This window comes from Mycobacterium sp. NGS57, assembly GCF_059812405.1.
In genome coordinates, this window is sequence record NZ_JCALCP010000021.1 from 1 (window position 1) to 45,786 (window position 45,786).

40 protein-coding genes and 1 pseudogene are annotated in these 45,786 nt (G+C 69.8%); 22 read left to right on the forward strand and 19 right to left on the reverse strand.

Going from position 1 to position 45,786, the window contains the following annotated elements:
- Both AC5Y43_RS24520 and AC5Y43_RS24525 read left to right on the forward strand, forming a co-directional pair.
- A pseudogene (locus tag AC5Y43_RS24520) lies at positions 1-1,021 on the forward strand (hypothetical protein); the annotation flags it as partial.
- Positions 1,022-1,147: 126 nt separating this feature from the next.
- Complete coding sequence (locus AC5Y43_RS24525) at positions 1,148-2,797, forward strand: PPE domain-containing protein (RefSeq protein WP_499977080.1); 1,650 nt, start codon at positions 1,148-1,150, stop codon at positions 2,795-2,797.
- A 3-nt stretch (positions 2,798-2,800) separates the two neighbouring features.
- Here AC5Y43_RS24525 and ipdF read toward each other — a convergent pair whose 3' ends face one another.
- Positions 2,801-3,589 (reverse strand): (5R,7aS)-5-hydroxy-7a-methyl-1-oxo-2,3,5,6,7,7a-hexahydro-1H-indene-carboxyl-CoA reductase, encoded by a 789-nt coding sequence (gene ipdF / locus AC5Y43_RS24530; RefSeq protein WP_499977081.1) that lies wholly within the window; start codon positions 3,587-3,589, stop codon positions 2,801-2,803.
- A complete protein-coding gene (gene ipdE1 / locus AC5Y43_RS24535; protein WP_499977084.1) occupies positions 3,586-4,734 on the reverse strand; it encodes an acyl-CoA dehydrogenase IpdE1 in 1,149 nt (382 codons plus the stop codon). The genes ipdF and ipdE1 overlap by 4 nt, the downstream gene beginning before the upstream one ends.
- 103 nt (positions 4,735-4,837) lie before the next feature.
- Here ipdE1 and fadD3 point away from each other — a divergent pair, with 103 nt between their 5' ends.
- The 5 genes from fadD3 to AC5Y43_RS24560 are packed head-to-tail and all read left to right on the forward strand — an operon-like array spanning position 4,838 to position 10,539.
- A complete protein-coding gene (fadD3, locus tag AC5Y43_RS24540) occupies positions 4,838-6,358 on the forward strand; it encodes a 3-((3aS,4S,7aS)-7a-methyl-1,5-dioxo-octahydro-1H-inden-4-yl)propanoate--CoA ligase FadD3 (protein ID WP_499977087.1) in 1,521 nt (506 codons plus the stop codon).
- Positions 6,358-7,491 carry an acyl-CoA dehydrogenase family protein gene (locus AC5Y43_RS24545; protein WP_499977091.1) on the forward strand — a complete coding sequence of 378 codons (1,134 nt, stop codon included), beginning with the start codon at positions 6,358-6,360 and terminating at the stop codon, positions 7,489-7,491. Before fadD3 ends, AC5Y43_RS24545 begins: the two co-directional genes overlap by 1 nt.
- A gap of 2 nt (positions 7,492-7,493) precedes the next feature.
- Complete coding sequence (locus AC5Y43_RS24550; RefSeq protein ID WP_499977094.1) at positions 7,494-8,429, forward strand: acyl-CoA dehydrogenase family protein; 936 nt, start codon at positions 7,494-7,496, stop codon at positions 8,427-8,429.
- Positions 8,426-9,373 carry an acyl-CoA dehydrogenase IpdE2 gene (ipdE2, locus tag AC5Y43_RS24555; RefSeq protein ID WP_499977096.1) on the forward strand — a complete coding sequence of 316 codons (948 nt, stop codon included), beginning with the start codon at positions 8,426-8,428 and terminating at the stop codon, positions 9,371-9,373. Before AC5Y43_RS24550 ends, ipdE2 begins: the two co-directional genes overlap by 4 nt.
- Positions 9,370-10,539: a pyridoxal phosphate-dependent aminotransferase gene (locus tag AC5Y43_RS24560; protein ID WP_499977098.1), complete on the forward strand. Its 1,170-nt coding sequence runs from the start codon at positions 9,370-9,372 to the stop codon at positions 10,537-10,539. Before ipdE2 ends, AC5Y43_RS24560 begins: the two co-directional genes overlap by 4 nt.
- Here AC5Y43_RS24560 and AC5Y43_RS24565 read toward each other — a convergent pair.
- Both AC5Y43_RS24565 and AC5Y43_RS24570 read right to left on the reverse strand, forming a co-directional pair.
- Positions 10,529-12,310: a fatty acyl-AMP ligase gene (locus tag AC5Y43_RS24565; protein ID WP_499977181.1), complete on the reverse strand. Its 1,782-nt coding sequence runs from the start codon at positions 12,308-12,310 to the stop codon at positions 10,529-10,531. The two genes, AC5Y43_RS24560 and AC5Y43_RS24565, sit on opposite strands and share 11 nt — an antisense overlap.
- A 127-nt stretch (positions 12,311-12,437) precedes the next feature.
- Positions 12,438-13,286: an arylamine N-acetyltransferase family protein gene (locus AC5Y43_RS24570; RefSeq protein WP_499977100.1), complete on the reverse strand. Its 849-nt coding sequence runs from the start codon at positions 13,284-13,286 to the stop codon at positions 12,438-12,440.
- A 34-nt stretch (positions 13,287-13,320) separates the two neighbouring features.
- On the opposite strand from AC5Y43_RS24570, the gene AC5Y43_RS24575 reads away from it, so the two are divergent.
- Positions 13,321-13,767 carry a YybH family protein gene (locus AC5Y43_RS24575; protein WP_499977103.1) on the forward strand — a complete coding sequence of 149 codons (447 nt, stop codon included), beginning with the start codon at positions 13,321-13,323 and terminating at the stop codon, positions 13,765-13,767.
- Positions 13,768-13,838: 71 nt separating this feature from the next.
- A complete protein-coding gene (locus AC5Y43_RS24580) occupies positions 13,839-14,249 on the forward strand; it encodes a hypothetical protein (RefSeq protein WP_499977107.1) in 411 nt (136 codons plus the stop codon).
- A gap of 232 nt (positions 14,250-14,481) precedes the next feature.
- Here AC5Y43_RS24580 and hsaB read toward each other — a convergent pair whose 3' ends face one another.
- The 4 genes from hsaB to hsaA are packed head-to-tail and all read right to left on the reverse strand — an operon-like array spanning position 14,482 to position 18,021.
- Positions 14,482-15,060, reverse strand: a complete 579-nt coding sequence (gene hsaB, locus AC5Y43_RS24585; RefSeq protein WP_499977110.1) for a 3-hydroxy-9,10-secoandrosta-1,3,5(10)-triene-9,17-dione monooxygenase reductase subunit — start codon at positions 15,058-15,060, stop codon at positions 14,482-14,484.
- Positions 15,061-15,062: 2 nt separating this feature from the next.
- Positions 15,063-15,965: an iron-dependent extradiol dioxygenase HsaC gene (gene hsaC, locus AC5Y43_RS24590; RefSeq protein WP_499977113.1), complete on the reverse strand. Its 903-nt coding sequence runs from the start codon at positions 15,963-15,965 to the stop codon at positions 15,063-15,065.
- On the reverse strand, positions 15,962-16,837 hold the full coding sequence (gene hsaD, locus AC5Y43_RS24595) for a 4,5:9,10-diseco-3-hydroxy-5,9,17-trioxoandrosta-1(10),2-diene-4-oate hydrolase (RefSeq protein ID WP_499977115.1): 876 nt from the start codon (positions 16,835-16,837) through the stop codon (positions 15,962-15,964). The genes hsaC and hsaD overlap by 4 nt, the downstream gene beginning before the upstream one ends.
- Positions 16,837-18,021, reverse strand: a complete 1,185-nt coding sequence (gene hsaA / locus AC5Y43_RS24600; protein WP_499977116.1) for a 3-hydroxy-9,10-secoandrosta-1,3,5(10)-triene-9,17-dione monooxygenase oxygenase subunit — start codon at positions 18,019-18,021, stop codon at positions 16,837-16,839. Before hsaA ends, hsaD begins: the two co-directional genes overlap by 1 nt.
- 147 nt (positions 18,022-18,168) lie before the next feature.
- Between hsaA and AC5Y43_RS24605 the strand changes: the two genes are divergently transcribed.
- Together AC5Y43_RS24605 and AC5Y43_RS24610 are read left to right on the forward strand one after the other, a co-directional pair.
- On the forward strand, positions 18,169-19,263 hold the full coding sequence (locus AC5Y43_RS24605) for a 2Fe-2S iron-sulfur cluster-binding protein (protein WP_499977118.1): 1,095 nt from the start codon (positions 18,169-18,171) through the stop codon (positions 19,261-19,263).
- A gap of 18 nt (positions 19,264-19,281) precedes the next feature.
- A complete protein-coding gene (locus AC5Y43_RS24610) occupies positions 19,282-19,815 on the forward strand; it encodes a hypothetical protein (RefSeq protein ID WP_499977120.1) in 534 nt (177 codons plus the stop codon).
- A gap of 57 nt (positions 19,816-19,872) precedes the next feature.
- Here the strand turns inward: AC5Y43_RS24610 and AC5Y43_RS24615 are convergent, their stop codons facing one another.
- Complete coding sequence (locus AC5Y43_RS24615) at positions 19,873-20,757, reverse strand: SDR family oxidoreductase (protein ID WP_499977125.1); 885 nt, start codon at positions 20,755-20,757, stop codon at positions 19,873-19,875.
- An 85-nt stretch (positions 20,758-20,842) separates the two neighbouring features.
- Between AC5Y43_RS24615 and AC5Y43_RS24620 the strand changes: the two genes are divergently transcribed.
- The gene (locus AC5Y43_RS24620; RefSeq protein ID WP_499977128.1) at positions 20,843-21,415 is read left to right on the forward strand and encodes a TetR/AcrR family transcriptional regulator; all 573 of its coding nucleotides are present in this window, start codon (positions 20,843-20,845) and stop codon (positions 21,413-21,415) included.
- On the opposite strand, the gene AC5Y43_RS24625 is transcribed toward AC5Y43_RS24620, so the two are convergent.
- Positions 21,416-23,551 (reverse strand): acyl-CoA dehydrogenase family protein, encoded by a 2,136-nt coding sequence (locus AC5Y43_RS24625; RefSeq protein WP_499977131.1) that lies wholly within the window; start codon positions 23,549-23,551, stop codon positions 21,416-21,418.
- Positions 23,552-23,825: 274 nt separating this feature from the next.
- On the opposite strand from AC5Y43_RS24625, the gene kstR reads away from it, so the two are divergent.
- The gene (gene kstR, locus AC5Y43_RS24630) at positions 23,826-24,422 is read left to right on the forward strand and encodes a cholesterol catabolism transcriptional regulator KstR (protein WP_499977183.1); all 597 of its coding nucleotides are present in this window, start codon (positions 23,826-23,828) and stop codon (positions 24,420-24,422) included.
- Here kstR and AC5Y43_RS24635 read toward each other — a convergent pair whose 3' ends face one another.
- A complete protein-coding gene (locus AC5Y43_RS24635) occupies positions 24,423-25,502 on the reverse strand; it encodes an Rv3575c family transcriptional regulator (protein ID WP_499977133.1) in 1,080 nt (359 codons plus the stop codon). It abuts the gene before it with no gap.
- A gap of 86 nt (positions 25,503-25,588) precedes the next feature.
- Between AC5Y43_RS24635 and AC5Y43_RS24640 the strand changes: the two genes are divergently transcribed.
- Genes AC5Y43_RS24640 through AC5Y43_RS24665 form a run of 6 tightly spaced genes read left to right on the forward strand, consistent with a single transcriptional unit; the run spans position 25,589 to position 31,118 of the window.
- A complete protein-coding gene (locus tag AC5Y43_RS24640) occupies positions 25,589-26,518 on the forward strand; it encodes a metal ABC transporter solute-binding protein, Zn/Mn family (RefSeq protein ID WP_499977137.1) in 930 nt (309 codons plus the stop codon).
- A gap of 7 nt (positions 26,519-26,525) precedes the next feature.
- A complete protein-coding gene (locus tag AC5Y43_RS24645) occupies positions 26,526-27,311 on the forward strand; it encodes a metal ABC transporter ATP-binding protein (RefSeq protein WP_499977139.1) in 786 nt (261 codons plus the stop codon).
- Positions 27,308-28,168 (forward strand): metal ABC transporter permease, encoded by an 861-nt coding sequence (locus AC5Y43_RS24650; RefSeq protein WP_499977143.1) that lies wholly within the window; start codon positions 27,308-27,310, stop codon positions 28,166-28,168. Before AC5Y43_RS24645 ends, AC5Y43_RS24650 begins: the two co-directional genes overlap by 4 nt.
- Positions 28,169-28,189: 21 nt before the next feature.
- Positions 28,190-28,948 (forward strand): LamB/YcsF family protein, encoded by a 759-nt coding sequence (locus AC5Y43_RS24655; protein ID WP_499977146.1) that lies wholly within the window; start codon positions 28,190-28,192, stop codon positions 28,946-28,948.
- Positions 28,948-29,868 (forward strand): MBL fold metallo-hydrolase, encoded by a 921-nt coding sequence (locus AC5Y43_RS24660; RefSeq protein ID WP_499977148.1) that lies wholly within the window; start codon positions 28,948-28,950, stop codon positions 29,866-29,868. Before AC5Y43_RS24655 ends, AC5Y43_RS24660 begins: the two co-directional genes overlap by 1 nt.
- Before the next feature lie 14 nt (positions 29,869-29,882).
- On the forward strand, positions 29,883-31,118 hold the full coding sequence (locus AC5Y43_RS24665) for an SLC13 family permease (RefSeq protein WP_499977185.1): 1,236 nt from the start codon (positions 29,883-29,885) through the stop codon (positions 31,116-31,118).
- Between the two features lie 22 nt (positions 31,119-31,140).
- On the opposite strand, the gene AC5Y43_RS24670 is transcribed toward AC5Y43_RS24665, so the two are convergent.
- Entirely contained in the window at positions 31,141-32,508 is a 1,368-nt protein-coding gene (locus AC5Y43_RS24670) for a cytochrome P450 (RefSeq protein WP_499977150.1), read from the reverse strand.
- Between the two features lie 77 nt (positions 32,509-32,585).
- Positions 32,586-35,213 carry a LuxR C-terminal-related transcriptional regulator gene (locus AC5Y43_RS24675; RefSeq protein WP_499977155.1) on the reverse strand — a complete coding sequence of 876 codons (2,628 nt, stop codon included), beginning with the start codon at positions 35,211-35,213 and terminating at the stop codon, positions 32,586-32,588.
- A gap of 194 nt (positions 35,214-35,407) precedes the next feature.
- On the opposite strand from AC5Y43_RS24675, the gene AC5Y43_RS24680 reads away from it, so the two are divergent.
- Together AC5Y43_RS24680 and AC5Y43_RS24685 are read left to right on the forward strand one after the other, a co-directional pair.
- On the forward strand, positions 35,408-36,844 hold the full coding sequence (locus tag AC5Y43_RS24680) for an FAD-dependent oxidoreductase (protein ID WP_499977188.1): 1,437 nt from the start codon (positions 35,408-35,410) through the stop codon (positions 36,842-36,844).
- Between the two features lie 19 nt (positions 36,845-36,863).
- A complete protein-coding gene (locus tag AC5Y43_RS24685; RefSeq protein WP_499977159.1) occupies positions 36,864-39,995 on the forward strand; it encodes an ATP-binding protein in 3,132 nt (1,043 codons plus the stop codon).
- Positions 39,996-40,000: 5 nt separating this feature from the next.
- Here AC5Y43_RS24685 and AC5Y43_RS24690 read toward each other — a convergent pair whose 3' ends face one another.
- From AC5Y43_RS24690 to carD, 6 genes are read right to left on the reverse strand one after another with little or no spacing between them, the layout of a single operon-like run.
- Positions 40,001-40,936 (reverse strand): glycerophosphodiester phosphodiesterase, encoded by a 936-nt coding sequence (locus AC5Y43_RS24690; RefSeq protein WP_499977164.1) that lies wholly within the window; start codon positions 40,934-40,936, stop codon positions 40,001-40,003.
- Entirely contained in the window at positions 40,937-41,869 is a 933-nt protein-coding gene (gene rlmB, locus AC5Y43_RS24695) for a 23S rRNA (guanosine(2251)-2'-O)-methyltransferase RlmB (RefSeq protein WP_499977166.1), read from the reverse strand.
- Entirely contained in the window at positions 41,870-43,276 is a 1,407-nt protein-coding gene (gene cysS, locus AC5Y43_RS24700) for a cysteine--tRNA ligase (RefSeq protein ID WP_499977168.1), read from the reverse strand.
- Between the two features lie 37 nt (positions 43,277-43,313).
- Positions 43,314-43,793, reverse strand: a complete 480-nt coding sequence (ispF, locus tag AC5Y43_RS24705) for a 2-C-methyl-D-erythritol 2,4-cyclodiphosphate synthase (RefSeq protein WP_499977170.1) — start codon at positions 43,791-43,793, stop codon at positions 43,314-43,316.
- Positions 43,790-44,455: a 2-C-methyl-D-erythritol 4-phosphate cytidylyltransferase gene (gene ispD / locus AC5Y43_RS24710; RefSeq protein WP_499977173.1), complete on the reverse strand. Its 666-nt coding sequence runs from the start codon at positions 44,453-44,455 to the stop codon at positions 43,790-43,792. The genes ispF and ispD overlap by 4 nt, the downstream gene beginning before the upstream one ends.
- Before the next feature lie 18 nt (positions 44,456-44,473).
- Positions 44,474-44,962, reverse strand: a complete 489-nt coding sequence (carD, locus tag AC5Y43_RS24715; RefSeq protein WP_003419482.1) for an RNA polymerase-binding transcription factor CarD — start codon at positions 44,960-44,962, stop codon at positions 44,474-44,476.
- 281 nt (positions 44,963-45,243) lie between these two features.
- Between carD and AC5Y43_RS24720 the strand changes: the two genes are divergently transcribed.
- Entirely contained in the window at positions 45,244-45,765 is a 522-nt protein-coding gene (locus tag AC5Y43_RS24720) for a copper chaperone PCu(A)C domain-containing protein (RefSeq protein ID WP_499977177.1), read from the forward strand.
- Positions 45,766-45,786: the final 21 nt, after the last annotated feature.

Genomic DNA, 45,786 nt, shown 5'->3' on the forward strand with positions numbered 1-45,786 from the left:
GAACACCGGCAACTCCAACGTTGGCTCGGGAAACCTCGGCAACGGGAACATCGGTTTCGGAAACATCGGCCTGGCGGAGACCGTGGCCATGCCCGGCAACAACAACGTGGGCATGGGTAACACCGGCAACAACAACTTCGGCTTCGGGAACTACGGCAACGGGAACTATGGCGGCGGGAACACCGGGATCGGAAACATCGGGGCGGGTAACAGCGGCAACAACAACTGGGGCGTGGGATTGACCGGTAACAATCAGACGGGCATCGGCGGCACCTACTACGACCGGTCGACCGGCCAATTCCACCTCGGGGGGCTGAATTCGGGCAGCGGCAACATCGGCTTCGGGAACTCCGGCACCAACAACATCGGCTTCTTCAACTCGGGCAGCGGCAACGTCGGCATCCTCAATTCCGGAACCAATTTCGGACTGCTCCCGGGCAACCACAACAATTTCGGCATCGGGAACTCAGGCGCCGGCGACTTCGGATTCGGGAACTCGGGGACCCTCAACTCCGGCGTCGGGAACACCGGTGGGGCGAACACAGGCTTCGGAAACTCGGGCAGCTACAACACGGGCAACGGCAACGCGGGCCAAGCCAACACGGGTTTCGGGAACGCCGGCGATTCCAACACGGGCAACGGAAATTCGGGCCACAGCAACACGGGGCTGTGGAACGCGGGCAGCGTGAACACGGGAGTGGGATCCACCACCGACACGGGCATGACCAACTCGGGCTTCAACAACGTGGGGAGCGGTAACTCCGGCTACGGCAACACGGGCGATATGATGTCCGGCTTCTTCAACACAGCCAGGGGCGGCGTCAACAACATATACGTCTCGGGCATCTCCAACCTCGCCTCCGGCGCCTCGATCACTAACGGAGGCATGTCGGGTTTCTTGAATACTGCCGTCACACAGGCCGCCTTGGGTCAGCCGATCGGCTATTACAGCGCCTTCAATTCGGGCTTGTTCAACATCGGGACGGGCATCGCCGGTCTTTTCAACATCGGCCGGCTGTAGGCGCAGTTGACGAAAGCTCGATGTTTGCCACGGCCTCCTTGTAGCATTTGATCCATTACCGCCCCGTCCCAGCCGTGGGGGGCCGTCGGTTCCCCCGGTGGCGGTCTACAAGTTGGGAGGTTTGTTGTGGTCAATTTTCCGATGCTTCCACCGGAAATCAATTCCCTGTTGATGTTCAGTGGCGCGGGTCCGGCGCCGATGTTGCAGGCCGCGGCGGCCTGGAACGGGTTGGCCGATGAGTTGGGTTCGGCCGCACAGTCGTTTGCCTCGGTGACTTCAGGGCTGGCCGGCCAAGGCTGGCAGGGGGCGGCGTCGCAGGCGATGGCGGCCGCGGCCATCCCGTATGCGGGCTGGCTGAGCACAGCCTCAGAACAGGCGGCCGGGGCGGCCGCGCAGGCCCAGGCGGTGGCCGGTTCCTTCGAGACGGCCCTGCAGACCACGGTGCACCCGCTGCTGATCGAGGCCAACCGCAACGCGTTCGTGCAACTGGTGCGCTCGAACTTCCTCGGCCTGGCCGGCCCGGCGATCGCGGCCGCCGAAGCCCAGTACGAAGAGATGTGGGCCGCCGACGTCCAGGCGATGACGAGCTATCACGCCGGGGCGGCGGCCGCCGCCGCCCAGTTGAACCCGTTTGCCCAGCTGCTGCAGAACCTGCCGAATATCGGTCTGGGCAACAAGAACGGCACCGGCAACATCGGCGGCGGCAACACCGGCAGCGCCAACGTCGGCAACGGCAACACCGGCAGCGGCAACCTCGGCGGCGGCAACGCCGGCAACAACAACTTCGGCAGCGGCAACACCGGCGACTACAACGTCGGCGGCGGCAACATCGGCGCGGGCAACATCGGATTCGGAAACTGGGGCACCACCGCCACCACGGGTCAGAACGTGGGCACGGGCAATACCGGCACAAGCAATTTCGGCTTCGGCAACACCGGCAAGGGGAACTACGGCGGCGGCAACTTCGGCATCGGCAACATCGGCGGAGGCAACACCGGCAACAACGACATCGGCTTCGGCCTCACCGGCAACAACAAGATCGGTATCGGTGACCTCTACTTCGACCAGACGACCAACCAGTTCCACCTCGGGGGCCTGAACTCGGGCACCGGCAATATCGGCTTCGGGAACTCCGGCACCAACAACATCGGGTTCTTCAACTCCGGCACCGGCAACGTCGGCATCTTCAACACGGGCGCCAACACGCTGACGAACGGCCACCTCAACGACTTCGGCTTCGGTAACTCTGGCAGCAACAACGTCGGCTTCGGCAACTCGGGCATCGGCAACACCGGTCTCGGAAACACCTGGCAGTCCAACACCGGGTTCGGGAACTCCGGCGCCCAGAACACCGGCTTCGGCAACGCGGGCCAGAACAACACGGGCGACTGGAATTCGGGCAACGTCAACACCGGCAACGGGAACTCCGGCTTCGTCAACACCGGCTTCTGGAATTCGGGCGACGTGAATACCGGCACCGGTTTCACCACCGATTCGGGCCTGTTCCAGTCGGGCATCGGCAACGTCGGTCAGGACGTCTCGGGTTTCTACAACGCCGCCAGCGGCGGGACCGGCTTCAACGGCTCCGTGTCGGGATTCTTCAACACCGTCAGCGGCGGCGACTTCGCCAACTGGCAGGTCTCCGGCATCGGGAACCACATCATCCCGGACAGTCCCATCGTTTTCCTGTTCGGCACAAGCGGTTACGCCTCGGGCCTGTTCAACACGAGCACCACCGCGTCCGGGTTGTTCAACCTCAGCCGGATGCTGCCTTAACGCTCACGGGTGCTGGCTGGATACCGAGATCACTTCTCCGGTCAGGTAACTCGAGTAGTCGCTGGCCAAAAACGCGATGGTGGACGCGATTTCCCACGGCTCGGCGGCACGGCCGAACGCCTCACCGGCCGAGAGTCGGTCGAGCAAATCGGTCGAGGTCGTCTTGTCCAGGAACTTGTGCCGCGCGATGCTGGGCGAGACCGCGTTGATCCGCACGCCGTAGTCGACGGCTTCGATTGCGCTGCAACGGGTCAGCGCCATCACACCCGCCTTGGCGGCGGCATAGTGGGACTGCGAGTGCTGGGCGCGCCAGCCCAGGACGCTGGCGTTGTTGACGATGACGCCGCCGTGGGAGGCCTCGCGGAAGTAGCGCAGCGCCGCGCGGGTGGCGCGGAACACGGAGGTCAGCGTCACGTCCAGGACGCGGTCCCACTCCTCGTCGGTCATGTCGACCACCGGCGTCTGCCCGCCCAGCCCGGCGTTGTTCACCAGCACGTCGATGCGTCCGAAGCGCGCGGTGGTCGAGTCGATCAGGGCGTCGATCTGCGCGGTGGACGTCACGTCGCACACGGCCTTCTCGACGCGGCCCAGCCCCAGCGCGGACAGCTCGCCGGCGGTCTCCCCCAGCCGCCGCTCGTGGTGGTCGGAGACCATCACGTCGGCTCCCTCGGCCAGGGCGCGCCGGGCGGTCGCCGAACCGATGCCGGTGCCGGCGGCGGCGGTGACGATGACGACTTTGCCCTGCAGAAGCCCGTGTCCGGCAACCTCTTTCGGAGAATCGGCCAAACTCATCCTTTAACCTCTCGGGGCAGGCCGAGCACCCGCTCGGCGATGATGTTGCGCTGGATCTCGTTGGACCCGCCGTAGATGGTGTCGGCGCGGGTGAACAGGAACAGCCGCTGCCACTCGTCGAACTCGCCGTCGGACAACGCCATCGACGGCTTGCCGATCACGTCCATCGCCAGCTCCCCCAGGTCGCGATGCCAGTTGGCCCACAACAACTTCGACACGTTGTCCTGCCCCGGCTGCTCGACATCCATGGTGGCCAGGGCGTACGAACGCATCGCCCGCAGACCGACCCACGCCCGCGTCAGGCGCTCGCGGATGACGGGGTCGTCGGCGGCGCCGTTGCGCTGCGCGAGGACGGCCAGGTTGGAAAGCTCACGGGCATAGCGGATTTGCTGCCCGAGCGTGGACACCCCGCGCTCGAAGGTCAGCGTTCCCATGGCGACGCGCCAGCCGTCGCCGGGCTCGCCGACCACCAGCGCGGCGTCGGTGCGGGCGTCGTCGAAGAACACCTCGTTGAACTCCGCGGTCCCGGTTATCTGGACGATCGGGCGCACCTGCACGCCGGGCTGGTCCAGCGGCACCAGCAGATACGACAGCCCGGCATGCCGCTTGGAGCCCTTCTCGGTGCGCGCGACCACGAAGCACCACTGCGACAGGTGCGCCAGCGAGGTCCACACCTTCTGGCCGTTGATCACCCATTGGTCGCCGTCGATTTCGGCGGTGGTCGACACGTTGGCCAGGTCGCTTCCGGCGCCGGGTTCGGAATATCCCTGGCACCACAGTTCGGTGACGTCGAGGATGCGCGGCAAGAAACGCTGCTGCTGCTCGGGGGTGCCGAAGGCGATCAGCGTCGGGCCCAGCAACTCCTCGCCGAAGTGATTGACCTTGTCCGGCGCGTCGGCCTTGGCGTACTCCTCGTAGAACGCCACCCGGTGCGCGGTCGAAAGCCCGCGCCCGCCATGCTCGACCGGCCATCCCAGACACGTCAGCCCGGCCGCCGCGAGGTGCCGGTTCCACGCCAGCCGCTCCTCGAACGCCTCGTGCTCGCGCCCCGGCCCGCCCAGGCCCTTGAGGGACGCGAATTCGCCGGCGAGATTGTCGGCGAGCCAACCGCGGACCTCCGCCCGGAACTCCTCGACGTCCTGCATGCCCTGTAGGCTAACCTACCAAGCACTTGCTTTGTCAGCTCGGTGACGATGCGCGCCGCGCAGCGGCGTGCGGAGGAAGCGGGCAATCCAGGTAGGAGTTCCCGTGTCCAGCGATCCCCGCACCGTGCCCGCGGCGCTGGATCGCCTGTCACGCCGGCTGCCCGACCACGACGCGCTGATCACCGGCGAGCGGACCTTCACCTCGGCAGAGCTGCGCGACGAGGTGCACCGGGCGGCGGCCGCGCTCATCGCGCTGGGCGTGCGGCCGAAGGACAGGGTGGCGATCTGGTCCCCCAACACCTGGCACTGGGTGGTGGCCTGCCTCGCGATCCACCACGCCGGCGCGGCGATGGTGCCGCTGAACACCCGCTACACCGCCGAGGAGGCCGCCGACATCCTGGCCCGCACCGGCGCGCCGGTCCTGTTCGGCATGGGCCGATTCCTCGGCAACGACCGCGTCGCGGACCTGGATCGGGCCGCACTGCCGGGGCTGCGGCACGTCGTGCGGATCCCGATCGAGGCCAACGACGGGACCTGGGACGAGTTCATCGTCCAGGGCAGCGACGGCGACGAAGTCCGAGCGCGCGCCGCCGCCGTCGCGCCCGACGACGTCAGCGACATCCTGTTCACCTCCGGCACCACCGGCCGCAGCAAGGGCGTGTTGTGCGCGCACCGGCAATCGCTGTCGGCGTCGGCGTCGTGGGCGGCCAACGGCAAGATCACCAGCGACGACCGCTACCTGTGCATCAACCCCTTCTTCCACAACTTCGGCTACAAGGCCGGCATCCTGGCGTGCCTGCAGACCGGCGCCACGTTGATCCCGCACCTGACGTTCGACCCGCTGCGCACGCTGCAGGCGATCGAGCGACACCGCATCACCGTATTGCCCGGTCCGCCAACGATTTACCAGACCCTGCTGGACCACCCGGCCCGGCGCGACTACGACCTGAGCTCGCTGCGGTTCGCGGTGACCGGCGCGGCGACCGTGCCGGTCGTGTTGGTCGAGCGCATGCAATCCGAGCTCGACATCGACATCGTGCTGACGGCCTACGGGCTGACCGAGGCCAACGGCATGGGCACCATGTGCCGCGCCGACGACGACGCCGTCACCGTCGCCACCACCTGCGGGCGCCCGTTCGCCGACTTCGAACTGCGCATCCACGACACCGGCGAAGTGCTGCTGCGCGGACCCAACGTGATGCTGGGCTATCTGGACGATCCGGACGCGACCGTCGCGGCCATCGACCCCGACGGCTGGCTGCACACCGGCGACGTCGGCGTCGTCGACGAGGCGGGCAACCTGCGCATCACCGACCGGCTCAAGGACATGTACATCTGCGGCGGCTTCAACGTCTACCCGGCCGAGGTCGAGCAGGTGCTGGCCCGGATGGACGGGGTGGCCGACGCCGCGGTGATCGGGGTCCCCGACGAACGGCTGGGCGAGGTGGGCCGCGCGTTCGTGGTGACCCGGCCCGGTTCGACCCTCGACGAGCAATCCGTGATCGCTTACACCCGTGAGCATTTGGCGAACTTCAAGGCACCGCGCTCGGTGCGGTTCGTCGACGCGTTGCCGCGCAACCCGGGCGGCAAGGTGGTCAAACCACAACTGCGAGAGCTGACCTGATGGACCTGCAACTAGACGAAGGCACCCTGGCCTTCCAGGACGAAGTCCGCCAATTCCTGACCGAGAACGCCGAGTCGATCCCGACGAAGTCCTACGACAACGCCGAAGGCTTTGCCCAGCACCGGCATTGGGACAGGGTCCTGTTCGACGCCGGCCTGTCGGTGATCACCTGGCCGGAGAAATACGGCGGCCGGGACGCGCCTCTGCTGCACTGGGTGGTGTTCGAGGAGGAGTACTTTCGCGCCGGGGCACCGGGGCGGGCCAGCGCCAACGGAACCTCCATGCTGGCCCCGACGCTGTTCGCGCACGGCACCGACGAGCAGCTGGACCGGATCCTGCCGAAAATGGCCAGCGGCGAACAGATCTGGGCCCAGGCCTGGTCGGAACCCGAATCCGGCAGCGACCTGGCGTCGCTGCGGTCCACCGCCACCAGGACCGACGGTGGCTGGCTGCTCAACGGACAGAAGATCTGGAGCTCGCGCGCGCCGTTCGCCGAGATGGGGTTCGGGCTGTTCCGATCCGACCCCGAGGCCGAGCGGCATCACGGCCTGACGTACTTCATGTTCGACCTGAAGACCACCGGCGTCACCGTGCGGCCCATCGTCCAGCTCGGCGGCGACACCGGCTTCGGCGAGATCTTCCTCGACGACGTCTTCGTTCCCGACGAGGACGTGATCGGCACCCCGAACGACGGCTGGCGGGCGGCCATGAGCACGTCGAGCAACGAGCGCGGCATGTCGCTGCGCAGCCCGGCCCGGTTCCTGGCGGCCGCCGAACGCCTGGTGACGCTGTGGAAGGACCGCGGCTCCCCCGAGGCGTTCGCCGACCGGGTCGCCGACGCGTGGATCAAGGCGCAGGCCTACCGCCTGCAGACCTTCGGCACCGTGACCAGGCTGGCCGCCGGTGGCGAACTGGGGGCCGAATCGTCGGTGACCAAAGTGTTCTGGTCCGACCTCGACGTGGCGATACACCAGACCGCGCTGGACGTCCTCGCCGCCGACGGCGAGCTCACCGGCCCGTGGACCGAGGGCCTGCTGTTCGCCCTGGGCGGCCCGATCTATGCCGGCACCAACGAAATTCAGCGCAACATCATCTCGGAGCGGCTGCTGGGGCTGCCCAGAGAGAAGAAGTAACCGTGGAATTTGCAGTCGACGAACAACAGCGCGACTTCGCCGCCAGCATCGACGCGGCGCTTTCCGTCGCCGACCTGCCCGGCGCGGTGCGGGCCTGGGCGGCGGGCGACACCGCGCCCGGGCGCAAGGTGTGGGAACAGCTGGCCAACCTGGGCGTCACCGCGCTGGCCGTGCCGGAGAAGTTCGACGGCATCGGCGCCGACCCCGTCGACCTGGTGGTCGCCCTGGAACGGCTCGGGCGCTGGTGCGTGCCGGGTCCGGTGGCCGAATCGATTGCCGTGGCACCGGTTCTGCTCGCTGACGACGAACGCTGCGGCGCGCTGGCGTCCGGTGAGCTCATCGCCACGGCCGCGCTGCCGCCGCACGTCCCGCGCGCCGTCGACGGCGACACCGCCGGGCTGGTGCTGCTGGCCGCCGAGGGCGCCGTCACCGAGGGCCGGGTGGGCGACGAGCACGCGTCCGTCGACCCCAGCCGCCGCCTCTACGACGTGACCGCAACCGGCGACGCGTGGCAGGCGGACATCAAGCGCGCCTTCGAATTCGGGGCGCTGGCCACCGCCGCACAGTCGGTGGGCGCGGCCGAGGCGCTGCTGAACGGCGCCGTCGAGTACGCCAAGCAACGCAGCCAATTCGGCCGGGTGATCGGCTCGTATCAGGCGATCAAGCACAAGCTCGCCGACGTGCACATCGCGATCGAGCTGGCGCGCCCCCTGGTGTACGGCGCCGCGCTCACACTGGACCCGCGCGACGTCGGCGCGGCGAAGGCGGCGGCGTCCGACGCCGCGCTGTCGGCGGCGCGGGCCTCGCTGCAGACCCACGGCGCGATCGGGTTCACCCAGGAGCACGACCTGTCCCTGTGGCTGCTGCGGGTGCAGGCACTACGCTCGGCCTGGGGCACACCGGAAGTTCATCGGCGACGGGTGCTGGAGGCGTTGTGAGTGAAGAACGGGAGCTGCTGCGCGAGACCGTCGCCGCCCTGGTGGCCAAGCACGCGAACCCCGCGGCGGTGCGCGCGGCAATGGAATCCGACCTCGGCTACGACGAGTCGCTGTGGCGCCTGCTGTGTGAGCAGGTCGGCGCCGCCGCGCTGGTGATCCCCGAGGAGCTGGGCGGCGCGGGCGGCGAATTGGCCGACGCGGCAACGGTTTTGCAGGAGCTGGGCCGCGCCCTGGTGCCCTCGCCCCTGCTGGGTACGACGCTGGCGGAGCTGGCGCTGCTCACCGCACCCGATCCGGACGCCGATACGCTGGCCGGCCTTGCCGAGGGCACCTCGATCGGCGCGCTGGTCCTCGACCCCGACTACGTGGTCAACGGGGACATCGTCGACGTCATCGTGGCGTCCGACGGCGGCGAATTGAGCCGGTGCACCCGCTTCAGCGCCGAGCCCGTTGCGACCATGGACCCGACCCGCCGCCTGGCCCGGGTGCGGACCGAGGCGAGCGAACCGATCGGCGCCGACCCCGGGATCGCGGACACCGCGGCCATCCTGCTCGCGGCCGAACAGATCGGCGCCGCTGAACGCTGCCTGGAGCTGACCGTCGAATACACCAAGAGCCGGGTGCAATTCGGCCGCCCGATCGGCAGTTTCCAGGCGCTCAAGCATCGGATGGCCGACCTCTACGTCGCGGTTGCCGCGGCCAAGGCCGTCGTGTCCGAGGCGTGCGAGGACCCCGGCCCCACCAACGCGGCCACCGCGCGACTGGCGGCCACCGACGCGCTGCAAACCGTTGCCGCCGAGGGGATCCAGCTGCACGGCGGCATCGCGATCACGTGGGAACACGACATGCATCTGTATTTCAAACGCGCACACGGCAGCGCCCAGCTGCTCGGATCGTCGCGAGAGCTGTTGCGCCAACTGGAATCCGAAGTACTGCCGACGTGACCGACCGCGTCGCCCTGCGCGCCGGCATCCCGCCGTTCCACGTGATGGATGTCTGGCTGGCCGCCGCCGAGCGCCAGCGCAGCCACGGCGACCTGGTGAACCTCTCGGCCGGCCAGCCCAGCGTGGGCGCCCCGGAGCCGGTGCGCGCCGCGGCGGCCGCCGCACTGCACGGCAACCAACTCGGTTACACCGTGGCGCTGGGCATTCCCGAGCTGCGCGCGGCGATCGCGGCGGACTACGCACGCAAACACGGAATCGACGTGGAGCCCGACGCGGTCGTCGTGACCACCGGCTCCTCGGGCGGGTTCCTGCTGGCCTTCCTGGCTTGCTTCGACGTCGGCGACCGGGTGGCGCTGGCCAGCCCCGGCTACCCCTGCTATCGAAACATCCTGTCGGCGCTGGGATGCGAAGTGGTGGACATCGCGTGCGGACCGGAAACCCGCTTCCAGCCCACCGCGCAACTACTCGCCGACCTCGACCCGCCGGTGCGGGGCGTGATCGTCGCCAGCCCCGCCAATCCCACCGGGACGGTCATCCCGCCGGCCGAATTGGCCGCGATCGCGTCGTGGTGCGAAGCCTCCGGGGTGCGACTGATCAGCGACGAGGTCTACCACGGCCTGGTCTACGACGGGGCCCCGCAGACCAGCTGCGCCTGGCAGACGTCGCGAGATGCGGTGGTGGTCAACAGCTTTTCGAAGTACTACGCGATGACGGGCTGGCGGCTGGGCTGGCTGCTGGTGCCCCCCGAGCTGCGCCGGGCGGTGGACTGCCTGACCGGTAACTTCACCATCTGCCCGCCGGTGCTGTCGCAGGTCGCGGCGGTCGCGGCGTTCACCCCCGAGGCCACCGCCGAGGCCGACGGCAACCTGCAACACTACGCGGCCAACCGGTCTCTGCTGCTCGACGGCCTGCGCCGGATCGGTATCGATCGCCTGGCGCCCACCGACGGCGCGTTCTACGTCTACGCCGACGTATCGGAGTACACCGGCGATTCGCTGGGGTTCTGCTCAAAGCTGTTGGCCGACACCGGGGTCGCGATCGCACCGGGCGTCGACTTCGACACCGCGCGCGGCGGCTCGTTCGTCCGGCTGTCGTTCGCCGGGCCCACGGCCGACGTCGAGGAGGCGCTGCGCCGCATCGGGCCCTGGCTGCCGGTCAGCGGTTGAACCGCCCGGCGAGATATTCGGCCCGGCAGGCGCTGCGCGCCAGTTTGCCGCTCGTCGTGCGGGGGATGGCCCCTGCGGCCACCAGGCGCACATCGGCGACGCGGACCTGGTGCTGCCGCGAGATCGCCGCGCGCACGGTGTCGGCGATCGCGCCCAGCTCGGCTCGGGCCGCGCCGGCGGCGCGTTCGGCGACGACGACCACCTGCTCGCCGGAACCGCCACTTGCCGAAACCGCCTCGGCGGGAACGGAAAACGCGGCGACATAGCCCGACCGGATCGCGCTGGAGGCCTCGCTGACGGTCGTCTCGATGTCGTGCGGGTAGTGGTTGCGGCCATCGATGATGATGAGGTCCTTGATGCGCCCCGTCAGGTACAGCTCGCCGTCGACGTAGACGCCGAGATCCCCGGTGGCAAGCCAGCTTCCGTTGTCCGGGGCACCCTCGGCATGGCTGCCACGGTCGAGGCGGGACTGCAACTTGTTACCGAAGACCCGTCGGGATTCGTCCTCGCGACCGAAGTATCCGCGGCCGACGTTTTCGCCGTGCAGCCAGATTTCGCCGACGGTGCAGTCGGGCACCTCCGCGCCGTCGGGATCGGCGATCACCGCCCATTGATCGACGATCGGCTGGCCGCAGGAGACATGGGTGACCGCACCCGGTGCCGTCGGCGCGACCACCACGGCGCGGCCCTCCCCGAGCTGTTCGCGGTCGAGGTAGATGGCGCTGGCGGCGGCGTCGTGGGCGATGCTGGCGACCGACAGCGTCGCCTCGGCCATCCCGTAGGACGGCTTGACCACCGACGCGGGCAGGCCATACGGGGCGAACGCGTGCGTGAACTGCTCGATGGCAGACATCGTCACCGGCTCCGAGCCGTTGAGCAGGCAGACGACGTTGCCGAGGTCGAGGGCTTCAGCTTCCGGCCCCGCCGGCGGAACGCCCCGCTGGGCCGTCAATTCGAAGGCGAAGTTCGGCGCGGCCGCCATGGTCCGGCCGCGCTGCGCCGCAATGCCGAGTTGTTTGATCCACCGGTAGGGCCGACGCAGGAAGGCCATGGGATCCATCAGCGTGACGTGCGCCCCGAAGAATGCGGTGAACACGATCATCATCAATCCCATGTCGTGATACAGCGGCAGCCAGCTCACACACTGAACGTTGGTGTCCAGCCCGCCGTGCACGATCATCTGCATCGCGTTGGTGTAGACGGCGCGATGGGTGATCTCGACGCCGGCCGGCGTGCGCGTCGAACCCGAGGTGTACTGCAGATAGGCCAGATCGTCGGTGTCGCGGACCACGTCGGTGAACATCGCACCGAGCGTCGCGGGGATCGCATCCACCGCCAACATCCGCGGCCGCTCATTGGGGGCCAGCGTCCGGATGAACGTCCGAACCGACTCGGCCGCGCCGGTGGTGGTCAGGACGACCGAAGGCCGGCCGTCGGCCAGTACCGCCGCCAACCGCTCGCCGTGCCCCGCCAGCGTCGGCGCAAAGAGCGGAATCGCCACGTTGCCCGCGTGGACGGCGCCGAAGAAGGCTGCCACGTAGTCGAGGCCCTGGGGCGCCAGGATCGCCACCCGGTCGCCGGGCTTGGTGACCTGCTGCAGGCGCGCGCCGACGGCGCAGACCCGCGACCACAGCTCATTCCAGCTCAGCTCGCTGAGCCGCCCGTCCTGTTCCTGCGAGTAGTCGAGGAAGCGGTAGGCCGGAGCGTCGCCCAGCTGGCGCCTGTTTTCGTCGAAATTCGACGTCATCGTCGTGCCCTCGGGCACGACGATGCTCCTGGCAACGCTGGTTAGGCTGTGATCCCGGCTCACGATGGGACAGATTAATAGGCAGACTTACAGATTGACGCATTTAGGGGTATATGTCGGTCATCACTATCGGCGGCCGGCCGGGGGACGATCACACCGCACCCTCGCTCTGAGCGGCCAGGATCGCGTCGAGGCGGGCTTCGAGCGCGCCGCGCTCGCCGGCCTCGGCGACGTTGATCCCGAACCGTCCGCCCAAGGTGTCGACGATCGCGGCCGCGTCGTCCAGGCGGAGTTTCTCGCTGCCGTCGCTGCGGTGGACGGTCAGGTTGCGCCCGGCCAGGTTCAACCGGGCGTCGTCGGCGACCAGCGCGGCCATCAGGCCGGTCACGAAGCCCGACGAGGGGTGGGTGGAGACGAACCAGCTGCCCACCTGCAGATCGATCTGCGGCTGGGTGCGCGTGGTGAACTCGTAGAGCGGCACCCAGTCGCCACGGATCTGGGCCTGCAGGACCAGCCCGTCGCGGCGGTCCTCGAGCCGGTACGGCTCGTGGCTCGTTTGCTGGACGCTGCCGATCTCGATGCGCAGGGGCGACGTCGGCGTCTGGCCACCGAAGCCCACGTCGACGAGAAAGGACCCCTCCGATCCGGGAAAAGTCACCGCCAGCACGGTGTGCGTCTGCGCCGGGAACGGCGCATCGGGCGGGCGCATCCAGATGACCCGCCCGGCCAAGCGCCGCACCCGGAAGCCGATTTCGCCCAGCGCGTAGCCCATCAGCCCGTTCTGCTCGTAGCAATAGCCGCCCCGGCGCCGGCGAATCAGCTTGTCCGCCAGCGCCTCTGGACCCAGGTCGTCGACCGGAACTCCCATGACCGGATCGAGGTTCTCGAACGGGATCGTCTGCGTGTGCGCGGTCACCAGATCCCGTAGTACCTCCAGGGTCGGCGCGGCCGGGCCGCGGAAGTCGATGCGGTCGAAGTACTCGTTCAGATCCAGCGTCATACGGCCATTGTGTCCCGACGGCTACTCTTCCCCCATGCCGACCGATATTTCGGACCTGCCAACCGCGGATCAGGAAGCGATCGGCAAGACGCTGCTCACGTTGCTGAAGGCGTTCGACGAGCGGGACGCCACCGCCCTGGGCGCCGTGTATTCCGACGACGCCGACTGGGTCAACGCCTTCGGGACAGTCAGACGCGGACGCGACGACATCGTCGGCTACCTCACCGGGCTGTTCGCAGATGACAATTTCAGCCGCGGCGAACTGGCCGGCCCGCCGGAGACGAGCTTTCGCGTGCTGACGCCGGAAGTGGTCCTGGTATCGGCACACCTGCGGGTGAAGGGCCAGGGGCTCGTCGGCGGCGGAACGCTCGATCGTGACAACTTCTCGTTGCGCGCGCTGCAACGGCAGGACGACGGGTCCTGGCTGATCGTCTCGGAGATGTTCCAGGACGCGAACACCGAGGCAACTTACGGGCACTGAAGTTCCGGCCTGTTTTATATCTGTCGAATACGGGCAATCCGGGTCGCATGAACACGAACATCGTTTGGATCGTGATCGCCGCAGTGGTGGCGGTCCTGCTGATTGCCGCCGTGATCATCGCGGTGACCAGGGCGACGCGCCGGCGCCGCCAGCGGCAGGCCGAAGAGATTCGGGAGCAGGCCCAGGTGGCGACGGCCAGAATCGAACGGCGCCAGGCGCTGGCCGACGAGACGGCCGCAAAGGGGCGGGCCGCCCAGGCCGAGGCCGAGGCCAAGGCCGCCGAGGCCGCCAGGCTGCTGGACCGCGCGGCGACCCAGCAAGATGAGGTCGCCACCTCACGCGAAGGACTCCAGGAACACTGGGACCGCGCCGACCGCCTCGATCCCCACGCCGCGAAACATGAGGCGCCCGATGGCACCTCAGAGGAGCCGGTGAACGACGGCGAAAACCTCGAGCAACCACATCGCGGAGCGTCCACCTGATGGGTCGCTGAGTCAGCCGGGATGGCCCGTCCCCTCAACGGGCCATCCCGGCTGCTGCGCGGAGAGACATCCGTATGCCCCACGAAGCCGGTGTCTCACAACGGTTTTCAAGCGACGTTCGCCATCAAACACGGCGCTGGTCCAGGGCAGGACTCGCCATCGCGCATGACAACCTGCGTTGCCGAATTTCGCGGTCGCCAAACATCGCGCCGCGCGCGGCGTCGATTCCGGTCTACAGCCAGGTGTCCTGGGTGGTCGTGGTGAGGAAGGCTTCCAGGTCGTCGCGCCACTGCGCCGGCGTCGTCTTGTCGGGTTCGATGCCGGTGTAGTCGCCGCGATAGAACAGCAGCGGCCGCGGCTTGATGTGGGGGGCCTTCGAAACTGATTCGGCCAGCGAGTGGACCGCGCCGAACACCACGAAGTGATCCCCACCCTCGTGTACCGAGGCCACCGTGCAGTCGATGTAGGCCAACGACCGGTCGATGATCGGTGACCCCAATTCCGAAGGGTGCCAGTCGATGCCGGCGAACTTGTCCGGCTCCTTGGACCCGAATCGCGCCGACACGTCCTGCTGCTCCTCGGTCAGCACGTTGACGCAGAACCGGCCGCTGGCCTCGATGGCCTTCCAGGACCGCGAGACCCTGGTGGGGCAGAACAGCACCAGCGGCGGATCCAGGGACAGTGCCGCAAAGGACTGGCAGGCAAAGCCGATCGGGACGTCGTCGTGGACGGTGGTGATGATGGTGATCCCGGTGCAGAACTGACCCAGCACCTGCCGGAAGGCGCGTGCATCGATCGGCGCGGCGGTCATGCTCAGCTTCTGAAGCCGACCGAGAAGTCGTGACCCCACAGGCTCACCGCGGTGCTCTCCCGTGCGATCCAGCCGTCGTCGTCCACTTGCCTACCCTCACAACCGAATTCGACGTCGAAACCGCCGGGGGTCTTCATGTAGAACGACAGCATCAGGTCGTTGACGTGACGGCCGAGCGTGGCCGACATCGGCACCTTGCGGCGCAGCGCCCGGTCCAGGCACAGGCCCACGTCGTCGGCCTCTTCGACCTCGACCATCAGGTGCACGATGCCGCTGGGGGTCTGCCCCGGCATGAATGCCAGGCTGTGATGGCGCGGGTTGCAGCCCAGGAACCGCAGCCAGGCCGGCGCCCCGTCGGCGGGCCGGCCCACCAGCTGCGGCGGCAGGCGCATCGAGTCGCGCAGCATGAAGCCAAGCACATCCCGGTAGAAGTGCAGCGTCTCCTGGTCGTCGCGGGTGGTCAGCACCACGTGCCCCAGGCCCTGCTCCCCGGTGACGAACTTGTGCCCGTACGGGCTGACCACCCGGCGGTGCTCCAAGGCGGCGCCGTGGAAGACCTCGAGGCAGTTGCCCGACGGGTCGGAGAAACGGATCATCTCGTCCACCCGGCGATCGGCCAGCTCGGCGGCGCTGGCTTCCTTGTACGGCGTGCCCTCCACGTCGAGCCGCTGCCGGATCTCTTGCAGGCCTTCGGCGTTCGCGCATTCCCAGCCGGCCTCGGAGAGCCGGTCGTGCTCGCCGGGAACGATGACCAGCCGGGCCGGGAAATCGTCCATCCGCAGGTACAGGGCGCCCTCTTCGGCGCCCTTGCCCTCCACCATGCCGAGCACCTTCAGGCCGTACTCGCGCCAGGCCGCCATGTCGGTGGCCTCGATGCGCAGGTAGCCCAGCGACCGGATACTCATCGCGCACCTCCCAGAAAATCTACGGTCAGCTTGTTGAACTCGTCGAACTTCTCCACCTGCGCCCAGTGCCCACACTGCCCGAAAACGTGCAGCTGCGCACGCGGAATCGTCTTGAGCGCCACCAGCGCGCCGTCCAGCGGGTTGACCCGGTCCTCCCGGCCCCAGATCAGCAGGACGGGTTGGCGCAGCCGATGCACCTCGCGCCACATCATGCCCAGCTCGAAGTCGGCCCCCGCGAACGACATTCCCATCGCCCGGGTCGCCGTCAACGATTCCGGCGTGCTGGCCAGCGCGAAACGCTGCTCGATCAGCTCCGGCGTGATCAGTTTCTGGTCGTAGACCATCACCCGCAGGAAGGCCTCGAGGTTTTCCCGGGTGGGCGCGGCAGAGAACTTGCCCAACCGTTTGACGCCCTCGGTCGGGTCCGGCGAGAACAGGTTGACGCTCAACCCGCCGGGACCCATCAACACCAGGCGCCCGGCCAGCTCCGGGTAGTCCAGCGCGAACCGGACCGCGGTGCCCCCGCCGAGCGAATTGCCCACCAGCGGAACGCGGCCCAGGCCCAGCTGATCGAAGAGGCCCTTGAGCGCGCGGGCGGCGTAGCGGTTGAACTGGCCGTGCTCCGCGCGCTTGTCGGAGTGTCCGTACCCCGGCTGATCGACGGCCAGCACGTGGAATCGCTCGGCCAGCACTCCGATGTTGCGCGACCAGTTCGTCCAGCTCGCCGCGCCCGGGCCGCCGCCGTGCAGCAGCACCACCGTCTGGTCGTTACCGGCACCGGCCTCGTGATAGTGCAGCCTCAGCGGCCCGTCCACGTCGACGTCGGCGAAGCGCGACGTGGACTCGAACGTCAGCTCTTGCGCAATGGTCATCAGACCATGGTGTCGCCGGGGGGCAACCCGAACTCGTTGTTCCCGAAGATCACGTAGGCCCGCTCGGGGTCGTTGGCCGCGTGCACCCTGCCCGCGTGCGCGTCGCGCCAGAACCGTTGCACCGGTTGGTCATTGGCCAGGGCGGTCGCGCCCGACGCCTCGAACAACCGGTCGATCGAGGAGATCGCCCGGCCGGTCGCGCGCACCTGGTCCCGACGGGCCCGGGCACGCAGCTCGAACGGTATCTCCTTGCCGGCCGACAACAGCGCGAACTCGTCGGCCACGTTGCCGGACAGTTGCCGCCACGCGGCGTCGATGTCGCTGGCCGCCTCGGCGATGCGGATCTTGGCGAACGGGTCGTCCTTGGCCTTCTCACCGGCGAACGCCGCACGCACCCGCTTGCCCTGATGCTCGACGTGCGCGTCGTACGCGCCGTAGGCCATGCCGACGATCGGCGCCGAGATGGTGGTCGGATGCATGGTGCCCCAAGGCATCTTGTACACGGCGGCGGTGTTGTTCTGATATCCGCCGGCGGTGCCGTCGTTCATCGCCTTGTAGGACAAGAACCGGTGCCGGGGCACGAAGACGTCCTTGACCACCAGCGTGTTGCTGCCGGTGCCACGCAGGCCGACGACGTGCCAGACGTCGTCGATGCGGTACTCGCTGCGCGGGATGAGGAAGCTGCCGAAGTCCACCGGCCGGCCGTCCTTGATGACCGGCCCGCCCACGAACGTCCAGGAGGCGTGGTCGCAGCCCGACGACCAGTTCCACGAGCCGTTGACCAGGTAGCCGCCGTCGGCCACCACGCCGGCGCCCATCGGGGCGTACGACGACGAGATCCGCGTCTTGGGGTCGTCGCCCCACACCTCCTCCTGCGCCGCCTGGTCGAACAGCGCCAGGTGCCAGTTGTGCACGCCGATGATCGAGCTCACCCAGCCGGTGGAACCGCACGCGCTGGCCAGCCGGCGAACGGCCTCGTAGAACAACCCGGGATCGCACTGCAGCCCGCCCCACTGCTCCGGTTGCAGCAGGGTGAAGAAGCCGACGTCCTCGAGATCCTGAACGGTCTCGTCGGGCAACCGGCGCAGGTCCTCCGTCGCCTGCGCGCGCTCGGCGATCTTGGGGAGAAGATCATCGATCCCAGCCAACACCGACTGCGCATCACGCTGTTGAATGGACGTCACTGGATTTGCCTCCCGGGAGTACGGACTTACACGAAAGACTAGAACACGTTCCGATTCGTGTCGAGCAGGGTATTCCTGCGGCTGGTAGCGATATGAATCCGGTTTTCTATAACATGTTCTAGTTATGAGGAGAGGAAGGGACGGGTCTTGACGGAAGCCGATCTGGACCAGGCACCCGACGAGCCACTCGGCGACCATGTCCTCGAACTGCAGATCGCCGAGGTCGTTGCCGAGACCGACGACGCGCGGTCACTGGTGTTCGCCGCGCCGGCGGCCGCGGGCGATCCGGACATCCCCCCGGAGCGGCTGCGATACGCGCCCGGCCAGTTCCTGACGCTGCGCGTTCCCAGCGAGCGGACGGGCTCGGTCGCGCGTTGCTACTCGCTGTGCAGCTCGCCGTTCATCGACGATGCCCTCACCGTCACCGTCAAGCGCACCGCGGACGGATACGCGTCCAACTGGCTGTGCGACAACGCGCACGAGGGCATGCGCATCCACGTGCTGGCGCCGTCGGGCACCTTCGTGCCCAAGACGCTCGACGGCGACTTCCTGCTGATGGCCGCGGGCAGTGGGATCACCCCGATCATGTCGATCTGCAAGTCGGCGCTGGCCGAGGGCGGCGGGCGGGTGACACTGCTCTACGCCAACCGCGACGACCGCTCGGTGATCTTTGCCGACGCGCTGCGCGAGCTGTCCGCCAAGTACCCCGACCGGCTCACGGTGGTGCACTGGCTGGAGTCGCTGCAGGGCTTGCCCAGCGCCGACGCGTTGGCGAAACTCGCCGCCCCCTACACCGATCGGCCCGTGTTCATCTGCGGGCCGGGTCCGTTCATGGACGCGGCACGCGTGGCCCTCGACGGGCTGAAAGTGCCCGCCGCGCAGGTGCACATCGAGGTGTTCAAGTCGCTGGAGTCCGACCCCTTCGCGGCGGTCAAAGTCGAAGACACCCCCGAAGGCGACCGGCCGCCGGCCACCGTGGTCGTGGAACTGGACGGCGAAACGCACACCGTGTCGTGGCCGCGGAACGCCAAGCTGCTCGACGTGTTGCTCGCCAAGGGTCTGGACGCGCCGTTCTCCTGCCGGGAGGGCCACTGCGGCGCGTGCGCCTGCACCCTGCGCAGCGGCAAGGTGAACATGGAGGTCAACGACGTCCTGGAGCAACAGGATCTCGACGACGGCCTGATTTTGGCCTGTCAATCTCACCCGGAATCTGATTCGGTAGAAGTCACCTACGACGAGTAACCGGGAAGGGGAGCTCCGATGATGCGGGTGATGGCGGGGTTTGCAGTGGTCGGGGGCGTGCTGGCGCTGCTGCCGGGCCCGGTTTGCGCGGCGGCCAGCAACACCGCCACCACCCTGTTCCCGCTGGACGGCCCCAACCAGCTGGAGACGCACGCCTTCCTCAACTGCTTCCAGTCCGACGGCCACTGCGACTTCACCGTCGGGGCCGACATGCGCACGCCCGACGGCGTGAGCGGCTTCCCGCCGGGCCTGTGGGCCCGCCAGACCACCGAGATCCGCTCACCGAATCGGATGGCCTACCTCGACGTGCACGCGAGCGGCGAACACGAACGGGTGAACAAGGCGATGGGCTCCGACGAGATCACCACGGTCTACTTCGGCGACGGGCCGCCGGAGAAGTACCAGACGGCCGGGCGCATCGACTCTGCCGACTGGTCGACGGGCCGGCCCAAGACCGACATCAGCGTCATCGCCTGCACCCACATCCAGGTGGTCTACCCGGGCGTCAACATCACCTCGCCCAGCACCTGCGCGCAGACGAGTTTCTCCTGACGTTGACTGTGCGCTGAGGGCGCGGCCTTCTCGCACTTTGGCGCCATACGCGCAGAGTCACGGCCGTGGATATAGGCCGGTTTCGAGGTCTTCGAGCAGGCTCGGGCCGGTGGGGTTCCAGCCGAACCGCCGGCGGGTCAGCGCGCTCGACGAGGGCTGGTCGACGGCGAAGACCGTACCCAGCGGGCCGAACTTCTCTGCCGGGGCGGACTCGACGGGAACGCCGAGCCGGCGGCCGATCACCTCGGCGATCGCCCGCATCGGGTCCCCTTCGTCGCCCACCGCGTGCAGCACCGAGCCGGGCGGCGCCTCTTCGAGGGCGAGCCGGAACAACGACGCCGCGTCCGCCCGGTGCACCGCGGGCCAGCGCTGCGCGCCGTCGCCCACAAAGGCTGACACCCCGCCCAGCCGTGCGGCTTGGATCAGCAGGCTGGCGAAGCCGTAGCGCCCGCCGGCGTCGTGCACCGACCGGGGCAGCCGCACGGCGGCCGATCGCACGCCGCGGCCGGCCAGGTCGATGGCGGCCTGCCCCGTGCGGCCGCGCCCGGCCATCGGCCCCTCGGTGTTGAACGGGTCAGCTTCGGTGCTTGCGCGCCCGGGCACCGTCGGGGTGCCGCTCGCGAAGACCAGCGGCTTGCCACTGTCGACGAGCGCGTCGCCGAGCGCCGCGACCGCGCGGGCCTCGGCCTCGACGCCGGCCGCGATGTTGCTGAAGTCGTTCGAGAACGCCAGCGAGATGACGCCGTCGGCGGCGGTCGCCGCCCGCCGCAGGACCTCCAGGTCGGCGATGTCGCCGTGAAGCGGCTCCGCGCCGAGCCCGCTGATGGTGGCGGCCGCGGCCTCGGATCGGGCCAGGCCCACGACCTGATGGCCGGCGGCGATCAGTTCGGCGACGACGGCCGAGCCGATTCCTCCGCTGGCCCCGGTAACGAATACGCGCACGAGCAGCTCCGTTCCTGTGATGCGACTATTGTCCCATCACCGTACACCGGTGACGGGGTAACGGTCGCATCACTATGGTGAGCGTATGGCCCGCTGGCAGCCGGACGCGCGCGAACGCTTGGTCGCCGCGGCGCTGGACCTGTTCAGCGAACGCGGCTACGACGAGACGACGGTGGCGCAGATCGCCGAACGGGCCGGGCTGACGAAGAGCACCTTCTTCCGGCACTTCCCGGACAAGCGGGACGTGCTGGCGGCGGGGCAGGACGCGATCGCGCAACTGCTGCGCGAGGGCGTCGCCGCGGCGCCGCCCGACGCGACTCCGCTGGCCGCGGTGTGTGCCGGTCTGGAGTCGGTGGCGGCGGGGTTCACGTCGTTCAACCGGGACCTCGCGCCCCGGCTCAAAGCCGCGATCGCCGCCAGCACCGAACTGCAAGCGCGCAATGCGCTCAAGCAGATCGGCCTCGCCCTGGCGGTGGCAGAAGCGCTGCAGTCTCGCGGCGTGCCCGAACAGACGGCGGTGCTGGCCGCCGAGCTCGGGTCGCTGGCGTTCAAAACCGCGTATGCGCGTTGGGCCGAGCCCGGCGAGACCCGAGACCTGGGCGTCCTGGCCTGCGAGGCATTGCGCGAATTGCACGCCGCCGCAGCCGATCTCGGCTGACTAGCGGGGCAGGCCCAGTAGGCGCTCGGCGGCGACGGTCAGCAGGATCTGCTCGGTGCCGCCCGCGATCGTGAGGCAACGCGTGTTGAGGAAGTCGAACACCGCGCGGTCGTTATCCGCGCGACGGTCGACGAGCCCGCCGCCTTCGGCGACGTCCATCGTGAATTCCGCCAGCGCCTGCCGGTAGCGGACGCCGATCAGCTTGCGCACGCTGGATTGTGCGCCGGGGTCCTGGCCACCCACGGCCAGCTGAGCGATGCGCTGGTCCAGCAGCGCTCCGGTCTGGGCCAGGATGATCAGCCGCCCCAGCCGGTCCTGCTCGGCAACGTCGAGATCCCTTGCCGCCAAAAGCCTCAGCAGCTCTTCCATCGGGTTGCCCAGCGCGGTCCCGTTGGCCATCGCGATGCGTTCGTTGGCCAGGGTGGTCCGGGCCAGCCGCCAGCCGTCGTTGACCGTCCCGACCACCATCGCGTCGGGCACGAACACGTTGTCCAGGAACACCTCGTTGAACAGCGAGTCGCCGGTGATCTCTCGCAGCGGGCGGATCTCGATGCCCGGTGACTTCATGTCCACCAGGAAGTAGGTGATGCCTTTGTGTTTCGGGGCATCGGGGTCGGTGCGCGCCAGGCACACGCCCCACCGCGCCTTGTGCGCGGCCGACGTCCACACCTTCTGCCCGGTCAGGTTCCAGCCACCATCGGTCCGCATCGCCTTGGTGCGCAGCGACGCCAGGTCGGAGCCGGCCCCCGGCTCGGAAAACAGTTGGCACCAAAGGAATTCGCCACGCAACGTCGCCGGCACGAATTGCTCGATCTGCTCCGGGGTGCCGTGCTCGAGGATGGTCGGCGCCGCCCACCAGCCGATCACCAGGTCGGGCCGTTCGACGCCCGCCGCGGCCAACTCCTGATCGATCAGCAGCTGCTCGGCCGGGGACGCGGCCCGCCCATACGGCTTGGGCCAGTGCGGCGCCTGCAGCCCCGCCTCGGCCAGGCCCACCTGCCGCTTTTCGGCGGGCAGCGCGGCGATCTCGGCGACGGCCGCGGCGATCTCGGCGCGCTGGCCCTCGACCTCGGTGATGTCGATACCCAGGCGGCGGCGCACGCCGTCCTGCGTGAGCGCGGTGATGCGGCGTAACCAGCGCTCGGCGCCGCCGAGAAACCTACCGATGGCATGCGCGCGGCGCAGGTACAGGTGCGCGTCGTGCTCCCAGGTGCAGCCGATGCCGCCGAGCACCTGGATGCAGTCCCGGACGTTGGCCTTGGCGGCGGCGATGCACGTGCTCGCGGCCAGCGCGGCCGCGATGGAGAACTGTTCGGCGTCGGACTCCCCGGCGGCACGCGCGGCGTCGGCAGCGGCCACCTCGGCCTGCTCGGCGCGGCACAGCATCTCCGCGCACAGGTGCTTGACGGCCTGGAAGCTGCCGATCGGCTTGCCGAACTGCTCGCGCACCTTCGCGTAGGCGACCGCGGTGTCCAGCGACCACCGGGTGATGCCCGCGGCCTCGGCGGCCAGCAGCGTCGCGGCCAAATCCTCGACGCGGCCCCCCGGGACCGGGACCGCGGGCGCGTCCGTCAGCACCAGCCGGGCCAGTGGCCGGGAGAAGTCGGCGGCCGGCAGCGCCTCGAGCCGCACCCCCTCGCCGTCGGTGTCGACCAGGAGCCAGTCGGCGCCGGCGGGCAACAGCACGAGCCCACCCGGCGCCCCGCCCAGTACCCATTCGACGGTGCCGGACGCGCTCTGGTTGTCGAATCGCACTTGGTTTTCTGGACCGTCGAGCGCCACCCCGGCGAAGCGTTCCCCCGAGGCCAGGGCGGCCAGCAGGTCGGGATCATCGATCACCAGGGTGGCCAGCGCGGTGGTCGCGACCGGCCCGGGTAGTAACGCCTTGGCCGCCTCCTCGACCATCGCGCACAGGTCCTCGACGCTGCCGCCGGCGCCGCCGTGGTCCTCGGCGATCGCCACCCCGAAGATGCCGAGGTCGGCCAGACCGGCAAAGGCCGGCCGCCACGCGTCGGGGTCGCCCTGTTCGACGCCGCGGATCGCCACGGTCCCGCCCGGCCCCGACGTCGGGTTGCGGGCCCAGTCACGCACCAGCGCACGCGCGGCGAACTGTTCGTCGGTGACGGTCGCTACCACCCTGGGCCTCCGCGTGATTGGTTCGACGTGACGAATAAAGGGCGACTAAAGCCCACTAGAACGTGTTCTAATAGTGCCAGCGATCGAGCGTCAAGTCGAACGCCATCACAGCAGTACACGTCGTTGTCCCGGCTGCGGGGAGGTGGGAAATTCACCCTCACCATGCGTATCGTTTGCGAACGGACCACCTGAAAGAGGAGCACCCCCGCAGATGTCGTCAGCGAACCCGACCCCGGAACGCGTTTCGGACTCGCAGCCGCGCGAGGTCATGAACGTGGCCGTATTGGCGGAGTCCGAGCTCGGCTCGGAGGCCCAGCGGGAACGCCGCAAACGCATCCTCGATGCCACCATGGCCATCGCATCCAAGGGCGGCTACGAGGCGGTTCAGATGCGCGCGGTGGCCGACCGCGCCGACGTGGCGGTGGGCACCCTGTACCGGTATTTCCCGTCGAAGGTGCACCTGCTGGTGTCGGCGCTGGGCCGGGAGTTCGGCCGCATCGACGCCAAGACCGACCGCTCCTCGGTCGCCGGCGGCACGCCCTTCCAGCGGCTGAACTTCATGGTCGGCAAGCTCAACCGGGCGATGCAGCGCAACCCGCTGCTCACCGAGGCGATGACGCGCGCCTACGTGTTCGCCGACGCCTCGGCGGCCAGCGAGGTCGACCAGGTCGAAAAGCTCATCGATTCCATGTTCGCCCGGGCGATGGCCGACGGCGAGCCCACCGAGGACCAGTACCACATCGCCCGGGTGATTTCCGACGTGTGGTTGTCGAACCTGCTGGCCTGGCTGACGCGGCGGGCCTCGGCGACCGATGTCAGCAAGCGGCTCGACCTGGCCGTGCGGTTGTTGATCGGCGACACGGACGCGTAGCTAGGCCGGCGGCCCGGCGGTGCGCCCGCGCACCAGCTCGGTGTCCAGCACCTCGATGACCGGCAGACCCGAGCGCGGCGGTTTGAGCAGCAGCTCCCCGGCCCGGTGACCCTTGCGCAGGCTCGGCTGGGCCACCGTGGTCAGCCCGCGGCCGATCGCGTCGGGCACGCCGTCGAACCCCGTGACGGTCATCTGCCCCGGCACGTAAATGCCACGCGCGCGAAGGTAATCCATGGCGGACAGGGCCAAAATGTCCGCCGTGCACATCAGCGCGGTGATCCGCGGATTGGCCTCCAGCGCCGCCTTGGCGGCGTTGCCACCCGATTCCGGCAGGTGCTCGTAGCTTTCCACCACGGTCAGCGAATCCGGGTCGACACCCACGGCCGCCATCGCCTCCCACACGCCGACGATGCGTTCGCGTTGCACGTCGAAGGCAGGTGAGCGCAGGCGCTCGGCGTCGACCAGACCGTGGCGGCGGTCGCGGCCCAGCCGCATGGTCAGCAACCCGATCTCGCGGTGGCCCAGCCCGAGCACGTAGCCGGCCAGCTCCCGCATCGCCGCGCGGTCGTCGATGCCCACCCGCGACACCCCGGGCAGGCCCTTGGGCTGGTCGACCACCACGACGGGCACCCCGCGCTGCAGCACCACCTGCAAGTAGGGATCGTCGTCGCAGACCGAATACACCACGAAGCCGTCGACGCCCGCACCGAGCACGGCGGCCGTCCCGTCGTCCAGGCTGCGGCTGGCGCCGACGGCGACCAACAGCAGTCCCTGCCCCAGTTCCTCGCACGACTGCGCCACGCCCGCAACGAAATCCCGCGCAGCGGGGTCGGAAAAGAAATAGGTGAGCGGCTCGGCCATCACCAGCCCGACCGCGCCGGCCTTGCGGGTCCGCAGCGAGCGCGCCACCGGGTCCGGGCCCGGGTAACCCAGCCGCTTGGCGGTGGCCAGCACCCGTTCGCGAAGCTCGGCGGAGAGCTGGTCCGGCCGGTTGAACGCGTTGGAGACCGTCGTGCGCGAGACCTTCAGTTCGTCGGCCAACGACGCCAGAGTCGCACGCCGGCGGGGGGTGGGACTCACGTTCGGTGACGCTACCGCGCATCGCCGCCCGCGCCCACGGGGCCGAGAAGCGCAACTTTTTATTGGAAACGATTTTCATTAGTATTATGGGTCGGCTGGTCGGCCGGCGAGAGGAAACGGGCGTGCGGATGAGGCGGTGGCTATCGGCCGTGCTGCTCGTCGTGCCGGGCCTGACGGCCGCCACAGGCTGCGGCGGTCCGGTGGGCGCGAGCGCGGCCGTCGTGGTGGCGTCGACGGACGTGTGGGGCAGCGTGGCCAGCGCCGTCACCGGCCGGCACGTCGCCGTGAAGTCCCTGGTGCGCGGCGCCGACGCCGACCCGCATTCCTACCTGGCCAGCCCGTCGGACGCCGCCGCCATCACCGACGCCGCCCTCGTGGTCTACAACGGCGGCGGCTACGACCCGTGGGTGGATGCGGTGCTGGCGCGGCACCCGGGCGTCCGGTCCGTCGATGCCTACTCGTTCGTCTCCCGCGCCGGCGCCGAGCCGCCCAACGAACACGTCTTCTACGACCTGGGCGTCGCCAAGGCGGTGGCGTCCTCGATCGCCGACCGGATGGCGGCCATCGACCCGGCCAACGCCGCCGACTACCGGGCCAACGCCGCCGCGTTCTGCCGCGGGGCCGACGCGATCGCCATCTCCGAACGCGCCATCGCCGGCGCCTACCCCGACGCCGGGGTCATCGCGACCGAGCCCGACGCGCACTACCTGCTGGCCGCCGCGGGCCTGGTCAACCGCACCCCGGCCACGTTCAGCGCGGCCAGCGAGAACCAGACCGACCCCGCGCCCGCCGACGTGGCCTCGGTGCTCGACATGATCGCCCACCGTCGGGTCTCGGCGCTGCTGGTCAATCCGCAGACGTCGAGCTCCGCGATCGACGGGTTGCGGGATGCCGCGCGGCGCGCGGGCGTCCCGGTCACCGAGGTGAGCGAGACAATGCCCGACGGCATCGACTACCTGACCTGGCAGCGCAACACGGTCGACCAGCTGCTGGCCGCGCTGCGGTCGAGCCGGTAGCCCAACGGTGGTCGTCTCGCTGCGTGGGGCCCGGCTGGCGTTCGGCGACCGGGTGCTGTGGGACCACCTCGACCTGTCCGTGTCGCCCGGCGAGTTCGTCGCCGTGCTGGGACCCAACGGCAGCGGAAAGACGTCGCTGCTCAAAGTGCTGCTCGGGCAGCTGCCGCTGAGCGCCGGCGCCGCGCTGGTGGGCGGGCGGCCCGTCACCGCCGGCAGCGGAAGCATCGGTTACGTGCCGCAACACCGCCCGCTCGACCGCGACGTCATGCTGCGCGGGCGCGACCTGGTGCGGCTGGGCGTCGACGGCCGCCGCTGGGGCGGGGCGCCGCTGCGGGCCGCGGACCGGGCGCGCCGGCGCGCGGCCGTGGCCGACGCGCTGCGCCAGGTCAACGGCGAACAGCTGGCCGACGCCCGGGTCGGCGTGCTGTCCGGTGGCGAGCTGCAGCGGGTGCGCATCGCGCAGGCGCTGGTCAGCGACCCGATGCTGCTGCTGTGCGACGAGCCGCTGCTGACCCTGGACCCGGCGAACTCCCGGCTCGTGTCGGCCCTGATCGACCGGCGCCGCCGCGACGCGGGAACCACGGTCATCGTCGTCACGCACGAGCTCAACACGATCCTGCCGTACGTGGACCGGCTGCTGTACCTGGTCGACGGCCGCTTCGAGATCGGCACCGTCGAGCAGGTGATGACCAGCCGGACGCTGTCTGAGCTGTATCGGGCCGACATCGAGGTGGTCAGGGTCAGGGACGGCTACGTGGTGGTGGGCGGCCCGGATGACGGGCGTGGGCGATGAATCGACGGCTCGCCGACGTGCTGCACCACTTGTTCTCCTTCGACCTCACCGCGGACCTGCTTCGCCACGACTTCGTCCGGCAGGCCTTGGTGGCGGGCGCGCTGCTGGGGCTGGTCGCGGGGTTGATCGGGCCGTTCATCGTGATGCGCCAGATGTCGTTCGCCGTGCACGGGTCCAGCGAATTATCGCTGACCGGTGCGGCTTTCGCGTTGCTGGTCGGGTTCCAGGTCGGCGCCGGGGCGCTGGTCGGCAGCGCGCTGGCGGCCGCGCTGTTCGGCATCCTGGGACAGCGCGCGCGGGAGCGCGACTCGGTGATCGGCGTGGTGCTGGCGTTCGGGCTGGGCCTGGCGGTGCTGTTCATCCACCTCTACCCGGGCCGGACCGGGACCAGCTTCGCGTTGCTGACGGGGCAGATCGTCGGCGTCGGCTACACCGGGCTGACGATGCTGGCGCTGGTCTGCCTGCTCGTGGTCGCCGTGCTGGGCACGTGCTACCGCCCGCTGTTGTTCGCCACCGTCGACCCCGATGTCGCGGCCGCTCGCGGGGTGCCGGTGCGCGCGCTGGGCATCGTGTTCGCCGCGCTGGTCGGCGTGGTGGCCGCGCAGGCCGTACAGATCGTCGGGGCGCTGCTGGTGATGTCGTTGCTGATCACGCCGGCGGCCGCGGCGGCGCGGGTGGTCGCCTCGCCGGCGGCGGCGATCGTGGCGTCGGTGGTCTTCGCGGAGGTCGCGGCCGTCGGGGGCATCCTGCTGTCGTTGGCGCCCGGCGTCCCGGTGTCGGTGTTCGTCGCGACGATTTCGTTCGCGATCTACGTGGCCTGCTGGCTGCTGGGACGGCGCCGCGGGGCCTTTGGCTGACGGTCCCCATAAGCTGGGCGGGTGGCCGGTATCGACCTCAACGCCGACCTGGGCGAGGGCTTCGGTGTCTGGCGCCTCGGCGACGACGACGCCATGCTGCGGATCGTCACCAGCGCCAACGTCGCGTGCGGGTTCCATGCCGGCGACCCCACCGGCCTGTCGCGCGTGTGCCGGTCGGCGGCCGCGCGCGGCGTGCGCGTCGGGGCACAGGTGAGCTACCGCGACCTGGCCGGCTTCGGCAGGCGTTTCATCGACGTCGCTGCCGACGACCTCGTCGCCGACGTCGTCTACCAGATCGGCGCGCTGCAGGCGATCGCGCGGGCGTCCGGCTCGGCGGTGTCCTACGTCAAACCCCATGGCGCGCTGTACAACACGATCGTGACCCACCGCGAGCAGGCCGCCGCGGTCGCGCGGGCGGTGCACCTGGTCGACCCCGCGCTGCCGGTGCTGGGCCCCGCAGGATCGGCGTTTTTCGACGAGGCCGCCCGCCTGGGCCTGCGCACGGTGCCCGAGGCGTTCGCCGATCGTGCGTACGAGCCCGACGGGCGGCTGGTTTCCCGCGGCGAACCCGGCGCGGTGCTCGGCGACCCGGCCGCGATCGCCGAGCGGGTGCTGACCATGGTGACCTCGGGGCGGGTCGCCGCGATCGACGGCACCGAGATCAACGTGAGCGTGGAATCGGTTTGCGTGCATGGTGATTCGCCGGGCGCGGTGCAGATCGCGGCCGCGGTGCGGGATCGGCTCGAGGCCGCCGGGACCGACGTCGGGGCGTTCTGCTGATGCGCCCGAAACTGGGTCGACCCGACATCGCGCGGTACGCCGACCGCTTCGACGTGCCCGCCGCCGCGCCCGGCGCGCCGCTGTCGCCCACCTGGATGGGCGTGGCGACTCTGCTGCTCGACGACGGGACATCCGCGCTGATGACCGACGGCTACTTTTCGCGGCCCGGCCTGGCGCGGGTCGCGGCCGGCACGGTGGCACCGTCGGCCCCACGCGTGGATGGCTGCCTGGCCCGGGCCAAGGTGTCGCGGCTGGAGGCGGTCATCCCGGTGCACACCCACATCGACCACGTGCTGGACTCCGCGCTGGTGGCCGACCGCACCGGCGCGCGGTTGGTGGGGGGCGAGTCCGCGGCCAACGTCGGCCGCGGCTACGGCCTGCCCGAGAACCGGATCGTCGTCGCGACCTCCGGTGAGCCAATTCGGTTGGGCGCCTTCGACGTAACGCTGATCGAGTCGCACCACTGCCCGCCGGACCGGTTTCCCGGTGCCATCGAGGCGCCGCTGCGTCCGCCGGTGCGGGCGTCGGCCTACCGCTGCGGCGAGGCGTGGTCGGCCCTGGTGCACCACCGGCCGTCGGACCGCCGGTTGCTGATCCAGGGCAGCGCCGGCTTCGTCCCGGGCGCGCTCGCCGGAAACCGAGCCGAGGTCGTGTACCTGTCCGCCGGCCAATTGGGCCTGCAGCCGCGGTCGTATCTGGCCGACTACTGGGCCGAGACGGTGCGCGCGGTCGGCGCGCGCCGGGTGATCCTGATCCACTGGGACGACTTCTTTCGCCCCCTGTCAAAACCCTTGCGGGCCTTGCCCTATGCGGGCGACGACCTGGACGTGTCCATCCGCGTGCTGGATGAGTTTGCCACGCGCGACGGTATCGCGTTGCACATGCCCACGGTGTGGCGCCGCGAGGACCCCTGGGCGTGAGTGGCGGTCCGGCACTGGCCGTCGCGCTGGTATCGCTCGCTGCCGGGCTGGCCTTCGCGGTCGCGCGGCCCCGCGGCTGGCCCGAGGCGGTCGCGGCGGTGCCCGCCGCGACCATCCTGGTCGCAATCGGCGCGATCGCGCCGCGGCAGGCGGCCGGGCAGGTCGCCGATTTGTCGCCGGTGGTCGCGTTTTTGGGCGCGGTGCTGGTGCTGGCCAAGCTGTGCGACGACGAGGGCCTGTTCGAGGCGGCGGGCGCGGTGATCGCGCGGGGGCGCGTCGGGTCGGGCGGCCTGCTGCGGCAGGTGTTCGTCATCGCGTCGGTGATCACCGCCGTGCTGAGCCTGGACGCGGCGGTCGTGTTGCTGACCCCGGTCGTGCTGGCCGCCGTCCGCCGGCGGCGCACGCCGATGCGGCCCTACGCCTACGCCACCGCGCACCTGGCCAACGGCGCCTCGCTGCTGCTGCCGGTGTCGAACCTGACCAACCTGTTGGCCTTTCACACCGCCGACATCTCGTTCACCAAATTCACCCTGGTGATGGCGCTGCCGTGGCTGGGCGCGGTGGCCACGCTGTACGTGATCTTCCGCTGGTTTTTCGCGGCCGACCTGCGCGTTCAGCCCGACTCCGAGGAATCCGGGCCGGCGCCGCGGCCGCCGGTGTTCGTGTTGGTGGTCGTCGGACTGACGCTGGCCGGGTTCGCGGTCGGGCAGTCGGTCGGGGTGGCGCCGGCCTGGGTGGCGCTGGCCGGCGCCTCGGTGCTCGCGGTGCGCAGCCTGAGCCGCGGGCACACCTCGGTGGCCGCCATCGCGCGCTCGGCGCACGTGTCGTTCCTGGTTTTCGTGCTCGCGCTGGGCATCGTCGTGCGCGCGGTGATGCAGAACGGCGTGGACCGGGCGATGTCGGCCGTGCTGCCGTCGGGTTCGGGGCTGTCCGCGCTGCTCGCGATCGCCGCGATCGCCGCCGTGCTGGCCAACGTCGTCAACAACCTGCCCGCCACGCTGGTGCTGCTGCCGCTGGTCGCATCCGGCGGGCCGGTGGCCATCCTGGCGGTCCTGATCGGGGTCAACATCGGCCCCAACCTGACCTATGTGGGTTCGCTGTCGAATCTGTTGTGGCGCCGCGTATTGCGCCAGCATCACCTCGACGCGGGCGTCGGCGAGTACACCCGCCTGGGGCTGTGCACCGTGCCCGTCTCATTGGTGGTGGCGGTGCTCGCGCTGTGGGGATCGGCGCGGCTGCTCGGCATGTGACCCCGGTCGCGAGCAGACGTCTCTAGCCCGCCTTTCCGATCCGGGCGGGGACGGGCGCGCCGGCGACCACCGTGAACGGCGTTGCCAGCGGGAAGTCTTCGCCGAGGGACTCGATGTCGACCGCGCGGATGACCGTCGCCAGCGCCAGGGTGGCCTCCAGCATCGCGAAGTGATCGCCGACGCACGAGCGCGGTCCGCCGCCGAACGGCAGGTACTGCCAACGGCTGCGGCCCTGCGACCGCTCCGGAAGGAAGCGGTCCGGATCGAACCGCAACGGCTCCTCCCACAGCGTGGGATCGCGGTGCAGCGCATAGAAACTGACCAGGGCCAGGGTCTCGGCCTCGACCCGGTGGCCGTCCACCACGATGTCGCGGGTGGGCGAACGCATCGTCCCGGCCGCCGGCGGACACAGCCGCAGCGCCTCGTGCAACACCCGCACCGTCAGGTCGAGCGCGGGCACGTCGTCGGGGGTCAGCTCCCGCCCGCCTAAGCCGGCGATTTCGGCGCGCACCTGGTCCTGGATGTCGCGGTGGTGGCCCAGCGCCCACAACGCGTAGGTGAGCGTGGTCGAGGTGGTGTCGTGGCCGGCGAGCATGAAAAGCACCAGCTCGTGGCAGATTTCGTCGTCGGTCAACGGCAGCCCCGTCTCCTCGTCGACCGCCTCGATGAGGGCGCGCACCAGCGGGGCGTCCCGGTCCGGGTCGACGCGGACCCGGTGCAGGATTTCGGCCGCCAGCCGGTGCAGGGTGTCGTTCGCGCGGCGGGCGGCGCGCTGCCCCCGGGTGGGCAACCACCGCGGTGCGTTCACCGGCCGCGCCGCCCGGTCGGCAACCCACGCCAGGGAAACGCGCAGCGCGTGGCCCACCTCGTCGGCGCGCTCGTCGAGGTCCAGCCCGAGCACCGAACGCCCCAGCGCGCGCAGGGTCAGTCTGCGACAAGCCGCGTCGAGGTCCACCACCGCGCCATCGCGCCAGCCGTCGGCGACGGACTGCGCCGCCGCGGCCATGTGTCCCGCGTAGCGCGACACCTGGCGCTTGGTGAACATCGGCTGCAGCGTGCGCCGCCGCGGCAGCCAGCGCTCGTGGGGAAGGTCGAGGAGGTTGCCGCCCATCAGGGCGTGCAGCTCGACCATCGTGCGGGTGCGTCCGCGGTCGCAGACCTCGTCGCTGCGGCCCAGCACGTCGCGGGCGCCCTGCGGCGACGAGATCAGCACCACGTTCGGCACCAGCCACTTCGGTCCGAGCACGATCCGGGTGACGGGCCCGCCGGCGTCCACCAGCATCTGCAGGCCGTCGATGTAGGACCGCACCGCCTTGGCCTGGCGCCAATACGGAAGCGGATTCTTCGGCGCCAACGTGACCGCGGCGGGCTTTTCCAGCAAGTCGACCATGCCAACTCCTTTTCGTTGCTGGCACGGTATGGCCGAGTTGCGCTCGTGCGCATGCGTAGTCGGCTACTCGACTTGCGTCAGCCCGGCCCGCCGCCCCCGGGCCCGGCCCGGATGATCGACGCCAGTTCCTCGCGTGACTGGGCCCCGACCCGTTGACAGGCCCGATAGATGTGGCCCTCGACGGTGCGCACCGACATCACCAGCTTCTCGGCGATCTGGCGGTTGGCCAGGCCGGCCACGACGAGTTCGACGACGTCGCGCTGGCGCCCCGACAACTTCAGGCCGGCCGGGGTCCGCAGCGCGGGCGTGCGCAAGCCACCGCACTCGTCGGCCAGTTCCCGGGCCAGCGCCCCGGCGTAGAGCCCGCGCTTGTGCTGCTGGCATTCGTCGAACGCGACGGAGGCCTGCGCCGCGGCATCGGCGGCCGTGGCCCGATCACCGATGCCCCGGTAGGCCGCCGCGGCGGCCAGCAGGCCCTCACCGTTGCCGGCCAGGAGAGCCTCCGCGTGCAGGGCGACGGCGTCGGCCAGCGGCAGTGACAGTGCCCGGGCCAGCTCCCGCGCCCGCACCGCGCCCGACGCGTCGCCCCATTGCGCCGCGGCCTGTATGCAGGCCAATTCGTGGGTCGGCTGGTTGCGGTCGCGGGCCAGCCGCGCCGCCTCCCGCACGCCGGCCACGGCCTCGCCCAGCTCGCCGCTCGCCGCCAGCGCCCAGCCGCGGGCCAGCGACAGGCCGGTGTCCATGAACAGGAAGGCGGCCGGCACGCAGGACCGTGCGCCCTCGACGGCCTCGTTCGCTTCGGCGGGCTGCCCGAGCTTGGCGTGCGCCTCGGCCAGCGCGAAGTAGCTCGCCGGCCGCAATCCCGTTGTGACGGAATGCATTTGCACGCCGGCAACCGCTTCGTGTACCAGTCGCACCGCGTCGGCGACGGCACCGCGGACCAGTGCGGCGTTGCCCAGCAGGAAGGCCAGGTTCGCGTAGGCCAGGCCCGGAACGTCACGGGCCGAATCGGCCAATTGCTCTGCCGTGCTGACGAACTCGTCGATACGTCCAGTCAGCCGGCACGCCCGGCCGTACACGGCGCCGAACCAGAACCGCATGTGGGACGCCTGGAACGACGTCGTCGCGCGGCGCAGCGCCTCCTCGGCCACGTCGCCGAGGCGCGCGACGTTGCCGAGCGCACCCAGGGCCATGATCAACGCGAGCGAGGCCATCATCGCATGAAAGTCCGATAACGTACCCGATTCCAATGCGGCAGTTGCCCTTTCGGCCGCAAGATCGCAGCGCGCCGACACCGCGTCCAGGCAGGCCTGCACCGCCAGGCGCGCCGCCATCTGCTCCGGTGTCTCGAGGCCGGCCGTGAGGCCGTCGAGGATGCGCGCGGCCTCGGCCGGGTTGCCCAGCATCCACATCAGGTTGGCCGCGCGCACGGTCGCCCAGTGGTGGCCGTCGGGCGCCTGCCCGCCGGCCATGTCCCGCAGCGCCACCTCGGCCTGCTCGCCGCGGCCCAGCAGCACCAGGTTCATCGCCCGTACCCCGGCGGCGCCCGGCGCCCCGGCTTGCGCCGCGGCATTGGCGAACCGGTCGGCCAGCTCGAGGTCGAGCAGCGTCATCGCGTGCCGCGCCGATTGCAGGTACAGCTCGGGGTCGGGGTCGAGGTCCGATTCGAGGCGCAGCAGCCCCCGGCGCACGGTGGCCTGCATGTCGGCGTCACCGTGTTGCGCCAGGCGCGTCGCCAACCGGCCCCGGATCGTCGACAGGTACATCTCGCCGGCGCCGGCGCGGCGAAGCTCGCCGAACAGCGGGTGCGCCAGCCTGGCCGTCAGGCGGCCCGGGGCGCGTTCGACGTTCACCAGGTCCAGCTCTTCCGCCGCGACCAGGTCCTCGCGGCGCACCACGTCGCACAGCACCTCGACGGGCAGCGGCTCGCACTGCGACAGCGTGTCGACGACGAGCGCCACCCCCGGGGTGAGCCGGCCCATCTGGCGGGCGACCGTGTCGGACAGGGTCGCCGAGACCGCGACGTCACCGTCCCACATCCAGACCCCGGCCACCTGCCGCATCCGCCCGGCGGCCATCTGATCGGTCAGCAACTGCCGGAGGAACAGCGAGTTGCCGCCCGTGAGGCGCCGGAACCTGTTGGCGCTGCGCGCATCCACCGGACCGCCCAGCGTGGTCTCGATGACCTCGCGGGTCGCCGCGGCCGACAGCGGTTCCAGGTCCAGGCGGGCCAGCAGCCCGTCCTTCCACAGGGCCGTCACCGCGTCGGGCTCGTCGCTGCCGGTGCGGACGGTGACCACCAGCCGCGCCCCGCCGGACTGCGCCAGCTGGTGAATGACGAGCGCGGACAAGCCATCCAGCAGGTGGGCATCGTCGACGCCCACCACCACGCGGCCGCGGCGCTGCCGCGCGACGAACGACTCGATCACGCGCCGGACGTTGGTCAGCGGGTCCGACATCGCATCGCCCAACAGCCCGATGAACGCCCCGAGGGGCAGCGCGTGCGCCGACTTGGTGCCGACGATCCATTTGGTGCGCTCGCCGGACGCCTCGGCGCGCCGCAGCACTTCGCGGGCCAGCCAGGTCTTACCCACCCCGGCGGCTCCCGCGATCACCACGCCGGAATGGTTGCCGGAAGTGCTCAGGGCGCGGCGAATCGTGCCCAATTCGCTGTCGCGCCCGGTCAGCAGCTCGCCGCTGATCACGCCGTGACTATAGCGGTGCGCGGGCGCCCGCCGGGCCGGGTTGCCGGCGTTTCTCGGGGTCGGCGGTGAGTCTTTGCCGAGTCCGCCTGCCCGGGTCGCGTAGCCGACTACGCTATCGGCTCCCGCGCCGCGCCGTGAGCATGGCTTTTGTCAACCGGTGGTCGGCCAGCGAACTCGGCGGAAAGCGGGAGCTCATGCGCAATCACGCGATGGTGTTGGGGGGAAGCATGGCGGGCCTCTTGGCCGCGCGGGCGCTCGCCGACTTCTTCGACACGGTGACGGTGGTGGAGCGCGACCCCCTGCTTGATACCGGCACCGCCCGGCGCGGCGTGCCGCAGGGACGGCACCTGCACGGCCTGCTGGCCCGCGGCGCCCAGGTGATCGGCGAGCTGTTCCCCGGCATCCTCGACGAACTCATCATGGACGGAGCCCGGTACTTCGACGGCCACGATCTGTCCCAGTGGTACCAGAATCTGGGCGGGCACCCGCTGGTGCGCAGCGGCAGCGCCCCCTCGATCACCGCCTACCTGGTCACCCGGCCCTTCCTGGAAGATCACGTCCGCACGCGGGTGCGCGACATCCCCAACGTCACGCTGCTCGACGAGCACGACGTCGTGGCCCTGACGTCCGTGACCGCGACGCGCGACCACCGCCGTGTCACCGGCGCGCGGGTCGTCGACCGCCGCACCCGCGAGGACTTCACGCTGGACGCCGACTTGGTCGTCGACGCCACCGGGCGCGGGGCCCGCACTCCCTTCTGGCTCGACAGCCTGGGCTACGGCCGCCCCCTCGAAGACCACGTCGTGGTGCACGTCACCTACATGAGCCAGGCGCTGAGGATGGTCCCCGACGCGCTGCATGAGCTCGGCTTCGTCGTCGGGTGCGTGCCGGGCCGGCCGCGCGGGCTGGGCATGTTGCACTGCGAGAACGACACCTGGGTGTTCACCGTGATGGGCATCGCGGGTTGCGAACCGCCCCGCGATTTCCCGGGCATGTGCGAGTTCGTCGAGGACTGCGCACCGACCCACATGCTCGCGGCGCTCCGGGAGGCCCGGCCGCTCGGCGAACCGGCGCGGCACCGCATGCCGTCGAACCAATGGCGCCGCTACGACAAGATGCGCCGTTTCCCCGACGGTCTGCTGGTGATCGGCGACGCGATCTGCAGCTTCAACCCGATCTACGGCCAGGGGATGACGGTGGCCGCGCTCGAGGCCGCGGCGCTGCGCGACTGCTTGTCTTGTGGCACCGAGGACTTGGCGCGGCGCTTCTTCCGCGCCGCGGCGGGACCGATCCGTCAGGCGTGGCAACTGTCGGCCGCCCCCGATCGCGGCCTGCCCGAAACCGAGTGTGAGCCAACGCTTCTCGAACGGCTACTGGGCAGGTACGTCGACCGGGTGCTCGCCGCGGCCGAATACGACACCGTTGCCGTCAACCAGTTCGCCAGGGTGACCTCGCTGGTCGATCCCCCGAGCCGGCTGCTGCGCCCCGCCGTCATGTGGCGCGCTGTCCGCGCGAACGACCGCAGGCGACCGGCCCGATCGGTCGGCGTGACCGAGAAGCCGGCATTCCGGCCATCCGCGCGCCCGCCGCGCCTCACGGATGCGGACGATAGTGCAATCTTGAGCTGGTGAGCACCTTATTGTTAGGCGCATGACGGCCGCGTTGGCCTGCGCGAGGTGCGCCGCTGAGTTGCGACCCACCGCGAAGTTTTGCGACGAGTGCGGTTCGCCGACGGCGGTGCCGGGGCAGCCGGCCGAGTACAAGCAGGTCACCGTGCTGTTCGCCGACGTGGTGGGATCGATGGACATCGCCGCCGCGGTCGGTCCGGAACGATTGCGCGAGATCATGACCGAACTGGTCGAGAGCGCGGCGGCCGTCGTGCAGCGCTACGGCGGGACGGTGGACAAGTTCACCGGCGACGGCATCATGGCGGTATTCGGTGCGCCGGTGGCGTTGGAGGACCACGCGCTCCGCGCGTGCCTGGCGGCGCTGGGCATCCAAGAAGAAGTCTCACTGCTTGCGGTTGAGGTGGAACGCCGCGACGGCGTCGACTTCGTTTTGCGGATCGGCCTCAATTCGGGCCAGGTGATTGCCGGTGAAATTGGTTCTGGTGCTTTGGGTTACACGGCTATCGGTGAACAGGTCGGGATGGCCCAGCGGATGGAGTCGGTCGCCCCGGGCGGCGGGGTGATGGTCAGCGAATCCACGGCGCGGCTCGTCGAGGACACCGCTGTGCTCGCAGTGCCAGAGTTCGTGCGCATCAAAGGCGCCGCCGATGCTATACCGGCGCGGCGCCTGCTGAGCGTCGCGACCCAACGGTCCGGGGGGTCGTATTCGACGTTGGTTGGCCGCGAGTGGGAATTGTCCACGGTCACCGCGCTGCTCGATCGCGCCATGGCGGGCCGCGGATCCGTGGTGGGCGTGGTCGGCCCCGCCGGCATCGGAAAGACCCGGCTGACCGCTGAAGCCGTCCGGCTAGCGAAAAGCCTTGGCGTCGAAGTGTTTTCCACGTTCTGCGAGTCCCACGCCACCGACGTACCGTTTCATGCGGTGGCGCGTCTGCTGCGGGCCGTCGGCCCGCTCGGCGCCCGGGTGCCCGATGCCGATCCGCAAGATCTGCTGCTGCTGGATGACCTGCTCGGCATCGCCGATCCCGATGTGGGGTTACCCAAGATCGACCCCGACGCGCGGCGACGGCGGCTTACCGCGCTGATCAACGCAGCTCAGTTGGCCCGCGACGCACCGGCGCTCTTCATTGTGGAGGACGCGCATTGGATCGACGACATCAGCGAGTCCATGATCGCCGACTTCCTCACGGTGGTATCCCAAACGCCGTCGTTGGTGGTGCTCACCTACCGACCCGAATACCGCGGTGCCCTAGCACATCTCGCGTCCGCGCAGACCATAGCTCTGACACCGCTGAGCGATGGGGAAACCGCTACGCTGGTCGCCGAATTGCTGGGTTGCGACCCCTCCGTTGGCCAACTCGGCGGGATCATCGCCGACCGCGCGGACGGAAACCCGTTCTTCGCGGAGGAGATGACTCGTGAGCTCGCCCAGCGCGGTGTGCTTGTCGGTGCGCGCGGTGGCTACACCTGCGATGCCAAGGTGGACGAGGTCAGCGTGCCGCCAACGCTGCAGGCGACCATCGCCGCCCGCATCGACCGAATCAGCCCGGCGGCCAAACACACACTCGCCGCGGCGTCGGTCGTCGGCGCTCGCTTCAACCCCGAGCTACTCACCAGCCTCGGAGTGGAATCGGTTGTCGACGAGCTGATAGCCGCGGAGCTCATCGACCAAGTGCGATTCACACCACGCGCGGAGTATTCGTTTCGGCATCCGCTGATCCGCGCGGTGGCCTACGAATCCCAGCTGAAGTCCGATCGGGCGCGTTTGCACCGTGACCTGGCTGAGGCCATCGAGTCTGACGAACCGGACTCCGCCGATCAGAATGCCGCCTTGATCGCCGAACACCTGGAGTCAGCCGGTGACCAGCACGGTGCGTACGGCTGGCACATGCGTGCCGCCGCGTGGGCGACCAACCGCGACATCAACGCGGCGCGGGTGAGTTGGGGACGTGCCCAAAACATCGCCGACGCCCTATCCTCCGATGATCCGAACCAGCTGGCCATGCGCATCGCTCCGCGCACCATGTTGTGCGGAACCGGATTTCGCGTCCACGCGAACATTGCGGGAGTGCGCCTCGAGGAGCTACGCGAGCTGTGCGCCGCCGCCGACGATAAACGGTCGCTCGCCATAGCCATGGCGGCGCTGGTGGCCGATCACGCATATCAGGGTCGGGTGCGCGAAGCCTCACGCCTGTCATCGGAAGCCTGGTCCCTGGTCGAATCGCTCGGCGATCCGGCCGTGACGGTGGGCCTCTCCTTCGCGCCTATCTACTCCAAGATGGAGAGCGCCGAATGGGGTGAGATGCTGCGGTGGTCACAACGAGTCGTCGACCTGGCCGACGGTGACCCGGCAATGGGTAACTTCATCTTCGGTTCGCCGCTGGCGCTCGCTCTCACAACGCGGGCCGTCGGTCGGTATTGCCTGGGCCGCCCCGGATGGCGCGACGACATGCGGCAGGGCATCGCAATAGCTCGCAACAGCGACGCGCTGACCTACGCCGGGGCGGTCACTTACTGCTATGGCACCGGAATACTGACGGGGGCGCTCATGCCCGACGATTCGGTGCTGCGCGATATCGAGGACGCGCTCAGCAGCGCCGAGCGGTCCGGCGACGACTTCGCGCTGGCCCACACACAGGTGACACTGGGCGCCGCGCTGGTGCACCGCCCGACGGCATTGGAGCGCGACCGCGGGCGGCAGGTTCTGACGGCCGTCCGCGACGTGTTCATCCGGGACCGGCACCACATCGCCGATCTGCCGCTCGTCGACGCATATCTGGCACGCGAGCAGGCGCGGCATGGAGACCACGATGGTGCGATACCGCTCATGCGCGCCGCGCTCGACAATCTGGCCCGGACGGGACAGTTACTGGGATGGGGCGTTGTCGTGACGGGTCTTCTGGTCGAGACACTATTGGACCGCGGCGCCGACGGTGACGCGGCCGAAGCCGACGCCGCCATTGAACGGTTGGCGGCGGCGCCGACCGATGACGTCTTCGTCGTGCGCGACATCCTGGTGCTGCGGCTCCGCGCTCTGTTGGCGCGGGCCCGAACAGACGACGCGACCTACACAGAACTCAAAGAGCGCTACCGCGACATGGCGAAATCGCTGGGCTTCGAAGGGCATATCGCCTGGGCCGCCGCCATGCCCTGACCGAGTTAGGCGCGATGATAGGCCGGCGGCAGGGGCATGCCGAGATCTGCCAACACGCCCCGTAGCCGCGCAGGGAAGTCGGTGATGATGCCGTCGACGCCGTAGCCGATCTGTTCGCGCATGGCGTCGGCGTCGTTGACCGTCCACGGAATGACCTTGAGCCCCAACGCATGCGCGCGGTCGACGTAGGGTCTGCCGGCGACCAGGTGGTAGCCGGGCGAGACGGCGGTGGCGCCGGCGAGCAGCGCCCCGATCATCGGGTCACCGGAACCCGGCGGCCAGGTCTCGTCGTCGTACAGGGCGGTCAACGGGATCGACGGCTCGGCTCGGCGCACCATGGGCAGCGTCCGCCAGTCGAAGCTCTGGATTCCGACTCGATCGACCTTGCCGGCCGCCCGGACCGCGGCGAGTATCACGTCGACGAATTCCTCCGGTTCGGCCGACGCGCCGGGTTGACCGGCCTCCACCTTGGTCTCGATGTTGTACCGGACATCGGCTTGGTACGAGTCGACGAGCGCGAAAACCTGCGGCAGGGTCGCTATCTTGTTGCCCCGCACCACTTCCGCTTCGGGGAACTCGGCGAGGCGCCGGCCGCAGTCCAGCGTTTCGATCTGCGCCAGGGTGAGTTCGCGCACCAGCCTTCCGACGTAGGGGTATGCCGGATCGCCGGCGAATGCCGGCGACGTGTCGGCGCACTTGGCCGCGTCGATCCCCGGGTCGTGCCATACCAGCGGTTGATCGTCCCTGGTAATGGTGATGTCGAGTTCCAATGTGCTGACGCCGATTTCGATCGACTTGGCGAAGCCGCGCAGCGATTGCTCGGTCGTCTCACCGCGGCCGCCGCGGTGGGCCTGCAGATCGAATCCCGGGCCCTGCGCGGCCGCGGGCGGCGCGAGGAGCACCGCCAACGCCAGCAGCGTGGCGGCGAGGCGCCCGATCAACTAACGCCTGCGCTGACGCGCGATTTCGGCGAGCACCACGCCGGCGGCCACCGAGGCATTCAACGATTCTGTGTGGGCGGCCATCGGGATCGACACCACCTCGTCGCAGGTCTGCCGCACCAGCCGGGACAGGCCCTTGCCCTCGGAGCCGACGACAACGACCAGCGGGTCGGTGGCGTCCAGGTCGTCGAGCGCGGTGTCGCCACCGGCGTCCAGCCCGATGACGCGCAGCCCGCCGTCGGCCCAATCCTTCAGCGACCTGGTGAGATTGGTGGCCCGCGCCACCGGGACGCGGGCCGCGGCCCCGGCGCTGGTGCGCCAGGCCACCGCGGTCACCGACGCGGAGCGCCGCTGCGGGATCAGCACGCCGTGGCCGCCGAACGCGGCGACGGAACGCACGATGGCGCCGAGGTTGCGCGGGTCGGAGATGTTGTCGAGCGCGACCAGCAGCGCGGGCGGCGACCCCTTGGCGGTTGCGAGCAGGTCGTCGGGGTGGGCGTACTGGTACGGCGGCACCTGCAGCGCGATTCCCTGGTGCAGGTGATTGGCGGTCATCCGGTCCAGGTCGGCGCGCGGCACCTCCAGGATCGCGATGCCCAGATCGGCTGCGCGCGCGACGGATTCGGTGAGCCGTTCGTCGGCCTCGGCGCCCAGCGCGACGTAGAGGGCGGTGGCCGGGACGCCGGCGCGCAGACACTCCACCACGGGGTTGCGGCCCAGCACCGTCTCGGTCTCGTCGGTGCGGCCCCGCGCCGGCCGGCGCGGGTGCGCCTGGGCACGCTTGGCGGCGGGGTGGTTGGGGCGCATGTGCGCCGGCGGGGTGGGCCCACGCCCCTCCAGGCCGCGGCGGCGCTGCCCGCCCGAACCGACGACTGCGCCCTTCTTGGTGCCGGCTTTGCGGATGGCCCCGCGGCGGCGCGAGTTACCGGCCATCTACTTGCCGTCTCCGCCCAACGTCCACTGCGGGCCGTCGCCGGTGTCGGTGACCTCGATGCCCGCGTTCTTGAGGCGGTCCCGGATCTCGTCCGCCAACGCCCAATTGCGTTGCCGGCGCGCCTCTTCCCGGTTCTCGATCTCGGCGGCCACCAGCACGTCGACGGCGGCCAGCGCGGCCGACGTCTCGTCGCGGGATTCCCAGCGTTCGTCGAGGGGGTCGCAGCCCAGGATGCCCATCATCGCGCGGATGGCACCCGCGTGGGCCAGCGCGCCCTCGTGGTCGCCGGCGTCGAGCGCCCGATTGCCCTCGGCGCGGGCGTGATGCACCTCGGCCAGCGCGATCGGCACCGCCAGATCGTCGTCGAGCGCATCGGCGAAGCGCGGCGTCCACGCGCCGGGGCACACCGCGCCCGCCCGGGCGCGCACCCGGTGCAGAAACTCCTCGACCCCGACGTAGGCCTTGACCGCGTCCTGCAGAGCGGCCTCGGAGTACTCCAGCATCGAGCGGTAGTGCGCGCTGCCCAGGTAGTAGCGCAGTTCGGCGGGCCGGACCCGCTGCAGCATCGCCGGGATGGACACCACGTTGCCCAGCGACTTGCTCATCTTTTCCCCGCCCATCGTCACCCAGCCGTTGTGCAGCCAGAAGCGGGCGAAGCCGTCACCGGCGGCGCGGCTCTGTGCGATCTCGTTCTCGTGGTGCGGGAAAATCAAATCCATTCCGCCGCAATGGATGTCGAATTCCGGACCGAGGTAGGTCCGGGCCATCGCCGAGCATTCGATGTGCCAGCCCGGCCGGCCGCGGCCCCATGGCGAGGGCCACGACGGTTCGCCGGGCTTTTCGCCCTTCCACAGCGTGAAATCGCGCTGGTCACGCTTGCCCGTGGCCGCGCCCTCGCCCTGGTGGACGTCGTCGATGCGGTGCCCGGACAACTGGCCGTAGTCGGGATAGCTGAGCACGTCGAAATAGACGTCACCCGCGGCGGCGTACGCGTGGCCGGTTTCGATCAGCCGTTCCATCAACTCGACCATCTGGGTGATGTGCCCGGTGGCGCGGGGCTCCGCCGACGGCGGCAGCACGTCCAGCGCGTCGTAGGCGGCGGTGAATGCGCGCTCGTGGGTGGCCGCCCACTCCCACCACGGCCGGTCGGCCGCGGCGGCCTTGTTGAGGATCTTGTCGTCGATGTCGGTGACGTTGCGGATGAATGCGACGTCGTAGCCGCGCGCGATCAGCCAGCGGCGCAGGATGTCGAAGGCCACGCCGCTGCGGACGTGCCCGATATGGGGCAACCCCTGCGGGGTTGCACCGCACTGGTAGATGGAGACGTGCCCGGCGCGCAGCGGAACGAAATCACGCACGGCACCGGCCGCCGTGTCGTGTAGCCGCATACGGGCGCGATCGGTCACGACGTGCCAGCTTACCTGGTAGTTCGCTGCGTCCGACTCAGCCGGTGGGGACCACCAGGGCGGTGGCGACGGCGGCCACGCCCTCGCCCCGCCCGGTCAGGCCCAGCCCGTCGGTGGTCGTCGCCGACACCGAGACCGGCGCGCCCAGCAGCCCGGACAGCAGTTGCTGCGCCTCCTCGCGGCGCGGGCCCACCTTGGGGCGGTTGCCGATCACCTGCACGGCGGCGTTTCCCACCCGGAAGCCTTGCCGGGTTACCAGTCCGACGACGTGCCGCAGCATGTCGGCGCCGCTGACATCCTTCCACTGCGGGTCGTCGACCCCGAACACCGCGCCGATGTCGCCCAGCCCGGCGGCCGACAGCAGCGCGTCGCACAGCGCGTGCGCCCCCACGTCGCCGTCGGAGTGACCGGCGCAGCCGTCGGCGTCGGCGAACAGCAGCCCCAACAACCAGCACGGCCGCCCGGCCTCGATCGGGTGCACGTCGGTGCCCACACCGACCCGGGGCAGCCCGGTCACCGGCGCACCACCGCTTCGGCCAGCAGCAAGTCCAGGTTGGTGGTGATCTTGAAGGCGAGCGGGTCGCCGTCGACCACCTGCACCTGGGCGCCGAGGGCCTCCACCAGCGACGCGTCGTCGGTGAACCCGGCGCTCCCCGCGCGCTCGTGGGCGCGGCGCAACAGGTCGGTCGCGAAGCCCTGCGGGGTCTGCACGGCCCGCAAACCGGCCCGCTCGGGCGTGCCCAGCACCGCCCCGTTGGCGTCCACGGCCTTGATGGTGTCAGACACGGGCAGCGCGGGCACCACGGCGCGATGGCCGGACCGCAAGGCGCCCACGACGCGCGCGATCATCCCCGGCGGCGTGAGCGCGCGGGCGGCGTCGTGCACCAGCACGAACTCGGCGGGCGTGGGCACCGTCCCGAGGGCCAGACGCACCGATGCCGTCCGGTCGGCCCCGCCGGCGACGACGCTGGCTTTCTCGCCCAGGATTTCGCCGGCCTGATCGATGCGGTCGCGGGGGACGGCCACCACCACGTGGTCGACGACGCCGGAATCGAGCAGGCCGGTGACGGCGCGTTCGAGCAGGGTACGACCGTCGAGCTCACAGAATGCCTTCGGGATACCGGCGGCCAGGCGCTCACCCGAGCCTGCTGCCGGTACCACGGCAACTACAGCGCCCATGACGGAGCGTCAGGGCCTTCAGGAAGCGGCGGCCAGAACCTCGTCGAGGATGGTCTCGGCCTTGGCGTCATCGGTACTCTCGGCCAGCGCCAGCTCACCGACCAGAATCTGGCGAGCCTTGGCCAGCATCCGCTTCTCGCCGGCGGACAGGCCGCGCTCCTGGTCGCGGCGCCACAGGTCACGCACGACCTCGGCCACCTTGTTCACGTCGCCCGAGGCGAGCTTTTCCAGGTTGGCCTTGTAACGGCGGGACCAGTTGGTCGGCTCTTCGGTGTGGGGGGCGCGCAGCACCTGGAAGACCTTGTCCAGGCCCTCCTGCCCCACGACGTCGCGGACGCCGACGTACTCGGCGTTTTCGGCGGGCACTCGAACGGTCAGGTCACCCTGCGCGACTTTCAAGACGAGATACTCTTTTTGCTCCCCTTTGATGGTCCGGGTTTCGATCGCCTCGACTAACGCAGCACCGTGGTGTGGATAGACAACGGTGTCGCCGACCTTGAAGATCATCTGATTCGAGCCCCTTTCGTTACTTCAGTCTAACACGCCACCCCAAGGGCTGCGGAACAACGGTGCAGGTCAGGGGCACAACGCGGATAGATTAGGGGTTGACAGGCGGACCATAACGTGCAAGGGGTCACACTACCAACGTGGTCATTGGACCCGCGCAAGCCCCCCGCTCGGCCCCTGCCTCGCTGGTCTGGTGCCCTGCGCTACCGCCGCAAACGCCTCCCTACTACTGTGCATAGTTGTCGCATAGTTGCCCAAAGTCGCCGAGCAGGAGGCATGGAGTGAACCGCTTCGCCGTCGTCGGTCTGGTCGCCCTGGTCGCCGCCTTGCTCAGCGGCTGCGGAGCCGGCCAGATCTCCCAGATGTCCACCCAGGAGCCCGCGGTCAACGGCAACCGGGTCACGGTCAACAACGTCGCGCTGCGCGACATCCGCATGCAGGCCGTGCAAACCGGCGACTTCCTGCAGCCGGGACGGACGGTCAACCTGGTGGCGGTGGCCGCCAACCAGTCGCCGGACGTCACCGACCGGCTGGTGAGCATCACCAGCGACGTCGGCAAGGTGACCATCGACGGTGACGGCCGGCTGCCCGCCGGCGGGATGCTGTTCATCGGCAAGCCCGAGGGCCAGAACGTGGCGCCCGGGCCGCCCGACACCAACAGCAACTTCGTGAAGGCGACGGTGGCGCTGGCCAAGCCCATCAGCAACGGCCTGACCTACAACTTCACGTTCAACTTCGAGAAGGCCGGGCAGGCCACCGTGCTGGTGCCGATCTCGGCCGGGATGGGGCCCCAGCCGGCCTGACCTGATCGGCCTGTCACCCGC

Excerpts from the sequence above, each read along its gene's own strand:
- ipdF (WP_499977081.1), bottom strand. The coding sequence starts at position 3,589 with ATGAGTTTGGCCGATTCTCCGAAAGAGGTTGCCGGACACGGGCTTCTG.
- ipdE1 (WP_499977084.1), bottom strand. The coding sequence starts at position 4,734 with ATGCAGGACGTCGAGGAGTTCCGGGCGGAGGTCCGCGGTTGGCTCGCC.
- AC5Y43_RS24545 (WP_499977091.1), top strand. The coding sequence starts at position 6,358 with ATGGACCTGCAACTAGACGAAGGCACCCTGGCCTTCCAGGACGAAGTC.
- AC5Y43_RS24570 (WP_499977100.1), bottom strand. The coding sequence starts at position 13,286 with ATGACGCTGGATCTGAACGAGTACTTCGACCGCATCGACTTCCGCGGC.
- AC5Y43_RS24575 (WP_499977103.1), top strand. The coding sequence starts at position 13,321 with ATGCCGACCGATATTTCGGACCTGCCAACCGCGGATCAGGAAGCGATC.
- hsaB (WP_499977110.1), bottom strand. The coding sequence starts at position 15,060 with ATGACCGCCGCGCCGATCGATGCACGCGCCTTCCGGCAGGTGCTGGGT.
- hsaC (WP_499977113.1), bottom strand. The coding sequence starts at position 15,965 with ATGAGTATCCGGTCGCTGGGCTACCTGCGCATCGAGGCCACCGACATG.
- hsaD (WP_499977115.1), bottom strand. The coding sequence starts at position 16,837 with ATGACCATTGCGCAAGAGCTGACGTTCGAGTCCACGTCGCGCTTCGCC.
- AC5Y43_RS24610 (WP_499977120.1), top strand. The coding sequence starts at position 19,282 with ATGATGCGGGTGATGGCGGGGTTTGCAGTGGTCGGGGGCGTGCTGGCG.
- AC5Y43_RS24620 (WP_499977128.1), top strand. The coding sequence starts at position 20,843 with ATGGCCCGCTGGCAGCCGGACGCGCGCGAACGCTTGGTCGCCGCGGCG.
- AC5Y43_RS24640 (WP_499977137.1), top strand. The coding sequence starts at position 25,589 with ATGGGTCGGCTGGTCGGCCGGCGAGAGGAAACGGGCGTGCGGATGAGG.
- AC5Y43_RS24650 (WP_499977143.1), top strand. The coding sequence starts at position 27,308 with ATGAATCGACGGCTCGCCGACGTGCTGCACCACTTGTTCTCCTTCGAC.
- AC5Y43_RS24660 (WP_499977148.1), top strand. The coding sequence starts at position 28,948 with ATGCGCCCGAAACTGGGTCGACCCGACATCGCGCGGTACGCCGACCGC.
- AC5Y43_RS24670 (WP_499977150.1), bottom strand. The coding sequence starts at position 32,508 with ATGGTCGACTTGCTGGAAAAGCCCGCCGCGGTCACGTTGGCGCCGAAG.
- AC5Y43_RS24680 (WP_499977188.1), top strand. The coding sequence starts at position 35,408 with ATGCGCAATCACGCGATGGTGTTGGGGGGAAGCATGGCGGGCCTCTTG.
- AC5Y43_RS24685 (WP_499977159.1), top strand. The coding sequence starts at position 36,864 with ATGACGGCCGCGTTGGCCTGCGCGAGGTGCGCCGCTGAGTTGCGACCC.
- rlmB (WP_499977166.1), bottom strand. The coding sequence starts at position 41,869 with ATGGCCGGTAACTCGCGCCGCCGCGGGGCCATCCGCAAAGCCGGCACC.
- ispD (WP_499977173.1), bottom strand. The coding sequence starts at position 44,455 with ATGGGCGCTGTAGTTGCCGTGGTACCGGCAGCAGGCTCGGGTGAGCGC.
- carD (WP_003419482.1), bottom strand. The coding sequence starts at position 44,962 with ATGATCTTCAAGGTCGGCGACACCGTTGTCTATCCACACCACGGTGCT.